Raw genomic sequence first — 55,186 nt, forward strand, 5'->3', positions numbered from 1 at the left:
GGGCGCGCAGCCCGATCGTGGTGAGGATCAGCGGGAACGCGCCCTGACCGAAGGCCAGCAGCAGCACCCACAGCGGCGCGAGGCCGCGCGGCGCGAGCGCCAGGCCGACGTACGCGGCCGTGGAGAACGCGGTCAGCGACAGCACCAGCGGGCGCAGCGTGGGCAGCCGGCCGGCCAGGGTCGGCATCGCCAGGGCCACCGGGACGCCGAGCGCGGTCACCCCGGCGAGCAGCAGGCCGGCCGCCTCCGGCGCGTAGCCGGCGTCCCGGAAGAGCTGGGCCAGCCAGCCCATGATCGCGTACCCGCTGAGTGACTGCGCCCCGAAGTACACCGCCATGGCCCAGCCGAGACGGGTGCGCGCCGGCCGCACCCGAGCCGGCGCGGCGGCGGCCACCGCCGGGGTCGCCGCCCGGCGCGCGGCCCGGGTCCGCAGCGCCAGCGGCACCCACGGGAGTACGGCCACCGCGGCCAGCCCGGCCCACACGCCGAGCCCGGCCCGCCACGAGCCGAAGGCGTGGGCGACCGGCACCGCCGAGGCGGCGGCCACCGTCGTGCCCACGGTCAGCGCCATCGTGTACGCCCCGGTGACCAGCCCGGTGCGGTGCGGGAAGTGCTGCTTGACCAGCATCGGCAGCAGGATGTTGGCGACCGCGATGCCGGCCAGCGCGAGCGCGCTGGTGAGCACGAAGACCGCCGCCGAGTCGGTGACCACGCGGAGCACCTGCCCGACGGTCAGCGCGACCATGGCGACCACCAGCACCCGGGCGGCGGGCCAGCGGCGGACCAGCCACGGGGTGAGCGCGCCGAGCCCGGCGAAGGCGATGGTGGGCAGCGTGGTGACCAGGCCGGCCGTCGCGCCGGAGAGGCCCAGCCCGTCGCGGATCTCGTCGAGCAGGGCGCCCAGGCTGGTCACCGCGGCGCGCAGGTTGACCGCGACCAGCAGCATGCCGACCAGGACCAGGAGGCCGCCGCGCGCCGGGACGGCCGGCGGCGCGGGGGCGGCGGCCGGGGCGGGCCCGGGAGTCACGTCGGTGGTGGGCGCGTCGGTGACGGGAGTCCCGGTGGGCGGGGGTGGCGGGGTCATGACCTCGAACCTACAATCATGGGATGAATTTCGGCAGGAGGTGTAACCGGTGACACCCGCCGTCGATTCCGTCGCCGTGCCGCCGCGCGGCCACCGGGTGCGCCAGACCATCGAGCAGCTCCGGGGCAGGATCCTCGGCGGCGAGTGGCCGGTGGGCGCGAAGATCCCCACCGAGCCGCAGCTCGTCGCCGCCCTGGGCGTCGGGCGGAACACGGTCCGCGAGGCGGTCCGGGCGCTGGTGCACGCCGGGGTGCTGGAGTGCCGGCAGGGCTCCGGGACCTACGTGGTGTCGACCGACGAGCTGGCCCCCGTGGTGGCCCGCCGGCTCACCGACGACCGGATGGCCGAGGTCATCGAGGTCCGGCGCGCCTTCGAGGTGGAGGCGGCCCGGCTCGCCGCGCTGCGGCGTACCCCCGAGGACCTGGCGGCGCTCGACGACGCGCTCGCCACCCGGGAGGCCGCCTGGCGCTCCGGCCGGGTCGGCGAGTTCGTCGAGGCGGACGCCGCGCTGCACACCGCCGTGGTGGCCGCCGCGCACAACGCCATGCTGGCCGAGCTGTACGCCTCGGTCGGCACCGCGCTGCGCAGCACCGTCGCCCACGCCATGGGCAAAACGCTGGAGCCCGAGCGGTACGTGGACCACGGCCGGCTGGTCGAGGCCATCCGGGACGGCGACCCGGCCCGGGCGGCGATCGAGGCCGGTGCTTTCCTCGAGGCCCCCTCCCGGGCATAGGTTGTGCCGGACGGAAATTCGGACAGCACGGGAGTGCGGATGCTCAAGGGCTTCAAAGACTTCATCATGCGCGGCAACGTCGTCGACCTGGCGGTCGGTGTCGTCATCGGTGCCGCCTTCACCGGGGTGGTCACCCAGCTCACCAACTCTTTCCTCAAGCCGCTGATCGCACTGGTCACGGTGTTGATCACCGGAAGCGACAAGGGCCTGGAGGGCACCCCCTGGATGGTGCGGAACGTCGGCTTCGACTGGATCAGCTTCCTCAATGCCCTGATCACGTTCCTGCTCACCGCGCTCGCGCTGTACTTCCTGGTCGTCTACCCGATGAACCGGCTCGCCGAGCGGCGCAAGCGCGGTGAGGAGCCCCCGCCCTCCGCGCCCAGCGAGGAGGTCAAGCTGCTCACCGAGATCCGGGACGCGCTGCTCGCCGGCAACCACGGCACCCCGGCCCAGCGCGGCGCGCTGGACGACGTGCTCGGCCGCCGGCAGGAGCCCCCGGCCGCGCGCTGACCCCATAGCCGATCGGCCCCCGTGGGAATCCCGCGGGGGCCGACGCGTGTCGAACACATGTTCGATAGAGTCCGGGCATGGAGCAGCGCAGGCACTGGTGGAACGGGAAATGGGGGCGGCTGGCCCGGCGGGACGTCTTCCTCCGGGTCGACGGCGACCGCTGGCACGTCGAGCAGCGGGCCGGCGGCGCCGAGGGGGTCTCCCAGTTCTACGAGTACGCCAGCGTCGAGGAGGCCGAGGAGACGGTCCGGGCGCTGCTCGAGGGGCCGGACACGTGGCGCGAGCTGTCCCCCCGCCCGCCGAGCGGCTGGGCCCCGCCCGTTTAGCGCCCGCGCGCCTCGGGAACCGCGCCAGTATGAGCCAGCAGCAGGACACCGTCTCCCGGGTCACCACCGGCATGCGGGTGGTCGACTCCACCGGCGTGGAGGTGGGCACCGTGGATCTCGTCCAGCGCGGCGACCCGACCGCCGTGACCGTGCAGGCGCCCGCCCCGGTGGACCCGGGCAGCAGCCTGGACGAGCTGATCGGGTCGGCGGCCGCCGAGGAGCCGGACGTCCCGGCCGACCTGGCCGCCCGGCTGCTGCGCGAGGGCTACCTCAAGGTCTCCACCGAGCTGGCCCGCACCGGCGCGGTGTACGTGCTGGCCGACCGGATCGCCGCGGTCACCGACGACGGCGTACACCTCACCGTCCCCGCCGCCGAACTGCCCCCCGAGGAGTGACTCCCCGCCTACGGTGGCGGCATGTGGATGGTGATCGGAGAGCAGGGCGGCACACCGCCCGGCGCGGCGGCCCGGGCGGCCCAGTTCGCACACATGGCCGAGGTGACCCGGCAGAGCCCGGGCTTCGTCCGGGGCTGGTGGGGCTCGGACGAGGACGAGCCCGACCTCAGCCACACGCTGGTCGTGCTCGACACGCTGGAGCACGCGCGGGCGCTCCGGCGGATGGTCGAGGAGAACGTCGCGGGCGTCCGCCTGCGGATCATGGAGATCGGCGTCGAGGCGGAAGGCGTCGCCTGATCAGCCCGCCCGGGCCGGGGCGGCCGGTTCCGGCTCCGGCTCGGGCACCGGCGGCGGTCCGGCGTGCCGGCGGCGGAACAGCAGCAGCATGAGCCAGCCGGCGACCAGCCCCCAGAACGCGCCGCCCACGCCGAGCAGGCTCACCCCGGAGGCGGTGACCACGAGGGTGACCACGGCGGCCTCCCGGGCGTCCGGCTCGGCGACCGCCGCCGCGACCGCGCCGGCCAGCGCGCCGAGCAGCGCCAGCCCGGCCACCGCCTCGACCAGGACCGGCGGGGAGAGCAGCACCAGGGCGGTGGCCACGCCGGCACCCAGGCCGAGCAGCGCCAGGCCGATCCCCGCGGTGACCGAGGCGATCCAGCGCCGCTCCGGGTCACGGTGGGCGTCCGGGCCGGCCGCCAGCGCGGCGGTGATCGCGGCCAGGTTCACCGCGTGGCCGCCGGCCGGCGCACCGAGCGCGGTGGCGAGCCCGGTCACGCGGAGCGCCGAGCCCAGCGGGGCGCGGTAGCCGAAGCCGGCCAGCACGGCCGTCCCCGGCACGTTCTGCGCGGCCATGGTGACCAGGAACAGCGGCAGTGCCAGCCCGACGATCGCGGGCAGGGTCCAGGCGGGCGCGGTCAGCACGACGGCCGGGGCGGCGTCGATCCGGGCCGGCCCGGACGCGGTCAGCGCGATGGCCACCACCGCCACGGCGAGTGCGCCGGGCACCGCCCAGCGGCGGGCGAACCGGTGCAGCAGGAGCCAGGCGAGCACCACCGGCCCGGCCAGCCGGGGCACCTCGACCAGGGCCCGGACGGGCGCGGTGCAGAGCGGCAGCAGCACCCCGGCGAGCATGGCGCTGGCGATCGGCGCGGGGATGGCGGCGACGGCCCGGCCGAGCGCGGGGACGAGCCCGGCCGCGACGATCAGCAGGCCGGTGACCAGGAAGGCGCCGACCGCCGCCGGCCACCCGCCGGGCACCGGCCCGGTGGCGACGAGCAGCGCGGCGCCCGGGGTGGACCAGGCGATGGCCAGCGGCAGCCGGTGCCGCAGGCCGAGCCAGACCGCGCAGCAGCCGCTGGCGACGCAGAGGGCGAGCAGTCCGGAGGCGGCCTGCGCCTGGTCCGCGCCCACCGCGCACAGCCCGGCGAGCACGACCGTGAACGAGCTGGCGAAGCCGACCAGGGCGGTCACCACGCCGGCCAGGACGGGTTGCAGTCGACCGGCCATTGCACTCCCCTCACCACCGTTCCGTTTACGGAACGGACCGATGTAGCACGATAGCCCCCATGGCAGCTGCCCCACCAGCCGGTGACCGGACCGCCGAAGCCGTCGGCCGGCGCATCCGCGCCCTCCGGGAGGAGCGGGGGATGTCCCTGTCCACGCTCGCCCGGCTGGCCGGGGTCGGGAAGGCCACCCTCTCCGGGCTCGAGAACGGCACCCGCAACCCCACCCTGGAGACCCTGTACGCGATCACCGCCCAGCTCGGCGTGCCGCTCACCGCCGTGCTGTCCGGGCCGGCGGAGACGCCGACCGTCCGCGGCGCCGCCGTGGGGGCCACCCTGCTGGAGGTCTTCCGCGACACCGACGCGACCTACGAGCTCTACCGGATGCGGGTCAGCCCCGGCCCGGCGCAGCTCTCCCCCGCACACCAGGCCGGCGTCACCGAGCACGTCACGGTCTTCGCCGGCGTGCTCCGCGCCGGCCCGGTGGACGCACCGGGGACCGCCGGCCCCGGGGAATACCTGCGCTGGACCTCCGACGTGCCGCACAGCTACGCCGCCGTCGGCGACGAGGAGGTGCGGGCGAGCCTCCTGCTGCGCTACCCGCGAACGACCACAGTGGATGGCTGATACATACCGCGTGTGCAAGGCGGCGACATTTCTTTCAGCAGACCCAGCAGTGCGTAGAGACGCGGAGCCGATGTTCTTGGCAAGCTTGTCTCCATGACGCTGATCCTCCGCTCGGCCATCCTGAACGACGTCGGCCTCGTCCGGACCAACAACGAGGACTCCGCCCTCGCCGGTGACCGCCTCGTGGCGGTGGCCGACGGCATGGGCGGCCTCCCGGCCGGCGAGGTGGCCAGCGAGATCGTCATCCGCATCCTGGACGAGCTGACCCCGCCGACCGCTCCCGACGAGGCGGCCGACGCCCTGCGCGCCGTGGTGAGCACGGCCAACCAGCGGATCCGCGCGGCCATCACGGTCGACCCGACGCGCGACGGCATGGGTACGACGCTGACCGCCGCCCTGCTCGCCGGCGACTCCCTGGTGCTCGCCCAGGTCGGCGACTCCCGCTGCTACCTGCTGCGGGACACCGAGCTGACCCAGCTCACCCGGGACGACACGTTCGTGCAGGCCCTGGTCGACCAGGGTGCGCTCTCCCCCGACCAGGCCCGCCACCACCCGCAACGCTCGCTCGTCACTCGGGCGGTGCAGGGCTCGGACGCGCCACCGGCCGTCGGGGTGCTCACCGTGTTCGCCGGCGACCGGCTGCTGCTGTGCAGCGACGGCCTCTCCGACTACGTGGAGGACGCCGCCATCACCTCGGCGCTGGTCACCTACGGTGACCGGCAGCAGTGCGGCGAGCAGCTCGTGAAGCTCGCCCACCAGGCCGGCGCGCCGGACAACGTCACCGTGGTCGTCTCCGACGTCACCGAGGCCTGAGCCCGCCTGATTCCGGTTGCGCCGCCGGGTGCGTCGGGTTGGGATGAGCGGATGCGTATTCGCCGCTTGGCCGCCGAGGAACGCCTGACCACCAGCTTCCCGCTCCAGGCGTACGCCTTCGAGACATCGCCGATGGCCGCGTCGCGGACCGAGGAGTTCCGCCAGTACCTGCCGTACAACGCGGGCAACCGGACGCTGATCGTCGAGGAGGACGGGGTCACCACGGCCGCCGTCTCGGCGGTCCCCATGCGGCAGAACCTGCGCGGGGCCGTGCTGCCGATGGCCGGCGTCGCCGGGGTGGCCACCCACCCGCTGGCCCGCCGGCGCGGGCACGTGCGCACGCTGCTGCACCAGCTCCTCGACGAGATGCGCGACGAGGGGCACCCGCTGACCGCGCTCTACCCGTTCCGCGCCTCCTTCTACGAGCGCTTCGGCTACGTCGGGCTGCCCCGACGGCGTACCGCGGTCTTCTCCCCCGCGGACCTGGCCCCGCTGCTCCGCGCCGAGCTGCCCGGCGAGGTGGTGTGGGAACGGGTCGGCGCCGGCTACGAGCGGTGGCGGGCGTACACCGAACGCTGCCTGCGCGAGCGGCACGGGTTCGCGTGCTTCCCGGACTTCCGGGCCGTCGGGCTGCGCGACCGGGACGACCGCTGGCTGCTCACCGCCGTCCGGGACGGCGAGACGGTCGGCGCGGTCACCTACCGGATCGACGACCACGGCGGCGCGCTGATCGCCGACGACCTGCTGGCCGGCGACCCGTACGCCCGGGCGTCGCTGCTCCAGTTCTTCGCCCGCCACGTCGACCAGGTCGAGCGGATCAGCGTCGACCTCCCCGCCGACGAGCTGCCCGAGCTGTGGCTCACCGACCTCGCCGTGCACGTCGAGGCGCGGGTGTCCCGGCCCGGCTCGCCCGCCCCGATGGCCCGGCTGCTGAGCCTGGACGCGCTCGCCGACCAGCCGGTCGGGACCGGCCGGGTCACCGTCGAACTGGTCGGCGACCGCTGGCTGACCGGCACCCACCTGCTCGACGGCACCACCGGCACCCTGGAGGTGCTGCCGGCGGACGCCGCCGCGGCGGGCACCGTGCCGGCCGCGCGGCTCACCGCCGCCGGGCTCTCCGCCCTGGCGTACGGGGTGCTCGACCCGGCCGAGGTGACCGTGCGCGGGCTCGGCGAGGTGCCCGTCGACGCGGCCGCCGAGCTGCGCCGGATCTTCCCGCGGGAGCTGCCGTACCTGTTCGCCGACTTCTGAGCCCGTTTTCCGGTCACCGGCGGGGGTAGGGTGCTGCGGTGCCGGGTTGGGGGGAAGCGGGATTCTGGGGTCTGCTGGCCGGGTCCGCGTTGCTGATCGGGGCGGTCGCCGGGTTCTCCGCGCAGGTGCCGCGCCGGATCACCGCCTCGGTCATGGCGTTCGGCGCGGGCGTGCTGCTGTCCGCGGTCTCGTTCGAGCTGCTCGCCGGGGCGCACGAGCAGGCCGGCCTGCTGCCGGTGGCGCTCGGGACAGCGGCGGGGGCCCTCGCGTACACCGTGGCGAACATCCTGCTGGCTCGCCGCGGGGCGCGGCACCGCAAGCGCTCCGGCACCGAGCAGCCCTCCGAGCAGGAGCTGCCCGGCTCGGGCACGGCCATCGCGGTCGGCGCGCTGCTCGACGGCGTACCGGAGTCGGTGGTAATCGGCGCGAGCCTGTTGGGCGGCGGCAAGGTCAGCCTGGTCACCGTGGTCGCGGTCTTCCTCAGCAACGTGCCGGAGGGGCTGTCCAGCGCGGCGGGCATGCGCCAGGCCGGCCGCAGCCGGCGCTGGATCCTCCTGCTGTGGGCGGCCATCGCCCTGGCCTCGGGCGTGTCCGCGCTGGCCGGATACGCGCTGCTCGGCGGGTCCCCGCCCGCGGTGCTGGCCACCATCACGGCGCTCGCGGCCGGCGCGATCCTCGCGATGATCACCGACACCATGGTCCCGGAGGCGTTCGAGAACGCCCACCTGCTGGTCGGCCTGATCACCGTGCTGGGCTTCCTGGTCGCGTTCGCGCTGTCCCACGCCTGACGCCGGCGCAGGCCCCCGCCCCGCGGCAGCCGGTTGGCTTAGCGGCGGGTTAAGGATCCGGTCCGGAGTCGTGCGGCGGCGGGCGGCCCTCCTAGCATCGGGCGGTGCGTGTGAAGTCCGCTGTCACCCTCCTCGTCCTCGGTCTCGCCACCGCCACGCTGCCCGCCTGCGGAGGTGACCAGCCGACGGGCTCGCCCGCGCCGGTCGCCGCCACCACCGGCGCCGCCGCCGGTGCGACGCCACCCCCGACCGGCGCCCCGAGCGCCCGGGCCGGTCTGGGCACCGCCAAGCCCAGCGCGACCCCCGCGGCGGTCGCGTTCCGGGCCGGCAACCCGGACGGGCACGCCACCGTCCCCGCCGAGGCGCGGGCCGTGGACACGTCGCGCCCGACCCGCACGGTCGGCACCGGCACCCCGGCGAGCTGCACCTCGGCGGCGGTGGTGAAGGCCGTGGCGGCCGGCGGGATCATCACCTTCGACTGCGGCCCGGCCCCGGTGACCATCCGGATGAAGGCGACCGCGAAGGTGGTCAACTCGCACGGCCCGCGGGTCGTGCTGGACGGCGGCGGCAAGGTCACGCTGAGCGGCGGCGGCGAGCGCCGGATCCTCTACCAGAACACCTGCGACCAGGCGCAGGGCTGGACCACCTCGCACTGCCAGAACCAGGACCACCCGCAGCTCACCGTGCAGAACCTGACCTTCGCCGACGGCAACTCCACCGGCGACCGGACCGAGGGCGGCGGAGGCGGTGCGATCTTCGTACGCGGTGGCCGGCTCAAGGTGGTCAACACGCGCTTCGTGAACAACCGCTGCGACCGGACCGGCCCGGACCTGGGCGGCGCCGCGCTGCGCGTGCTCAGCCAGCACGACAACAAACCGGTGTACGTCGTGAACAGCACCTTCACCGGCGGCGTCTGCGCGAACGGCGCGGCGACCAGCAGTATCGGCGTCTCCTGGACCGTGCTGAACAGCGTGTTCCGCGACAACCGGGCGGTCGGCAACGGGGCGAACCCGTCCCGGTCCGGCACCCCCGGCGGCGGCAGCGGCGGCGCGATCTACTGCGACGGCAACGAGTTCACCGTCCGGATCGCCGGCACGATCATCGAGGACAACACGGCGAACGAGGGCGGCGGCGCCGTCTTCTTCGTCAGCAACAACCGCACCGGCACCATGAAGATCGAAGCCTCGACCCTCCGCCACAACCCGAGCAGGGGCTTCGAAACGCAGGGCTACCCCGGCATCTTCTTCCTGGGCGCCCACCCACCCACGGTGACCGGCTCCCGCCTGACCCGCTGACCCCGCCGCCTCACCCCGTTGATCAAGAGGTTTGCGTCAGGTTCGATCTCCGCCGTGACGCAAACTCCTTGATCAACGCGCTGCGGGTCAGTAGGGGTTGCTGTGGCCGGGGAGGCGGGCCTTCAGGAGGGCCGTGGAGCGGCCCGGGAGGGTCGGGTCTGGGGACATCGGTGGGGACGTGGTGCCGGTGCGGCTCGACATGCCGTCGAACAGCTCCTTCAGGGCCGTGACGCTGTCGACCTTCGGGGTCCAGCCCAGTTCGCGCTCGGCGCGCTCGCTCGACATGAGCGGGGCGTTCAACGCCAGGTCCACCCAGCCCGTGTCGACCGGCTGCAACCGCGCCCGCCAGGTCAGCGCCGCCGCCGCACGGAGCACCGGGATGGCCACCGGCACCGTCCAGCCGTGGAAGTGCCGGGCCAGCAGCTCCGGGGTCAGCACCGGATCCGCGGCCACGTTGAAGGCGCCGCGCGCCTCACCCAGCACCGCCCGGGCGTACGCGTCGGCCACGTCGTCGGCGTGCACCGCCTGCATGCGCAGCCGCCGGTGCGTCGGGACCAGCGGGATCCGGCCGTACCGGAGCAGCCCCACCGGCGCCAGCGGCCCGATGAAGTAACGCCGGATCTCCGTGCCCGCGTCCCGCTGGAAGGTCAGGCCCGGCCGCAGCCGGACCACCCGCAGCTCCGGACGCTCCCGCTGCACACCGTCCAGCAGCGCCTCCACCTCGGCCTTGTCCCGGCTGTACGACGACGTCTCCACCCCGGTCGCCGGCCAGTTCTCGCTCACCGGGTGGTCCTTCGGTCCGGGCGCGTAGGTGCCGACCGACGAGGCGTGCACGAGGGCGGGAACACCGGCCCGGACGGTCGCCTCGAACACCGCCCGGCTGCCGCCGACGTTGGTCCGGTGCAGGGTGCGCTGGTCGTGGCTGGGCTGGATCTGCCAGGCCAGGTGCACCACGGCCCGCGCCCCGGCAAAGGCCGCGGCCAGCTTCTCCACCGCGTCCGGCGCCCCCACGTCGCAGGAGTGCCACTCCACCCCGTCGTACGGCTCACCGGCGTCCGGCCCGGGCAACCGGCGCGCCACCCCGACCAGCTCCGCCCCGGACTCCCGCCGCAGCCGGCGCAGCAGCGCCGTCCCCACGTTGCCGGTGGCCCCCACGATCACGATGCGCATACCGGTGCCGTACCCGCTGAAGCGGACAGCAACCACTCACGGACGGGGGTTCGTCCGCGCCCAGCTCTTCTCGCCCTCACGCCGCCCCTGCGTGGCGGCCAGGCAGCGCGGGCAGACGTAGCCCTCGGGGTCGGCCTCGGTGAGCACGTCGGTGTCCGAGTAGTCGAAGGGCACGTGGGGAAAGCGACGCAGCCGGGTGCGGCTGAGCTGGAGGCCGCAGACCGTCTGGTTCTGGCCCGGCAGCCAGGCGTGGACCTCGCCGCCGGGACGGCGTACCCCGTCGTCCCCGGCCACCTCGCTGGACGCCGCCACCGCGGCGGTGCTGCTGACCCTCATGCGTATCCCGGTTCCCCACCGGGGCGTCGTCATGCCCTGCGGTCGCCGGCGGGGAGTCTGAAGATCGACAGGTGGCGGAAGCCGGAAGCCCCGCGCGGGCGGGTTCCGGTAGCCTGGTCGGACGGGCCGCTAGCTCAATGGCAGAGCTGTGGACTTTTAATCCATAGGTTCAGGGTTCGAGTCCCTGGCGGCCCACTCCTCCGCAGCTCAGCGGCCCTATGGGCCGACGCTGAGACCGCCAGCAGGGCGAGTACAGCAGCGAAGTACAGCAGTAGGCCCTTCATCGGTCGAGCGCCTTGCCGAGTCGCTTGAGCGCGTCGCGGGTCGCCGCCGAGGAGACCACCGTGTAGATCTCCATCGTGATGGCGAACTGAGCATGCCGCAGGATCTGCATCGCCACCCGAGGATGCACGTCCAGGTCGGCGAGCAGTGAGGCGCAGGTACGGCGAGCGTCCCGCACGGTGATGCGACGCACGCCCGCCGAGTCGCAGCGCCGGTCCCAGAAGCGGTTGAAGTTCCGCGGCTCGACCGGTCGACCGTAACGGGTAGTGAAGATGAGGTCCGACGGCTGCCAGGCAGGGCTGGCAGCCTCAACAGCGGCGGCCTGGGCGTCACGGCGGCGGCCGAGTGCCACGGTGCAGATGTCCGGCAGCGGCAGCGTGGCATCGGATGCAGCGGTCTTCGTTTCTCGGTGCAGGATCTGGTCGCCGACCCGCTGGAGTTGCCGATCGATGGTCAGCTCACCCGCGTCGAGGTCCACGTCAGCCCACGACAGCCCCAGCATCTCGCCCTTACGCAGGCCGAGCACCAGGACCAGGACGTAGGCGGCGTAGAGCAGGTCGTCGTTAGCGCGGGCCGACTCCAGGAACCGCCGGGCCTCGTCGCTCGACCATGCCTTGCGCTTGCGGGACCGTACCGGCGGCAGCTTCACCAGCGGGGCGACGTTGCGGGCGATCAGGCCCTCGGCGATGGCCTGGGACAGGATCGTCCGCAGCACGGTCCGCAGGTGCGCAATGCTGGTCGCCGAGGACAGGTCCTGGCAGCACCGGCCGAGAGCGCAGCAGCGATGCTGCGCCGGCTTCCGGCGTTCGTCCTTACCCTGAGCGCAGCACTGGCAGGACCGACCGACGGCGTTGATCCAGGTCTGTACGTCGCTGACCCGCAGCTTGTCGAGCCGCTTCTTGCCCAGGCCGGGAGACAGGTAGAGCCGCACCGCCACCTCGTAGGTGACGTAGCTGCCCGGCGCCAGGTTCGGTCGGACGATCTCCCGCAGCCAGTAAGTGGCGTACTCCCCCACCGTCGGCGACCTGGTCACCACCGGGCCGGCCTTGGCCTGGCCGTGCAGTTTGATCCACTTGTCGTGGACCACCTCGCGCGTCTTCCCGTAGACCCACTTCCGGCCCCGCTTGCCGTCCGGCTTCTCCACCCAGACGTAGGCAGCGAAGCCGTTGCGGTAGGCGAAGATCGAGCCTTCACCGTTGGCGCGAGCGCGGGGTGCCATCAGGCGACCTCCTGCCGGTCGACCCGGTCGCGGATGTACTCGTCGACCCACTCGGGCAGGATGCGTCGGTACTTGCCGTCCTTGATCGAACGCAGTTCCCCGGTGGCGATCTTCATCTTCACCTTGGACAGGCCAAAGCCGAGCAGGGTGGCGACCTCGGCGGGCGAGTACCACCTCGGGGCGAGCGGGCTACTCGGGCTGCTCATGACGTCCTTCTCCCTTCTTCGTCGGGCGGGGCGTTGACACGTACGTGTCAAGCGGCCAGGGGTTGAGCGGGGGTGCGGCGGGCGGTGAGTTCGTCGGCGATGGCATCGAGGCCGGCTTGGTGCCAGGCGCGGGCTTGGGCAGCGGCAGTGTTGGCCAGCAGGGCGTCGCCGGTGCTGATCCAGCCGGTGGCCTGGTAGCCGAGTTCGTAGATGACGCGCTCGGTCTGCTCGTTGTCCCAGGTGTGGGGGTGGCCCTCGGTGCGTCGCCAGATGGTGCGCTGCATGCGTATGAAGCCGAGGGTGACGGAGAAGGCGCGGCTCTTGGTGGTGATGTGGCCGCCGTAGCCGAACTGGTGGGCCCAGCGGCGCAGCCGGGTGTAGTCGGGGTGCTCGCCGATGTCCCAGCAGGCGCGGATGAGCCGGCCGAGGTGCGTTGCCGGGTCGCCGTGGACCTGCACGGAGAGGTCATCGACCCGGCGCAGGCTCAGCCCGGTCACCTCGGTGCTCTTGGTGACGTACTTGGCGATGTAGCCGGTGATCTGGGCGAGGTTGACTTCACTGCCAGGGGCGTTGACGTGCTTGAGGTCCAGGCCTTTGTCGCCCCACGCGATGCGCCACCCACGGTCACCGTTGGCGGGGTGCGGCGCGGAGGTGTAGGCGGTCTTGACGAACGCGGCCTGGACGGAGTCGGCGAACATCTGCCGGGTGATGGCGGCCGGCGGCGGGACGATCGCGGCAGGGCAGTCGGGGTTGTAGCCGTCGAGGCGGATGAGGGCGTGGTAGTGGATGACGCCGCGTACCTGGAATTCGTAGACCTTGATGTAGCGGCGGCGCAGGTCGACGCCGTGGGTGCGGCCGAGGCGGCGTAGTTCCCGGTCGACCTGTTGGATGGTGCGGCGCCACAGTTCGGGTGCTTCGTGGTTCCAGACGACCTGGCCGACGTGGTCATAGCAGTCGAGGCACAGCGGTTGGCCCAGCTGGTGGTCGGCGGCCTTGTGCCGGTCGCCGCAGCGCAGGTCGACGCCGTGGGGGCAGGTGCGGCCGAAGGGGTGGCAGACGCTGGCGCGGCAGGTGCAGCCGTCCTTGCGGCGGCAGTCCGCAGCGTGGATCTTCACCACCCGGTGGTGCACCGGCCCGAAGGAGGGGGCGGTGGCGGTGAGGAAGATGGCGATGTGCTCGTGCAGGGGAGGCAGTCCCCACCGGTCGCCCTGTAGGCCTGCCTTGATGAGGTGGAACGTGTCGCGGCGGTAGACCTCGGCGCAGGACGGGCAGACCGAGGCGCGTCGGTTGCCGCAGGGGGTGTAGATCGCGCCGTCGGGCATGTCCTCGGTGTCGATGGTGGCCATGCGGTTGCCGTCGGCGTCGTTGACGTGGATCTGACCGGCGAGCCGGATCGGGTGCTTGCAGGACGCGGCGGCCCGGACGTGCCCGAGCCATTCGGGGTAGTCGGGGTCCTGGGCGCGGGCGCGGCCGGAGGCGACGGTGCGCGGGTCGTGGCCGCGTACCCACCCGTCGGCGGCGGGATCGCGGGTGATGCCGGTCGGGGTGGCCCAGGGCCAGTAGCCGGTGGCGGTTTCGGCGGAGGCTCCCGTGCCCGAAACCTTGTGGGTTTCGGGCGCGAGAGGCAGCGCCGAGGAGGTCACGCAGTGGCTCCGACGGCGTTGCCGTTGTGGGTCTTGTCGTTGATGGTCGGGTTGGTGGTGAGGGCCGTCAGGATGTCGGCGGCCGTGTTGGTGGGTACGCGGAGTCGGACGGCGAGCTGGCCGGCGGTGATGGGCTCACCGTGGGCCTTCTCGTGGGCGTCGGCGATGATCCGGGCACCGGGCAGCAAAGCCGGCGGTGGGCCGGTCTTGACTACCGCAGGCGCGACGGGTTCCGGCGTCAGGTCCGTCTCGGCGGCGTCCGGGGTGTACTCGGTTGTCGTCTCGGTGGCGGGTTCCTCGCCAACCTCGGGCGGGTTGATGAGTTCGTGGACAGGTGCGGGATCGGGCTTGGGTGCGGGGTTGGTGGCCGGGGTCGCGGCGGCCGGGCGGACCGTCGACGAGGCGGGGATGTCAGGTGACGACGTCTCGGCGAGGGTGGCCGGCGCAGGTGCCGGGACAGGTTCGGTGGGCCGGGTGGTGCGGTTTCCGCCGGCGAGCAGGGCAGCGGTGGCCATGAGCATCAGGCCGTCGACGGCGAGGGGGCCGAACCAGACGACGAGGCTTTCCTCGTTGTAATGGTCGAGCAGTCCGGACAGGTGCCGGTAGGACACGAACGTTGAGCGGTGGGTCACCCAGAGCCGCAACCCGTACCCGCGCTACCGCCACGCGATTGCCGCCTTGCTCGGCGAGAGCGAGTCCTACGTGTGGCCGGGGGCCCTGCCGACGGAGCGGGCCGCCCAGGTCAGCCAATCCGAGGTCGTCCACATCTACCCCCGCCGCGGGGCCGTGCCGACAGACCTCTGGCAACGACTGTGGACCGGGTCACGAGGTGGTCAGCACCATAACGGTCCCGGATCTCGGCCAGCCGCTCCTCCACAGTCAGATCTTGACCGTCGGGCCCGGTGGTCATGTCCGCGAACCACAGGGCGTCCGATGTCGACGACTCCTCTCGCTCGAACTCGGCCAGGGCACCGCCGAGCCCACGCTCATCAGCCTCGTAGGAGGCACAGGAGTGATGGGCTACCAGACTGGCCAGGCGAGGGGTGACTCCTTGCCGAAGCAGCCACCTGGCACCGTCGAGGGAGTGGAAGCCAGTATCTGTGATGCCGGGTGCGTAACCGATGTCGTGAAGCCAAGCAGCCGCGGTGAGAACATCGCCGTCTTTGCCGGCGAGCTGTGCCAGCTGCTGAGCTTTTGCCGCGACAGCCTGCACGTGTCTCCACCTGCGGGGGAGTGAGTTCGCCAGGTGAGCTTCGGCGATCTTCGCGGCCCAGTCGACAAGTTCGCTCACTCGTCAATCCTAGGTCCAGGCGGCCAGACCATGCCGTCCCTGGTCAGCTCAACCGCCCTCCGGCCGCGCTCGACGAAGCACCGATCATTAGCTATCGTACAGCTGTGTCGACGAGCAAGATTCCACCCATCCGGTACCCCCTGCGCGCCATCGACCTGTTCTGCGGAGCAGGCGGCCTGACCGAGGGCTTCAAGCTTGCGGGCTTCGAGGTGACCTTCGCTCTTGACAAAGACAAGGACTCCTATGAGACCTACCGCCTCAACCATCCGGGCGTCCGAGTGGAGTGCGCCTCGATCACCGACTACAGCCCCGCAGAGATTGCCTCGATGGCTGGGGGCCGGGTCGACGTAGTGATCGGTGGGCCCAGCTGCCAGGGGTTCAGCACAGCGGGGCGCCGGAACGGCTGGGTCAAACCCGAGGACGAGCGGAACAGCCTGTGGGAGCACATGCTAGCCGTCGTCGCGGAACTCAAACCGCGCGCTTTCATGATGGAAAATGTGCCCGGGATGGTCTACTGGAAGGCCGGCCATTTCGGCGCAAAGATCCTGGACGCTTTCAAAGACCTCGGTTACTCCGTCACGAAGGACATTCTTCTTGCGGCCGACTACGGCGTACCCCAGCGGCGTCGGAGACTCTTCATCGTCGGCCTGCTTGGAGATAAGGAGTTCGAGTTTCCTAAGCCCACGAACATGGGGGGCTGGCGGCGCGACACTCTTCACCTGTGGGAAGAAAAGCGCCTCAAGGAGAAACTGGAACGACACCTTACCGTTTGGGACGCTATTGGCGACCTGCCACCGATCGGCACCGGCCCCGGCGGTCCCGTGACCAATTACATCGAAGGCAGGTCGACGCCATTCGCCAGAGCCATGCGGGGCGACGAGACCGAACTGCGTGACCATGAGGTGAGTGTCCTAGGCGCGGACCACATGGCCCTCATCCACCACGTACCACAAGGGGGAACGTGGCGGGATATCCCCCCACATCTGCTCCCCGAACGCTTCATGGGTGGCATGCGGCGGACCGACAGCACCAACCTGATCGGAAGACTCGACCCCGCGTTGCCCTCGTACACCATCAATACCCAGTTCGGAAACGTGACGAGCGGCTGCTTCACCCACCCGTACGAGGACCGCTCGTTGTCGATCCGGGAAGGGGCACGCCTCCAGACATTCCCAGACCGCTACCGCTTCATCGGAGGGCTTTCCTCGCGTGCCAGACAGATCGGCAACGCAGTCCCACCTTTGCTCGGCAGTATTCTCGCCAGTGCCATCGCCCAAGCCGTGGGGGGACCTAAAGCCAGGGTGGTGCACAAGCGACCCGACGCACCGAAGCCTGGTAAGAGCTTGCCAGCACCGCATCCAACTGACGAAGCAACCCGTGCGCGAATGCAACGACAAGATCGACGGGACACGTTGCCAGAAATGCGGATCCGTATGGGTCTAGAAGCCCGCGGACTCGAATTCGAGGTCGACGCGAAACCAGAGCCAGGGCTACGACGCACGGCGGACATCCTGTTCGGGAAAGAAAAGGTGGCAGTCTTCGTTGACGGCTGTTTTTGGCACGGCTGCCCCCAGCACGCGCGAAACACGAAGTCCAACACGAAGTGGTGGGCAGACAAGATCGACAAGAATCGCAGACGGGACGCCCACACCCGCGAGACGCTTGAGGCAGCAGGCTGGCGCGTGATCAGGGTCTGGGAGCACGAGGAGCCGGGGGAGGCTGTCGAGCGGATCGCCGCCGAAGTCCTCAGCCGAAGGAACCAGGGGGAACTGCTCGCCGCCGCCGGATAGGAACAGCGGCCCGGACGTCGGTCGATGCATCGACCTGAGGACGGACGGAAAGGTCCACCCAGCAGAGCACGTTCTCACGGTCGAGGGTAGTCCAGCTTCCCTCGGTAGATTCGACGGCGGCGTCGCGGGCGGTTGTCCGCAGCAGAGACAGCCATGGGCCCGCGGCGCCGTAGTCCCCATGACAGACGGCCAGGCGAACGCTGTACCGCGCGGAGAGCCAAGCCTTCGCCGCGATCACGTAGGCGCGGAGTCTTTCCTGTGTGTGTCGGGTCCCGGGCGTCTCCGTCTCCTTGGCGTCGGCGACGAAGAGCCGGCGATAGCGCAGGTCGAGTCGCACGACGTCTGGTGTGAGATCGGCAGCGATCTGCGACGGTGCCGTGTAGCCGGCGAGAACCGCGACGGTGGCCAGGATCTCGACCCGGCTTTCGTGTGGACCACTCGGCCTACCCATGCTGGTGAACCGCCCCTACCGTCGCGCGCAGTTTCAAGAGTTCTTCGAGGAGGAGCACTCGCGTGGGCTGGGGGTCAGGCGGATCCCCTAGGAGGTCTGCCTGCGTCTGGGCCTTGGTGAGCAGGCGGTCGTACTCGGGCTCTTCGATGGTGCCCTCACACAGCAGCGTGATGTACTCGACGTCCCTCGCCTGGCCCCGCCGGTGGATCCGGTCGAGGCTTTGCAGGTAGTGGGCTGCCTGGTTCGACAGCGACTCGTATACAGCAACCCTTGCACGATGCAGTGTCAGACCTGCTCCGGCTGCAGCCGGGTTGCCCAGGAACACCATCACGTCGTCATCGTCTTGGAACCGGCGGACGGCCTCCCGCCGCTCCTCGGAAGGCACAGACCCATCCACGCGGACTAGGCCCAATGGACCGTACCGGGTAGCCAGGTTGTCCAGATTGGAGCGGTAGAAGGACCAGAGCAAGACCTTCTCTTTGTGCTGGCGCACGAGCTGGTCCAACAGGTCATCGAGTGCAGCTACCTTCGCTGGCACCTCGTCGTAGCCGTCCACGACCCCGGAGGGATCCGAGCACAGACGCAGCAGCGATGCCCGGCGCGCAAGGAACGACATGGACTGGCGGCGGAATTCGGCGTCGGTGATCTGACGGACGTCGGTGATAAGGCCGTCGAGCGTGGCGGCGTAGGCGGCTGCCTGCACCGGCTGCATCTGGACCTTGACGCGGTTGAAGGACCGGCCAGGTAGGTCCTTGAGCACGATGGACTTGAGATTCCGCACGTAGTGACCCCGCTCGGTGACGGCATCGCGGACCTGCCCCAGCGCGACCTCGGGGTCATGGTCGAGCCTGACCGGCCCGAAGGTGTACCCGAAATCCACCAGGTCGAACTGGGCCACCATGTCAGCCGGGGAGTTCGGAGCCGGCGTGCCGCATAGAGCGAAGGCATGAGTGCACCATTCGCGGATGCGCGCGATGGCGGATGTGCGCCGGGCGTCAGGGTTCTTGACGTTGAAGGACTCGTCCACCGCCAGCACAGTGCGGCAACGCCGAGCAAGGAGCCGGACTGCCGGCTCCGACGTGACGGCTGACTCGTAGTTCATCACCACTACGTCGGCGCCGCTGGCGAGCGCTTTCGACTTCTCGGCCTTCGAACCCTCGATCACCGCGACGCGGTACATGCCATCGGTGAACTGGTCGAACTGCACCGCCCACTCACGCACCATGGACTTCGGTGCCATCACGACCAGCACATCAGCCAGATTGCGCTCCACAAGCAGGTCGAACGTTGCGATCATCGTGATGGTCTTGCCCGTGCCCTGCTCATCGAACACGCAGCCGCCCCAACTGCCGTCGACGGTGAGCGCTGCGACATTCAGGGCTTGGTGGTCGTCGAGTCGGTCGACAAGGTGGCTGTCCGCGATGGCGACTCGAGCGGCATCCGCACCGCCGGCAAGAACAGAACGAGCACTAGCCACGACCTCGGCCGCGCTTGTCCTCACCCGGACCCGATTCTGGATGGCTCTTTCTGCGTCCACCGTCCAGTCGAGCAGCCCGTCGCCAGCTGCCATCACCTGCGGGCCGTCCTCGAACCGGAACAGCAGACAGCCGTTGTCCGACCGGCCCCGCGGCATCTTCGGCAACCGACGAAGGACGGACCGCAGCGTCGGCAGGTCTTGGTGGCGAGGCACGATCAGGACCCCGCGACGGCCCGGGTCCAATTCCACCGTTCCTAGGGATGCACTCACGGCCGCTCCGCAGGTGACACGCCCCGACTGCGGAGGGCCCCGTCGACCGCGCCGAGCGCCCCGGTCAGGACTCGGTCGAGGTTCACCAGCATCGCCGGCTCGATCCGGGCCCAGTCGTCGGGGGACGCTGACCCGAACCGTCCGATGGCCGTGTGCAGCCACTGCTCGAAGCCGATCTTCTTCGTCGGGCTGTTGCGGGCGGCGATTGCGATAGCGTCGTTCACCATGGTCAAGGCCCGAGCCTGGTCCGTGGCCGCCAGGGAGTGGGCCTCCGTCAGTACCTTCAGGGCGTTTTCGTCCGCGACGACCTGGTGCAGCTTCCGGACCTGGAGACCGCTATCGAGAACGTCGTACATCAGGTCGTAGACGACGCCCTTCAGGTCATCGTCCTGGTCCAGGCGCTCGGTCAGCTTCTGGCCCTTCTTGCCGGCGTCGATCTCATAGAACCACTGGAAGATGTCATTGGCGCGGTACTTTGTCGCCGCCCGGTCACGGCCCTGATCCTCGTGGTACTCCTGGAAGTCCTCGCTCCACTGCATCATCCGCAGGTACCGGTTGACCTCCTGCGTCTTGATCGCGAAACGGGCCGCGACTTCACGCTTGATCTGGTTATCCAAGGTCGTGGTGAACCGACCGCGAACGTCGGTGCGGGCGAGCCGGTAGGCATTCACCACCTGCCGCGCCTTGACGTACTGCTCCCACGCCTGCTTGTACTCCGGCTCGAAGTTCAAGGCGACGACAATGGCCTCGAACTGGTCCTCGGTGGTCCCCTTCGGTGCTCGCCAGACGCGGATCCACCGTGCCCGCTCCCGCTCCTCGGCGGTGAAGCCCTTGGCGGACAGGACGTACTTGGCAGCGGCGATGCGCCGGTTACCGTCCTTCGGCTCACCCTCGTACGTCACGATCGGCGGCCGTTCGACACCCTTGCGGGCGATGCTGCGCGCCAGCGCCTCGATCTCGAAGGGGTCCCGGCTGCCCATGCTCGGGAGGTCCAGCTGCCCCTGGACGAGCATTAGCATCTCATCGTCATCGGGAAGGCGGTGATTGCGGTCGTTGAACTCCTCGACCTGTAGCTCGACCCGGTGGTTCCCTTTCCAGAGGATCAAGTCGTTGACGTCGACGTACCCCTCCATCATCTGGATCGTGTGGGTGTGGAACTGCGGCGTCGGCAGTACCTCCCTGGGCTCGAGCCCGTTCTTGGACACCAGCTTGATGCCGCCGCCGGTCAGCCCGTCCGGAACGCGAGGGGCAGCGACCAGCTCGTTGACCCGCCGTTGGACGTCGCGGACGACTCGCTCCCGCGTCGCGGCGTCCGGGTTCCGGCCCCCGGTGCGGAGGACCACCAGGATCTCGGTGAACAGGCGGTGTGCGTCTACGGCATCCAGGGGCTGGGCGGCGGCACGCTTGAGCGCCTCGTCGACTTCGGCGCCATAGTCAGCGGTGAGTTCAGCGAGCTCCTCGGTCAGCGCCTCGAAGAGATCGCCTTCGCCGCCGTGCATCCGCTCGGCCTCGATAGTCATCGTGTTTGTCTCCTTGTTCTTCATCAGACTTGCTGCTCGTGAATCATCTGGGCTGCGACGAAGGCCGAGAGCCTGTCGAACCCCCGCTTACGCCATGTACCGATCGAACCGACCTGGATCTCCTCTCCGAGGATCTCGCCGGCCTGGATCGCAACCTCCGTGATCGTGAGCGGGTCACCTTCGTAGATTCCGGCCAGGTACAGCAGCGTCACTACGCGGATCCGAGCGTTCTCCCAGGTCTTCACGTGAGCGACTAGTTCGGCATACCGCGCGGCCGACAATGCCTCCTGCTCGGCCGAGGGGTGCTCGCCGTCGTTCAGCTCCGCCTCAGCGCTGCGGGCGAGGGCCTTCAGCCGCCGGCGCAGATTGTTCCGGGCGGACGAGTACAGGTACTTCTGCATGTCCTCGATCGGCGCCTTCCTCGCATCCCGCTCGAGCACCCGGACGATCGCGTCGAGGATCGCGTCTTCCACGTCGGCCTGGTCAATGCGCATGGACACCCCAAGCATCCGCACGCACCCGTCGAAAAAGCCGGTGGAGATCAGCCGCATGATCTCCTGCTCCCGGTCGGCCGGCGCACCCACTTCTCCGCCGCGGTATCGATCGCTCACATGGGTAAGAGTCCCTAAAGGAGCGGTCCTTGACAGTCGACCTCAAGATTTTTTTCGATCCGTCGATCGTGTCGGAGACGGCCTACACGGTGGGGGCGGACGACCAGCCTCAAGGATGCCAGGCTGACGGACAGCCGGCCGTCGGGCTGTCGGGTGTCTAGATATCCCACGTCGCTACCGTGTCAAGCAGCTGCTGACAGTTCCGTCGTAGGGGCGGGCCAGGCGATTGCCTCGTTGTAGGGCTGCTGGTGGCGTAGGCAGCCGTGGAGGATGCCGACGAGTCGGTTGGCCAGAGCGCGAAGTGCCTGGTGGTGGGTGTTGCCGCGGGCGCGGTGGGCGTCGTGGTAGGCCCGGGCGCCGGGTGAGGCTTTGAGCGCGGCGAACGCCTGCAGGTAGAGGGCGTCGCGGAGGCGGTTGTTCGCCACGTGACGGGCAAGCACCAGGCGGCGGGTGCCGGAGGCGCGAGTGATCGGGCTGGTGGCGGCGTAATTGCGGCGGGCTTTGACGTCGTAACGGTGTGGGTCGTCGCCGAACTCGGCGAGCACCCGGGCGGCGAGGACAGGTCCCAGGCCTGGCTGGGAAAGCAGAATCTCGGCGTCCGGGTGCCGGTCAAAATGCGCGCTCAACTCGCCTTCGAGAGTTCCGATTTGGCGCGACAACTCGGTCAGGATCCGCACCATTGCGGTGACGGTGTGCCCGAACGCGGCCTCGACGGCGGGTAGCGCCGCCAGCTGCTCGGTGCGCAGTGCGGTCTCAATCTGTTCGGCCCGGGCGTCGATGTAGCGCTGTCGTCCGGCCCGCCGCAAGGTCGCGGCGATCTTCGCGCGTGACAGGGACCGCCCCCGGGTCGGGGTCGGGGCGATCTCCAGCACGGCGAGGGCGTCTCGGTCCGTGAGCTTTTCGAACGCGGTGAGGGCCGCAGGGTAGAACTCGCGCAGCGTCGAGCGCAGCGAGTTGGCCTGGCGCTGCCGTGACCAGATCAGGTTCTGATGCGCTCGCGCGAGGACCTTGACCGCCTCGGCGAGGTCGCTGTCACCCGCGATCGGCCGGTGTTGGTGCCGGTCGGTGCGCACCAGGTCCGCCAGGACCTTCGCGTCGCCGGCGTCGCTCTTGGCCCCCGACGTGACGTGCCGTTCCCGATAGCGGGCCACCGACAACGGGTTGATCGCATAGACCTGGTAGCCAGCCGCGATCAACGCCTGCACCCACGGACCGCGGTCCGTTTCGATGCCGAAGATCACGTCGGCCGGCTCGCCATCGCCGAGAAGGCCGGCGACCAAGTCGTGCAAGACGGCCATCCCGGCCACACCTTCGGGCAGCCGACGGCGCACCAGCCTGCGCCCGTCTTCGTCCTGGATCTCCACGTCGTGGTGCGCTTCCGCCCAGTCATCACCGATGAACAGCACCGCAACTCCTCCGCCCCGGAAGCCGACAGGTGTCCGAGGCCGCAAGGAGGACCGCGCACGAACTAATGGATCAGTGCTCCAAGGGCACGACATCCCACCGGTCGTCTCGCCTCCTCGCCAACCAGGGGCGGCACGCTCTAGACATAGACCTTGAAGGACAGTCCCATCGAGTGCTCGACCCCTGGCGGCTCGGACCCAACCCGTCTACCACGACGGGCGGCTGGATCCCATTAGCCCCACTACATGCGCACGTCCCGGGACGGGACACGTCGGGCTGTCGGGTCGGGCTGTCGGGCTGCTGTGAGAACTTTCTGTACGGGATCAAGGCGGCCCGCTTCGCAGGCCGCTCGCGCCGCCGACCAGGGCCGGACCCAAGGTCCGCCGCCGACGCCTCCCGCTTCGCTCACGGCGTCGACGGTGGAGCCCGCCGGCGGCGCGGAACATGACGAAGCCCCGGGCCGCTAATGACAGCAGGTTCCGGGGCTTTGACATTGGCCGTCGCCAGCAGGGAGCCGAGCCAGGTGGCAGCCGCGGATTCATCCAGGGGAGAGCAAGTGCGAAGAGCAGCGCTCCGGCTCCGGGATGGGGTATCCCGCTACCAACGACCCAGGCGAAGCCGAGCAGACCAGGGCCAGGGCGCCAAGGTCGTTCCTTAGGGTTTCTGCGTCTGGATGGTGTTCCGGGCCGCCGGGTTGGCTGGGTGTGGCTCAAGGTTGTTTGCCGTCAGGTGGCCATGGACGAGCGGCCGCCCAGCCAGCCCAGGGCGCCTTGACCGCTGATTGAGATCTGCGAATCGTCGCTTGCTAAGGAACTGCCGGCGGGGTCGTCCGAGGTGACCTGGATCTGGGTGCTTCGGGAGGACGGCTTGGCGCAGGTATGGGTAGGCGTGGACGCGGGCAAGCAGGCTCACCACGCTGCGGCGGTGGACGTGGGCGGGCGGGTGCTGTGGTCGACGCGAGTGGCCAACGATCAGCAGGCGATTGCGGACCTGATCAGGCGGGTCGGCGCCGGTGACGAGGTGGTGTGGGCAGTCGACCTGGTCGGCTGCGAGACCGCCCTGCTGCGGGCAATGTTGGCGCTGGCAGGGCAGCAGACGCTGTATATCCCAGGTCGCACGGTCAAGACGATGGCCGACGGGTTCGCTGGAGAGGCCAAGACCGACGCGCGTGACGCGGTGGTGATCGCGAATACCGCTCGGATGCGGCATGACTTCCTGCCGGTCGAGACACCGACGGAGCTGATCGCCAAACTCGCGCTGCTGGTCGCGCACCGCGCCGACCTGGTCGAAGACTGGGTCCGCACCGTGAATCGGCTGCGCCGCTTGATGCTCGGGATCTCCCCGGTATTGGAACGCGCGTTAACCTTCACCAACGTCGCGACGTTGATTCTGATCAGCGCCTTTCAGACGCCCGAGCAGATCCGCGCCGCCGGTCGAGAGCAGCTCGTGGCGCATCTGCGCCGGCATCGGGCAGTGAACGCCGTCAAGGTCGCCGATCAGGCGTTGGCCGCCGCGGCTGAGCAGGATCTCACCCTGCCGGGACAGGACACCGCTGCTAACCTCGCCGCCGAGCTGGCCACCCACCTGCTGCAACTGCACCGACGGATGCGGAACATCGACAAGGCAATCGAGGCCGCCTTCAGCGACCACCCACAGGCCGGCATCATTCGCAGCCTGCCCGGCATGGGGGCACTGGCGGCGGCGGAGTTCATCGTCGCGGTCGGGGACCTGTCGACCTTCGCCAGCCCCGATCACCTGGCCGCCTACGCAGGCCTCGCGCCGGTGGCACGGGACTCTGGCAAGCGCGTCGCCAACCTGCGCCGGCCGCAGCGTTACAACCGACGGCTGCGCCACGTGTTCTACATGTCCTCGCTCAGCACCCTGCGAATGAACGGCCCAAGCCGGGACTACTACCAGCGCAAACGGGCTGAGGGACGCAAACACCAGCAGGCGCTGATAGCCCTCGCCCGCCGCCGCGTCGACGTCCTCTGGGCACTGCTCCGCGACAACCGCTGCTTCCAGCTCCAACCACCATCAACGACGCCCGCCTGACACCACCAACCGCCCCGCGCCTTGACAACCGCCATTGAGACTCGTCACGTAGGGCGCTCCACCTTGACGCCCTGGCCCTGGTCCGCTCCACGAGGCGTGGGTCGATGGCAGACGGGATGATCGCGGGTTGAGACGCCTAGGTCGGCCGCCGACCCCACACGGCTGTCGGGGTCCGCTTCCCATCAGCAAGAAATCCAATCGTGAGTGCTGGGAAACCCAGCCTCATTACCATTGAACTAATCGCCTCCCGTATATATGGATACGCAACGTGAATCGCGACCGAATCGCCGAATTCCTCTAAAACCTCCCGCTTCGGGGGGGCAAAGTCCTCGAATGTTCGGTACTCGCAGACCAGGGACAAGTCGACACTGGCCAACAGTGGACCCTTCCGGGCCACGCCTGACTGCGCCTCTTCCAGCCGATTACTTTCGTTCGTCTCAACTTCACGCAGGGAGCCTGGCGCCCCTACGAGCACACATTTGACGTTGAACCGGTATAGGATTCGATCGCTCTGCACTGCGTATGAGATCGCGAGTTCAAGTGCTAGATCGTCCGGTTGCGCCAGGCGCTTTAACTTTGCGGAGAAGGAGTCAAGGAAGACGTTACCCAACTCAACCGATTCGAGCAGACCATTTATCGATGCCCGCATCTTATCGGACTGAATGCTCTCGCTCACAAGGACCTACTCGCCGCTAGGACCAGTACCGAGGGCCTGCTTGTGGACGGATGCCAGTCAATTACGTCAGGCTCCCACGCACTAGTTGCCGATTCGGGCGAAAAATGCTGCACGACGCGTTGGGACGAACGCCATTCCCTGTCCATCTCCTCAGTCGCGGCCGCACGGTGCGTACCCAAAGGAACTGTCTCGATTGCGAGCTCCAAGCCCATTTCATGCAAGTACTCGGCCAACGTTGAAACGCGAACGTTTCCGTCGCCTCTGAATACCTGGTTTACTGCAGACTTCCGGACTCCAAGCCGCTTGGCGAGCTCAACCTGCGTGAGACGAGACTGCTCAAGCGACCGGTGCAGGACTTTGAGGACTTGGTAACGGAGACGGGCCGCAGAAAGGGCTCGCGCCCCTTTACTCGTGGCCGAAAGTCGATCGTAGAGGTAACTCATGACCGAAGGTCCTCCCTGCGCACCCAAAGCGCCTTGTCAATCTCGCCTCTAGGCGTTTTCCAAGTACCCTTTAGAAAACCATGCGTAATCCGAATCGCCTTGCTTGCAAACGCTCTTTGAGTCCAATAGAAGGGAAGCCGAACCCTTTCCGCTTTTATTTCCCAGAGGTCGTCTCGAAGCTCGTTAAGCTCTCTGGGTATTTCAAGTGTTCCGGTTCGGGCTATATCCTCGAACCGAACAGCAACGGCCGCGACAAGTTCCAAGCCTCCCCGCTTCTTCTCCAGCTTCTGAAGGAACTCGTCTGCTAGAGCGGTACCATCCGAGATCCTCGCCGCCTCCACCATCAACCGCCCTCCTCGCTGGAAGCAGACACGTCCACAGTCTTCGCAGATGGTGCGGTCAAGTACAGTCAAGACTGTACCTCCCCAGGTCAAGGTGTACCAGAGTTCCAGCAGCCGTGCGTCACTTTCGGCCCACGCAGCGTAGGTCATCTTTGGCCGCCCTGTCTCGCCTGGTGATCCCCGCTGGTTCGGCCTGAATGATCGACTAGAGTCACAGGCCGAACGGCTGAGTCCGCTTGCTTCCGAATTGGCGCGAAACGGGATGTGAGACAAGGTGGGCTGCTTGATTGTGATGAAAGAGATAGGTGCGACTGAACAAGTGGCGCTCTGGCGAAGGTTGGACAGCGGGTGTCAGGACCTGCGTCGGCAGTTGGCCGACGTCGGAAAGTCGACCTGGCTTGCTCGCCGGCGACACCCCGAGGCCATAGGAGGGAGGGGACCCAATCGGCTCGATCAAAGGTTGGCCAGCAGTGGGCCGACGTGATGCCCGTACAGCAGACGAGTACAGCAACGAACCCGGCCGTTAGAGTCTCAGGGCAACCGACCAAGCCTCGCCACCTGCGTACCAAGCCTTCAGCAACCGCCTCGCCGGAAATCCATAGGTTCAGGGTTCGAGTCCCTGGCGGCCCACTCCTCCGCAGCTCAGCGGCCTCGCCCGGGGCCGCTGTTGCCGTGATCCGCGTCGGCGCGGCAGCGAACTACAGCAGTAGTCGCCCACCCGCCATCATCGGAAATCAAGATCAGCATCACCCGCCGCAGGTTGTCACATGGGTCGTGGACACTGCCGGTCGTGGACGTGGACGGGTTCTGGCAGGTTGTGGAGCGGGCACGAGCAGCGGCCGGTCCAGCAGCAGATCGAGCCCGGCAGGACGGTCAGCCGAGCGCGGTCAGTGAGGCGCTGGTGGCGGAGCTGGCACGACTCCCGCTGCCGCAGATCGTGGCGTTCGACCGGATGCTCGATGACGTGCTCACCCAGGCCGACAACTGGGATACCTGCGCGGCGTGCTGGATCATCGAGTACGGGTTCCTCTCCGACGATGGGTTCTCCGACTTCCGGGCAGGGCTCGTGGGCCTGGGCCGGAGGGCGTACGAGGCAGTCGTCACCGAACCCGACTCGCTCGCCGGACATCCTGCGGTACAAGAGATCAGCGCTTCGGACGGCCGCGACCTGTGGATCGGCGACGAAAGGCTCCTGTACGCAGCGCGCCGAGCGTATGAGCGGCTGACAGGCGACCCCGAGGCGTTCTGGGACGCCGTCGACGACGCGAAGGTGGACACGGCTCCATCGAGCCCCAGCTCGGAACCTGCAGACGAACGCTGGGACCTTCGAAACGAAGAAGAGTGGCGAAGGCGCCTACCAAGTCTCGCCGAACTGTTCCTTGCCCGCCCGTTCCCGCTGGAATAGCCAGCTGCTCCGACCCGCATGACACGTCGGTCTCAGGACGTGAATGACACATCCGGCTGGACGATCTTGCTCAGCCGCGGCGATCTACAGTGGCTCCGATGGAGCTAGCCGAGATCCGCCGGTATCCGATCAAGTCACTGCTCGGTGAGCAGGTCGCAACAGTCGAGATCGACCAGCGGGGCCTCGTTGGTGACCGCTTGTGGGCAGTGCGTGACGCAGACGGGAAGTTGGGCAGCGGGAAGAACACCCGTCGCTTCCGGCGGATGCCTGGCCTGTTCACCCTGCGCGGACATTCTGGTGATCCGGTGCCGGTCGTGGAACTGCCCGACGGACGCCGCTTCCCCGCGGATGAGCCCGCGGGGCACGAGGCTGTGAGCGAGGTACTGGACCGCCGCGTGACGATCGAGCGCGAAGCGGAGGTCATGCACCATGACGAGGGTCCGGTGAGCCTGATCAGCACCGCCGGTCTACGGCGACTGCGTGAACTGCTGGGGGAGCCGGTCGGCTCAGTGCGGTTCCGGGCGAATCTGCTCGTGGACGTACCGGGCAGCGACTTCCCCGAGGATCACAGGCTCGGGCGAGCCATCCGTATCGGTTCCGACGTGGTGTTGCGACCACGTCGCCGGCTTACCCGATGCGTCATGATCGACCTTGCCCAGGAGGACGCCCCGGAGCATGGACACCTCTTGAGGACGGTTGCCGAGCACCACGACCTGACGTTCGGCGTGTGGGCGACAGTCGAACGCCCTGGTCGTATCGGACTGCATGACGTCGTCGAACTCATGCCAGCCTGAGAACCGGGCGGGCGTCATTCAGGGCTCAGACTGTGGGGCACGCAGGGGGCACAAGACAGTGGCATCGGCACCCGACCATCCAGCTGAGGCATTCACAGGAGGCACAGGAGGCCATGGGACGATCGGCACCGATGCCGACGGAAGGCGCGTGATGACCGCCTCGACGCGCCGGGTGGCCGTCTTCGACCTCGACGACACCCTGGTACGCGGAGACTCGTTCGCCCAGTTCACCCGCCATCTGCTGTTCCGTCAGCGGTGGCGCGCGGGAGTGTCGCTCGTACTCGCTCCGCTCCTCGCACCGATGCTCTTCCTGTCACCCACGCGACGTGTGGCCATCACCGGGTTCCTCTGGCTCGCGTCGGCTGGTCTGTCCGAGGCGCAGTTCACCGCCCTGGCCGAACAGTTCGCCGCAACCCACGCCCAGAAGCGCATCACGGTCGCGCTCGACCGGCTCCAGCAACACCTCGCTGCGGGCGACCGCGTCATCATCGTCACCGCATGCGCCGACCCGCTCGCCACCGCCATCTGCGCCGAGCTCGGCCTGAGCAAGGTGGAGGTCATCGCTGCCCGGCTCCGCGCCGGCCGCACCGGGATGTGGCCCGTCGTCGGCTGCCAGGGGCCGCAGAAAGTGCAGCGGCTCCGCGACGCCGGGGTCACCCTGCCCATCGACTTCGCCTACACCGACAGCCTTTCCGACCTGCCCCTCCTGCGTGCCGCCACGCGCCGCTACCTCATCGAGCCCTCCGCCCAGGACCTGGCCCGACTGCAGGCGGCCTCTCCCGGCGCAGTCACCGTCCTCCGGACGTCAGCCGAGAGACGGTGAACCGTCGCTGGCGTCCGCGACCGTCACTACCGCTACAGCGCCTCGTCACTCGTCCACGCCTCCCGCTCGGTGCTGGACTCCCGACCACTCGAAGCCCTCACGATCCGGCCGGACCGCGGAGGCCGGGACCGATGAGATCGCGCGGCCCTGCCGGTCTACCTCGTGTCTCCAGGGAGCCGAGGAGAAGATCGGCGTGCTGGGCGTCGGCCACTCACCAGCGGCGAACATCAACGCCACGGAGCTGAACAACACGTGGCAGCCGCTTCACGACACCTGTCCGGAGTCGTCGTCCAACGCCTCACCCACCGACTAGGTTCGGCGTGATCGTTGCCTGAGGGGCAAGGAGTCTCCGGGGCACAGAGGCTCCCCGATGTCGCGGCAGGGCGCCCTTGTCAGCTGCCCCGCCGCCACCAGCGCCGTTTCGCCACCGGCGCCGCCGCGGGTTCCTCGTCCTCTTCGTCGTCCTGCTCCGCACGAGCCAGCACGGCCGTTGCCAGTGCCCCGTCGTCGGGACGGCATCCCGGCGTGACGAGCATCAGCTGGGCCAGTGATTCCTCGATGGTGACCAGCCGGTTCGCCGCCACCGCCGCGTCGAGCCGGGCCCGGACGAGCTGGCGTACCTCCGGCCGTAGGTCCGGCTCCCGGTAGGCGGCGGTGACGAGTGCGAACAGTGCGGCGTCGGCGACCCAGTCCTCGACGCCGAAGGCGAGGTCCACCAGCACCTCGCGTCGGGTCGAGGTCGGCCACGGCTCGTCCTTGGCATGATGCAGGATGCCGAGGCACACCCACGGCTGCATGAGCCGGTACCAGTACGTCGGCGTCGACCTGGCGAGGTGCTGCCAGCGCGCGGTGTCCGGCGGACCGGGCAGGTGCGCGAGCAGCCCGAGCAGGTCGTTCAGCGGCAGTTCGCCGAGCGGGCCGGCCTTCACGTACCCCGAGAGCGGCGACTGCCACGGCTCCCCGGCGACCTTCTGAACCAGTCCGATCGCGGCAGCCGACGGTTCCGGCCCGGCGGGCAGCGGCTCGGGGCCGTCGTACCGCCACACCGCGTACCGGCCGGGCCGTACCGGTGTCCGGATGTCGGGGGGCGGGAACTCGGCGATACCGATGTCGACCGGGCCGGCGATCCGGCGGCAGGCGGTCATGGCGCTGGCCGGCTCCGCTGCGGACAGTCCGAGGCCGCTGAGCTGGACCTGCTCGCCGCGCGCCCGGCGGCCACCGATCTCGTTGGCGACGTTGCTGATCGCCTCGCTCGGCATCGGAACCCAGTTGAGCCAGGGCCGCTTCGATCCCGCCAGGGCGAACACCACGTCGGTCATCCCGCAGGGATGCGGATCGTCGTGGACGGCGACCAGGTCGGCCACGTCGCCGGAGGCCCGGAACCGCACGGCGTGCCGGGCGGCATCGCGGTGCGGGAAGGTGACGTCGTCGGCCATCTGCCGCAGGTCTGCATCCGCATCGCCCGAAAACATGGCGCGCAGCCTAGCAATCAGGACCGGCGGCCAGGGGGCCGCGCGATGGGGAGCAAACCCTCCCCGCTTCGTCACCTGTCGCCCCGGCACCGTCCCTGGTTTCCTCACTGCCGACGGGATCTCGAGAGAAAGCAGGGTTTCCATGTCGTTGCTCCGCCGTACCCTCGCCACCGCGGCCGTGGCCCTCGCCGCCGGCGCCGTCGCCGTGGTCGACGCGTCCCCGGCGCTGGCCAGCACGCCGGCGAGCTGCTCCAGCGTCCGCCAGATCGGCACGACCCGCGTGCTCACCGTAGGCGGCATGCAGGCCGCGTCGGTCAAGCAGTACTACGGCTGTGGCTACAACTACGCCTACATCTACGTGTGGGAGCAGTACCGGGCCAGCCACTCGAACTGGGACCTGTACGTCCACGTCATCGACGAGTCGGACAGCGGCACCGACTACGGGGTGGGCGAGCTGAACAACACCACCCGGGCGGAGCTGTGGGGCAAGCCGGCGAACACGGCCGCGCACTGCACCCACGTCACCGGCTACCTGAACTCGACGGGCGGCTCGACGAGCACCGTCTGCTGACCCCCGCCCGCCCGGCGTGCCGGGTCGCACCCGGGGCACCCCCGGTTCCACAACGACCACCGATCCGCCGAAGGGGGGCGGGGCCGGCCGGTCACACGTCCGGCCCCGGTGGCGACACTCGACGGTCCGTGCCCTGCTCGGGGCACGGACCGTCGTCGTCGGCGCCGACGGGTGCACCCGAGCGTCCGAGGCCGTTCCGACCCGTCGGTAGCATTCAGCGGCGATGGTCCACAGCGAACAGCCGGTGACGCACCGCCCCGCGCCGGGCGCCGGCGTCGACCTGGGGATCGCCGGGTGCACGGACGCCGTCGAGGTCGGGCGGGGCGGGTTCGGCGTCGTCTACCGGGCCTGGCAGGCCGACTACTCCCGCTGGGTGGCGGTGAAGGTGCTCGCCGCCGACTGGGCCGGGCCGTCGCGGTCCCGCTTCGAGCGCGAACTGCGCGCCCTGGGCCGGCTCTCCGACCATCCGCACATCGTCACCCTGCACCAGGCCGGCCGGACCGCCGCCGGGAACCCGTACCTGCTCATGGCGTACGAGGAGGGCGGCTCCCTGGGCGACCGGCTGCGCCTCGGCACGGCGGGTGACTGGCGGGCGGCCGTCGCCGGCGGGATCGCGGTGGCCGGCGCGCTGGAGACCGCGCACCGGGCCGGGGTCCTGCACCGCGACGTGAAGCCGGAGAACATCCTGATCTCCGGGTACGGGGAGCCGAAGCTGGCCGACTTCGGCCAGGCCCGGGCCGGCGCGGAACGTCCCCGCACGCGGGGCACGGTCACCGCGAGCGTGCTGCACGCCGCCCCGGAGGTGCTGCGCGGCGAGCCGGCCTCGGTGGCCGCCGACGTCTACGCGCTGGCCTCGACCGTCCTGCACTGGATCCGGGGCACGCCGGCCTTCGCGCCCGCCGCCGGGGAGTCCACCGACGCCCTGCTGCGCCGGATCGCCGCCGACCCGGTGCCGGACCTGCGCCCGCTCGGCGTACCCGACGGGGTGTGCGCGGCCCTGGAGCGCGCGCTGGCCAAGGATCCGCCGCGGCGGCCGGCGTCGGTCGCGGAGTTCGCGGCCGAGCTGCGGGGCGCCCAGGCCGCGGCCGGGCTGCCGGTGACGCCGTTCGTCCCGGGCGACGTGGCCGCGGACGCCGGGGTGCGGCCGGCCCCGCCGGCCGGCCCGGCGCCGTCGCTCTCGGCCCGCCGCCGCGCGGCCCTCGCCCTCTCCGCCACGGTGGCGGGACCCTCACGGGTACGCCGGCACGCGCTGCGCCGGACCGTCGGCCTGGTGGTGGCGGTGGCGGCCGTGCTGGGCACCGGGTACGCGCAGGCACCGCCCCCGCCCGCCCCGGTGACGCTGCCCGAGCGGGTGGAGCTGGGCGAGCTGACCCTGCACGCCGAGTCGGCGGAGCGGCTGGTGCGGGTGCGCAACCGCGCCGACCACCCGGTGACCCTGGGCGGGGTGACGGTGGGCGGCCCGTCCCGGGGTGAGCTGCGGATCGTCGAGGACGGGTGCGGGTCGCGGCGGCTCGCCCCGGGGGCCGGCTGCGACGTGGGACTGGTCGTGGTGCCCCGGGTGGCCGGGCCGGTCCGGGCGGTGCTGGAGCTGACCGTGGCCGGCCGGCCGGTGACCACGACGCTGGTCGGCACGGCAGGCCCCCGCCGGGCCGACCAGGACGACGCGCCGCCCGGCCGGTGCTACGCCGACGCCTACCAGATCGGCGCGTCCGCCTACGGCTACGCGGGCGGGCTGCGCGCCATCTCGGTGAAGCAGTACTGGTCGCCGGGCTGCCGGACGGCGATGGCGTACGTCTGGGTGTGGAAGCAGTACCGGGACAACGTGTCGACGGGCGGCGGCACCTGGACCGTCGACCTGGCGGTGCGGTCCGACGGGCCGCGGGCGCGGCAGCGCGCCACCGGCCAGCCGTACGAGCTGTGGACCGAGCCGTGGCCGTCGGCGGGGCGGTGCGTCACCGCCACGGCGACGGTGACCGTCACCCACTCCGGCGCGGTGACCTCGGCGACCACCGAGCCGTGGTGCGACCGGTGACCGGCGGCTGGTTCGAGGTGCACGGCACCGGTCCGGTGCGTCTCGTCCCGCTCAGCGTGGACACCCTGACCATCGGCCGGGCCCCCGGCAACGAGCTGCCCATCGACAGCCGGCTGGTCTCCCGGCTGCACGCGCTGGTGGAGCGCTTCCCGTCCGGCTGGATCATCCGTGACCTGGGCAGCACCAACGGCACCACGGTCAACGGGGCACCGCTGCGCGAGGCCCGCACCCTGCGCGACGGCGACCGGGTGGAGGTCGGACCCGCGCGGCTCGTGTTCCGGGCACCCGGGCAGCACACCGGCACGCGGACCGTCGGCGTCGAGGCGCCGCCCGCCCCGCCGGCGCTGACCCGCCGGGAGGGTGAGCTGCTCGACGCACTGTGCCGCCCGTACCTGGCCGGGGGCGACACCTTCCCGGAGCCGCCGGCCGTGCGGGTGCTGGCCGGCACGCTGGGCGTGAGCGAGAGCGCGGTGAAGAAGCACCTGACCCGGCTGTACGACAAGTTCGGCCTGGTCAGCAACGACGACCGCCGCCGGGCACGGCTGGCCGCCGAGGCGGTCCGCCGGGGCGCGGTGAGCTGACGCGAGGCCGTTCACCTGGTACGACGGTGGGACCAGCCGAGCCGAGGAGGTACCGATGACCGGTGAACGGGAGACCGTGGAGGTCGACCCGGTGGTGTTCCGCGCCGTCTACGACTCGCCCGCCTCGCTGCCGGGCCGGCACCGCTGGACCACGCCGGAAGCGGACGTGCGCCGGCTGGAGAAGCTGCTGAACATGCCGGCGCGGAGCATCGGCGCGCCGCTGTGGGTGAGCGGCGACGAGCCGGACTGTCCGAAGTGCGGTCGCCGGGTGAACTGGTACGACATCGTCTCCTCCGCCCTGCACGGGGTGCACGACCGGGGGATGATCGCGCGGGTGATCCTGGGCGAGCGCAAGTACGTCAACACCGAGGTGCCGGACGCCATCCCCGGTGTGCACTGCGCCGACTGCCGCACCCCGATCGACGGGCTGCGCAGCTTCAAGTGCCACAACTGGGCGTACGCCTTCGAGGCGCTGGAGGAGATCGTCGGGCGGATGTCGGGCGTGCCGAGTCAGCCGGCGCCGCCCACCTCCGCCTGAGCGCGCCGGGCCGGCCGGCGGCCGGGTGGTGACGGCGGCTCGGGCCCGGGGTCCGGCACCGGCGGCATGGGCCGGGTGACCGGCGCCGCCGCGGTCACCCGGAGCCGTTCGCCGTGGTGCCACAGCTCGACCGCGTCGGCCGGGCCGGCGTCGGGCAGCTCGTAGCGGGCCGTGTCCGGGGTCAGCGTGACCCGCAGCCGGTGCCCGTGCCAGCGCAGGTGGAAGGCGAGCCGGGTGATCCGGCGGGGCAGCCGCGGGTCGAAGGAGAGCACGCCCCGGTCGTCGCGCAGGCCGCCGAAGCCCTGCGCCGCCACCAGCCAGGCGCCGGCCAGCGAGGCCAGGTGCAGGCCGTCGGCGGTCTTGTCGCCGAGGTCCTCCAGGTCCTGCAGCGCCGTCTCGGCGAACAGGTCGTACGCCAGGTCCAGGTGGCCGACCTCGGCGGCGAGGACCGCCTGCACGGACGCCGACAGCGACGAGTCCCGGACGGTCCGGGCCTCGTAGTACGCGAAGTTCCGGGCCTTCTCCTCGGCGGTGAACTCGCCGGGGCAGCGCAGCATGGCCAGCACGAGGTCGGCCTGCTTGACCACCTGCCGCCGGTACAGCTCCAGGTAGGGGAAGTGCAGCAGCAGCGGGTAGTCGTCCGCTCGGGTGTTCGCGAAGTCCCACTCGGGCTGCTCGGTGAAGCCGGCCGACTGCTGGTGCACCCCGCGCTTGCCGTCGTAGGGCACGTGCACCGCGTCGGCGGCGACCCGCCAGCCGGCGACCTCGGCCGGGTCGACGCCGAGCCGGGCGGCCGCCTGCGGGAAGCGCTCGGCGGCGTCGGCCGCACCGCGCAGGTTGCGCCGGGCCATCAGGTTGGTGAAGAGGTTGTCGTCGACCAGCGCGGAGTACTCGTCGGGCCCGGTGAGCCCGGTCAGGTGGAAGACGCCGGTGTCGGACCAGTGGCCGTACCGGTGCCAGAGCCGGGCGGTCTCCACCAGCAGCTCGACGCCGCACTCGCCGAGGAACTGGGTGTCGCCGGTGGCCGCCACGTAGCGCAGCACCGCGTCGGCGATGTCGGCGTTGACGTGCAGCCCGGCGCTGCCCGCCGGCCAGTAGCCGGAGCACTCCCGGCCGCCGAGGGTCCGCCACGGGAAGGTGGCGCCGGCCAGTCGCAGCTCGGCGGCGCGGTCCCGGGCCTCGGGCAGGTGGGCGTGCCGCCAGCGCAGCGCCGACCGGGCCAGCCCCGGAGCCAGGTACGTCAGCACCGGCAGCACGTAGCCCTCGGTGTCCCAGAGCACGTGGCCGTCGTAGCCGTTGCCGGTCAGCCCCTTGGCCGGAATGGTCCGGTCGCCGTCGGACCGGCCGGACTGGAGCAGGTGGAACACCGCGAACCGGAGCGCCTGCTGGAGTTCCGGGTCGCCGTCCAGCTCGACGTCGGCGGTGGCCCAGGCGGCGTCGAGGGCGGCCCGCTGCGCGTCGAGCAGGGCCGCGAAGCCCTCGGCCCGGGCCGCTTCGGCCTCCGCGACGACCAGGTCGGCCAGCTCGCCGGCCGGGGTGCCGTCGACGTGCGCGCACTCGTACGCGGCGAAGCGGGTGACCCGGATCCGCTCGCCGGGGCGCAGCGGGCCGGTGACCGTCAGCCGGAACCGGTCGGGGGTCAGTTCGGTGTCGGTCGCGGCGGTGCCCGGCGCGTCGACCCGGTGGGCGACCGCGACGGCGACCCGCTGGGCGCTGCGCGCGGTCCGGTGCACCAGCACACCGTCGGTCCCGTCGTGCCGGCCGGTCTCGGCGGTGAGCGGGTCGTGGATCACCGAGGCGGCGCGCGGGTCGTCGGCGCGTTCCGGCACCCGCTCGTTGGCGAGCAGGTCGGCGGAGACCCGCACCTCGACCGGGCCGTCCAGCGGCTCGACCTGGTAGTCGACCGCGGCGACCGGCCGGCGGGGCAACGAGACGAGCCGGGTGCTGCGCACCCGCACGCCCCGCCCGCCCGGCGAGATCCACTCGGTCTCCCGGCGCACCACCCCGGCGCGTAGGTCGAGCACCCGCTCGTGCCGCCGGACCGTCCCGGTCCGCAGGTCCAGCGGCTCACCGCCGACCCAGAGCCGGACCAGCGCGGCGTTCGGCGCGCTGATCACGGTGTCGCTGTGCTCGGGGAAGGCGTACCCGCTCTCCGGGTAGCTCACCTCGCGCTGCTCGTGGAACCCGTTGAGGTAGGTGCCCGGCATCTCGTACGGCTCGCCCTCGTCGAGGGTGCCGCGCCAGCCCACCCAGCCGTTGCCCAGCGCGAAGATCGACTCTGTCTCGCCGAGCCGGTGCAGGTCCGCCCCGGTGCGGCGGATCCGCCAGGTCTCGTCGCCCTGAGGGCTGTGCGGCACGGGTCCTCCCGAGGTCGGTACGTCGCGGCCACCGAATCAGACCCGGCTGAGAGGCGCCTGAGACTTCGGTGCCCCGACAGTCATTCCACCACCACCCTCACGGTGAACGGAGTATGAACAGTTGGTGAGGTGATTCATGACCGAGGCCCTGGTGACAGACGTTCCGGATGTCAGTACCGACTGGTACCACGACATCGTCCAGTTCGCCGACGGCACACCGGAGCCGGTGCACTGGTTCGCGCTGCACTTCACCGAGGGGGCGATCGTCCTGCTCGGAATCCTGCTGGTGCTGGCAGCGCTGACCCGGCTGGTCGGCGGCGACCTCCGGGGCCGGGCGCTGGCCCTCGCCGCCCCGGTCGCGGTCGTCTGCGCGTACGCCTCCAGCGAGGGATTGAAGACCCTGATCGCCGAGGATCGGCCCTGCCGTAGCCCGGCGGACCTGGTCATCGTTGCCGGTCACTGCCCGCCGGCCGGCGACTGGTCGTTCCCGAGCAACCACGCCACCATCGCGGGCGCGCTGGCTGCCACCGCGCTGCTGCTGCACCGCCGGATCGGCCTGGTCGCCGTCCCACTCGCCGTGCTGGCCGCGTTCTCCCGCACCTTCGTGGGCGTGCACTACCCGCACGACGTGGCCGCCGGCCTGCTGCTCGGCGTGCTGGTCGGCACCGTGCTCACGCCGGTGCTGGCCCGCCCGGTGGCCGACGTCCTGCGCCGGCGGGTCCGCCGCGACGCGACCCGGCCGGCCGTCCGGCCCGCCCGGCGCTGACCCGCTCGCCGCCGCCGGCGCTCACGTCGTCAGGACGAGGGTGGCGGCGGCGCCGAGGATGAGGAACGGGCCGAAGGGCAGGTGGCTGGACCAGCGGACCCGGCGGGCCGCCAGCAGCGCGAGACCGGCCACCGCGGAGAGCGTGACCGCCAGAACCAGGCCCGCCACCAGGACCGGCCAGCCGTACCAGCCGAGCAGCGCCCCGGCGCCGAGCGCCAGCTTGGCGTCGCCGAGGCCGAACCCGCGCCGGCCGAGCAGCAGGGTGGTCGCCGCGAATCCAGCGCCCAGGGCGAGCCCGGCCACGGTGGCCCGCAGCCAGGGCTCCGGGCCGGGCCCGGCCAGCGCCGCCGCCCCGAGCAGCGCCCACACCCCGGCCGCCGCCGGCCAGGTGAGCCGGTCCGGGAGCCGGTGCGCCGCCGCGTCGACCAGGGCCAGCGGCACCGCCCAGGCGAGCCACCAGGCGACCGCCACCCGGGTGCCGGCCGGCCCGCCGGTGAGTGCGACGGCCGCCATCGCCGCGACCAGGGCCACCTCCACCACGAGCGGCGCCGCGCCGACCCGCGCCCGGCAGGACCCGCAGCGGGCCGTCGGGCCGAGCGCCGGCAACGGCCGGTCCAGGCCGATCGGGGCACCGCAGCGGTCGCACCCCGCCCGGTCGGGCACCCCCGGGGGTACGGCGTACCGCGCGACCGCCAGCCGCAGCAGCGGCACGACCGCCAGGGTGGCCACCAGCCGGACACCCGGGCGACGGTCGAGGGCCGCCGGTGCGGGCCCACGGACCCGTTCGGCGGTCACGCCGGCTCCCCCGATCGGTCACGCCGGCTTCCACTCTGGAGCACGCAGAGTGAATCCGGCCCGCTCGCCGTGTCACGGATGGCGCGGAAAACGGCGTCCCGCGGAGGGGCGGGCGGGGCCGGGCGGGTGACGACCGGCGGCCGGTGGGCGCTCCGGAGGCCGGGGGGACGGATCGGACCAGAGGGACGCTTGCCCCCCATTCCACCGCCCGGTGACCCGCGCCCGGGACACCGGTTGTCGCGTGCGGGTGAGCGCACTCCTGCCACCGGCCGGCCCGGCTGCGGGCCGTTCGTCGTCGTCCGGACACCCACCGGTCGCCACCACCTGTAATCACTCACGGTGTTCAAGTGAATTGCCTCTGTTGCATCGGCGGACGTCAGCCTATGCTCGCCCCTTGGGTACGACGCAACCCCCGAACAATGGGCGTCGGAGGCCGACCGGAGACATCACGTTTCGAATTCGTTAAAGATCAGTACAGGTAAATGCAGCGGTAGCAGTTGTGGCCCGGCCGCACACATCCGGGCGTGCTTCCGCATGCCCGGAGTGCGTTGACGCGACCACTCCGGGCCGCCACCGAGGAGGGCCCGGCGTTGCGCACACGGCAATCCCGCCGATGGGAAATCTTCCTGCTCAGCCTTGCTCTGCTGGCCGCGACCGCCGGTTGCGGCGGCGAGCCCGAGGCAGCGGCCCGCCCGCTGACCGCTGGCGCGGCGGCACCCGCGGCGCATTCCACCGCCGAGGAGGAGGCGGCCGGAAAGGCCGCCCTCACCGCCTATTCCGGCTATCTCGACGCGTCCCGAGCGGCGAGCGCACGCAGCGATCCCGGGCATCCCGCACTCGCCCGATTCGTAGCGGATCCGCTGCTGACTCGGGTGCGGGTGGCAATTCGTGACGCGAAGGAGCACGGCGCGATGCGTACCGGAAAACTCGGGTCCGACCCCACCGTGGTGTCGGTCGACCTGGCCGCCGACCCGCCCACCGTGGAGATCCAGGACTGCCTGGACGCCACCGGCTACCGGCTCGTCTACGCCAAGGACCGCCGGGTCGTCCCCGGCACCCGTGGCGGGCGCTACCTGGCGACCGCCACCGCCACCCGCTACCCCGACGGCCGCTGGCTGATCAGCGCCGGCGCCGGACACCAGGACCAGCCGTGTTGACCTGGGGAGGAAGGGGTGTCCCGGCCCGCCCGACCCGGGCCGGGACGCCCCGGCGGCTGCTGCTCGCCGCCGGCCTGGCGCTGCTGCTCGTGCTGACCTGCGCGCCCGCGCTGCTGTTCACCGGCGCGCCGGCCCGGGCCGGCGACCCCGGCGGCGAGTGCCCTCCCGGGCAGAACGACTGCAACGTCTGGGACGACGAACCCGGCACCCCGGGTGGGCCGGGCGGCGGCGGCAACCCCGGCGGTGGCGGCGGGGACGGCGGCGGCGCCGCCGCGAAGTGCCAGTGGAACGGCCGGGTCATCCCCTGCTACGACGACGTGCTCGGCTGGTTCAACAACGGCGACGGCTGCTACTACAAGCTGGCCGAACCCCAGCCCGAAGCGCCCGAGGGCAAGCAGTGGTACGTGCAGACCTGCAACGGCGGTGACCTGGGCGCGCAGACGGTGGTGCTGCGCGACGGGCCGCCACCCGGCTACGGCGCGCCGCCCGACCCGGAGGAGCTGGCCCGCCGCGCGCTGGCCTCGATCTCGCTGCTGCCGCCCCGGGTCGCGGTGGCGCCCCGGCGCAGCAAGGGCCCCGGCCTGGTGGGGCTGCCCGTCTGGATGTGGGCGAGCGGCGGGGCGTCCTACTTCGGGCCGCTGCACGCCTCCGCCTCGGACCGCGGGCTGACCGTCCGCATCACCGCGAGGGTGACCCGGATCGTCTGGGACATGGGCGACGGCACGGAGGTCACCTGCACGGGGCCGGGCACGCCCTACACGGCCGACGGCCCGCGGGCCGGAGGGACCTCGCCCGACTGCGGCCTCGACACCGGCTACGCCCGGGCCGACACCTACCAGGTCAGCGCCACGACCTTCTGGGACGTCCACTGGGTGGCCGGGGACGACGGTCCGGACGGCCACATCGCCCAGAGCCGGGTCAGCGGGACTGTTCCGGTCCAGATCAACGAACTTCAGGTGGTGACGCGGTGAGCGCGAGGAGTGAGCCGGTTTTGCGAGCCCCGCAGTCGCGAACGGAGGTGGCGCAGTGAGTGTGGCGACGCGGAACGGCACTCCCCTGGACGCGCCCGTGGCGCCGCCCAAGGTGGTCCGGCAGCGGCGGATCCGCCCGGGCCTGCTGGGCCTGGCCGTGCTGCTCATCGCCCTCGGCGGCCTGGGCGCGGCGTTCGCGGTCACCTCGGTCCGCTCCACCGGCAGCTACCTGGCGGTGGTCCGGCCGGTCGAGGTCGGCCGGCAGCTCACCAGCGACGACCTGGTCCCGGTGCGGGTGTCGGGCGGGCGGGAACTCCAGCCGGTGCGGGCCGACCGGATCAGGGAGGTGCTGGGCCTCCGGGCCGCCGTCCGGCTCACCCCGGGCACGCTGCTGACCCCGGCCCAGCTCACCGACGCGCCGCTGCTCGGCCCCGGGCAGCAGCAGATCGCGCTGGGCCTGGAGCCGAGTCAGGTGCCCGCCCGCAAGCTGCACCCCGGCGATCGGGTGCTCCTGGTCAGCACGCCGGACAACAGCGCCGGCAGCGGCGGCGGCACGCGTGGCGGCGGCACCCGGTTCGAGGCCACGGTGATCGACACCGCCGCACCGGAGAACGACGACGTGGTGGTCTACCTGGCGTTGGCCGTCCGCGACGTGCCGGCCGTGGTGGCGCTGGCCGCCGACGACCGGATCGCGCTCGTGCTCACCGGGGCGGCCTGATGGCGGTCATCGCCCTGGTCTCGGCGAAGGGCTCGCCGGGCGTCACCACGGCCGCGCTGGCCGCCGCGCTGAGCTGGCACCGGCGGCTCGTGCTGGCCGAGTGCGACCCGGCGGGCGGCTCGGTCCTGGCCGGCTACCTGGGCGGGGCGCTCGACGGCCCGCGCGGCCTCGGCGAGCTGGCCGTCGGCGAGCTGCGCGACGGCAACCTGGAGAGCGCGTTCTGGTCCCAGCTCGTCGATCTGGACGCGCCGAAGCGGGAACGGCTGCTGCTGCCCGGCGTCGTCGACCCGGCCCTGGCGGGCAGCGTCACCCCGCTCTGGCAGCGCTTCGCCGACTTCTTCACCAGCCTGGACAAGGACGTCCCCCCGTACGACGTCCTGGTCGACTGTGGCCGGTTGCAGGTCGGCGGTCCACCGTGGCCGGTGCTGCGGGCCGCGGCCGTGGTGCTGCTGGTCACCCGGGCGCACCTGCCCGACCTGTCCGCCACCCGCGCCACGATCAAGGCCATCGAGCGGGACTTCGCCGAACACCGGGTCCCCCCGGGCACCCTGCGCCTGCTGGTGGTCGGGGACGGGCACGGCAGCAGCGAGATCAGCAAGGCGCTGCGGCTGCCGGTGATCGCCCGGCTGGCGCACGACCCGCGTACCGCCGCGGTGCTCGCGCACGGCGGCACCGTGCGCGCCAACCGGCCGCTCATGCGCGCGGCCGGCCAGTTGGAGGTGCCGGTCCGGGCGCTGCTGGACCGGCGACGGGCCCGGCTGGCCTGGCCGGGCGCCCCGGCCCCGCGCGCGGTGACCGCGCCGAGCACGCCGGGGGTGTCCGGTGCGGTTTGAGCCGGTCTCGCACGACCCCCGGGTGCAGCAGCCCGGCGCCACGTCGACGGTGCCGCCGCTGGTCCCGCCGAACGGGCGGCACCACGTGCCCCCGCCGCCCGCCGCGCCGGCGGCCCCGGCGCCCCCGCCGCCCCGTCCCCGGATCGACTTCGCGGTGGTCCGCGAGCTGCGCCGGGAACTCAGCGAACGGCTCACCCTCTGGCAGCGCGGCCGGGAGTTCGACGTGGACGCCGAGGAGGTCGAGCGGGCCCGGCTGGCCATCGCGGTGGTCTCGGCGTACGCGGACTCGGTGCGCCGGGCCGGCACGCCGATGGCCGCCGACGAGGAGCGGCTGCTGCTCGGCCAGGTGACCGCCGAACTGGTCGGCCTGGGCCGGCTGCAGACGCTGCTCGTCGACGACACCATCGAGGAGGTGCACATCCTCGGCTGCGACCAGGTGCGCATCACCCGGCACGGCGGCGGCGTCGACTGGGCCGAGCCGATCGCCGACAGCGACGACGAGCTGGTGGAGATCCTCCAGGCGGCGGCCCGCCGGGCCGGGGCGACCGAACGCTCCCTGTCCACCTCGAAGCCGACGCTCGACCTGCAACTGCCCGACGGCAGCCGGCTCGCCGCGGTCTTCCTGGTCAGCCACCGCCCGTACGCGGTCATCCGCAAGCACAACACGCTCGCGGTGAGCCTGGAGGACATCGCCGGCGGCCGGCCCGACCTGGACGAGATGATCGACCCGCTGCTGCGCGACTTCCTCCGCGCCGCCATGCGGGCCGGGCTGAACATCATGGTGGCCGGGCTCGCCGGGGCCGGGAAGACCACGGTCATCCGAGCGCTGATGGACGAGATCCCGGCGGACGAGCCGTACGTGCTGCTGGAGGAGAGCCGGGAGCTGCTGCCGGCCCGCCTCGGGCACAAGCACCGGGCGGTGATGAGCTTCGAGTCCCGGGAGGGGCACGGCGAACGCGGGCTGGACGGTCGGCCGGCCGGTGAGGTCAGCATCGCCGACCTCATCCCGGTGTCGCTGCGGATGGGCGTGCTGCGGATCATCGTCGGCGAGGTGCGGTCCCGGGAGATCGTGCCGATGCTCCAGGCGATGACCACCAGCCGCGGGTCGATGTGCACGATCCACGCGCGTACCCCGGCCGGGGTGGGCGAGCGGATCATCGAGCTGGCGCTGGCCCACGGCCGGGAGATGACGGTCGACCAGGCCCGCCGGATGGCCGGCAACGCGCTGGACCTGATCGTCTACGTCACCGTCGAGGACGAGACCGCCATCGGCGGCCGCAAGCACCGCTTCGTGTCGCACGTCGAGGAGGTCATCGGCGTCGGCGAGGGCAACCGGATCACCACCACCAGCGTCTTCGCCCCGGGGCCGGACGGTCGGGCGGTGCCCCGCCACCTCCCCGAACGGATCCGCGACCAGCTGCTGCGGGTCGGCTACGACGCCCGGCTGCTCACCCGGTTCATCGAGGCCGGCACGGGCGCCTGGCGGCGTCCCCGGCACACCCGGCTCGGGCGGCGGTGACCTCATGGCGACGATCGAGCTGATCGCGCTGGTCTCCGGGGCGGCGTGCGTGGCCGGGCTGGTGCTCGCGGTGGTCGCGCTGGTCGGCACCCGCCGGCCGGCCGGGTCGAACCCGGGCGCCGGGCCGGGGCTGAGCCGGCTCTGGACCGGCTCCGGAGCCAGCCGCCGGGAGCAGCACCGCTACCAGCTGCTGCTCGGCGCGGCCGTGGTGGTCGGCGCGCTGGCCTTCCTGCTCACCGGGTTGCCGGTGGTCGGCCTCCTGGTGGCGCTGGCCGTGCCCGGGGTGCCGTGGCTGTTCGCGGTGGGCCGGGCCGAGCAGCGGGCCATCGCCCGGATCGAGGCGGTCGGCGAGTGGACCCGGCGGCTCAAGGACATCTCCGGCACCGGGCAGGGCCTCCAGCAGGCCATCATCGGCACCATCGCCACCGCGCCGGAGGAGATCCAGGAGGAGGTGCGCACCCTGGCGGCCCGCCTCCAGGCCGGCTGGCTGGCGAGGTCCGCCCTGCTCGCCTTCGCCGACGAGATCGCCGACCCGGTCTGCGACCAGGTGGTGGCGGCGCTGATCCTGCACCTCACCGACCGGGGCGAACGTCTCGGCGACGTGCTCGGCTCGATCGCCACCGCCGCCTCGGCCGAGGTGGCCACCCGGCGGGAGGTCGAGGCCAAGCGGACCCAGCCCCGGTTCGCGGTCCGCTTCCTCACCGGGATGACCCTGGCGACGCTGGCGTACGGGCTGGTCAACAGCGACTACGTCCGGCCGTACGGGACGGTCTTCGGTCAGCTCGTGATGGCGGTGCTCGGTGCGGCCTTCGTGGGGCTGCTGGTCTGGGTGCGGTCGATGAGCCAGCCGCCCCGCCCGGCGCGCTTCCTGCCGGCGCCCGACCCGGAGGAGGCGATCGCGTGAGCGCGAGGAGTGAGCTTGCGAGCCCCGCAGTCGCGAACGGAAGGCGGGCACGGTGATCCTCAACTGGCAGCTGGCCGTGGCGGTGCTGGGCGGGGCGGCCGTCGGGCTGGGCCTGTTCCTGGTGGTCCGCGAGGCGCTGCCGGCGACCCCGGCGCTCGGCCCGGCGCTGCGCCGGCTGCACCAGCCTCCCGGCCAGGCCCCGGTGGCCGGGAGCGGGCCGGACTGGCTCGGCGGCGTCTCCCGCTGGCTGCGACCCCCGCACCGGCAGCTCGCCCTGCTCGACCGGACCCCCGAGCAGTACGCCCTGTCGGTGGTGCTCTCCGCGCTGGTCGGGTTCGCCACCCCGGCGGTCGCCTCGGCCGTGCTCTTCCTGGGCGGGGTGGCGCTGCCGCTGGTCGTACCGGTGCTCGGGAGCCTGGGTCTGGCGCTGGTCGCCGGCCTGCTCGCGCACCGCGCGGTGCTGGCCAAGGCGGACGCCGCGCGGGACGAGTTCCGCCAGGCCGTCTGCACCTACCTGGACCTCGTGGCGTTGCAGCTCTCCGCCGCGCACGGGCCGGTGCAGTCGCTGGAGCGCGCGGCGGCGGTCTGCGACGGCTGGGTCTTCGAGCGCATCCGGGAGGCGCTGCGGATCGCCCAGCTCCAGATGCACTCCCCGTGGGACGAGCTCCAGGAGCTGGCCGAGCGGATCGGCATCCCGGAGCTGGGCGACGTGGGGGCCATCATGCGCTCCTCGGGCAGCGAGGGCGCCCAGGTCCACGAGACCCTGCGCAGCCGCGCCGATTCGCTGCGCGACCAGATCCGGACCGACAACCTGGCCCGGGCCGAGGGGGTGACCAGCAAGCTCGACATCCCCGGCTCGCTGCTGGTCTTCGTCCTGCTCGGCTTCGCCGTCTATCCGTTCCTCGCCCGCCTGTGAACCCACCCCGAGAAGGAGAAGCCCATGCACCTCTACACCTACCTCTACGCCGCGGTGAGCAGCCGCCTGGCGGAGCTGCGGCGGGACGGCGAGCGGGGCGACAGCCCGGTGCCGACCGCGGTGATCATCTTCGGGCTGGTCGCGGTGGCCATGGCGGTCACCGCGCTCGCCCTGGCCAAGGCCAACAACTGGATGAACGCCATCCCGAACAACACGGCGCCGCAGGCCCCGTGATGCCCCGCCCCGCCCGTACGGACCGGAGCCGGTCGGCGCCCGCCGGCCGGCCCGCCGGCCGGTGCGGCCCGGGGCGGATCACCACCGTCCTGCGGGGACGCCTCCCCGCGGGCGGGTCCGAGCGGGGCGCCAACCCGGTCGAGCTGGCGGTGGTGATGCCGGCGATCCTGGTGCTGCTCTTCGCCTCGATCCAGCTCGCCGTCTGGTTCGTCGCCCGCTCCACCGCCCTCAACGCGGCGCAGACCGGAGTGAACGCCCAGCGGGGGCTGGAGGCCCCGCCGGGCGCGGGCCGGGACCGGGCCACGAACTTCCTGCACGCCGCCGGTGACTGGCTGGTCGACTGGCAGAACCCGGGCCCCACCTGCGAGGTCGTCGCCACCGGGGGCACCCCTACCGAAGTCACCTGCACGGTCAGCGGGCGCTCCCTGTCGGTGATCCCGGGGGTCCACTTCCCGGTGCGGCAGACCGCGCACGGCACCGCCGAGCGCTGGACGACGGGGTGAGGCCGATGGCGCGGGACCGGGGTTCCGTCTCGATCGAGGTGGCGGTGCTCGCCCCTGCCTTCATCGGGATGATGGTGCTGGCCGGGGTGGCCGGCCGGACGGCCGTCGCCGACGAGGCGGTGGAGTCGGCCGCGCACGACGCGGCCCGCGCCGCCTCGATCGCCCGGGACGCCCGGGCCGGCCGGGCCGCCGCCACCGAGGCCGCGCAACGCCAGCTCGACTGGTCGGGGCTGCACTGCATCGCCCCACCGGCGTTGGCCTTCAAGGGTTCCGTCGGGAGCGAGGAGACCAGCTTCCGGGACGCCTACGGCGGCGCAGCCGGGGTACCGGCGACCGTCACGGTCCGGGTGACCTGCACGGTCTCCTTCGACGACCTGCGGGCACGGGGGCTGCCCCTGGCGCTGGACGGCAAGACCGTCTCGGCGAGTTTCACCTCCCCGCTGGACACCTACCGGAGCCGCGGATGACCGGGCGGCGGGCGGCGGAGAGCGGCCGGGTGAGCCTCTTCCTGGCCGTGGCGATGATCGGCGTACTCGTGATCATCAGCCTGGCGTACGACGGTGCCGGGCAGCTCCGCTCGTTGCAGCGCGCGGACAACCTGGCCGCCGAGGCGGCCCGCAGCGGCGGACAGATGATCGACCGGGCCAGCGCCATCGAGGGCGGCCCCAAGCAGATCGACGAGGTGGCCGCCCGGAAGGCCGTCGCCGCCTACCTGAGCGCCGCCGGCGGGGTCCGCGACCACGACGTCAGCTTCCCGGTGGTCGCCGGCGAGCGGCAGATCCAGGTACGCGTCCGCATCACCTACCGGCGGGACCTGCTCGGTCTCTTCGGCTTCCCGAACACCGCCACCGTCACCGGTGAGGCCACCGCGCGGGCGCTCACCGGAGCCCCCTAAGGAAGGGAAGGCAGCCATGGGTGCATCGCAACGCTCGGCCGTCCGGCGGACCGGCCAGGTCCTCACCGGTTTCGGCGCCCTCGTCGTGCTCTGCGCGGTGCTGGCCGGTGGGCCGGTCGCCCTGCTGGCCTTCGCCGGCAACCCCCTCCCCGACCACCTGCCCACCCTGGCCGAGGCGGGCACGGCGTTGACCAGCCGCGACGACGGGCAGCTCTTCCTGCGGGCGCTGGCCGTGGTGGGGTGGTTCGGCTGGGCCACGTTCGCCTTCTCCGTACTCGTGGAACTCCTCGCGGCGACGCTGCGCCGGCCGGCGCCCCGGCTGCCCGGGATGCGCCGCCAGCAGCGGGCCGCGGCCGCGCTGGTCGGGTCGGTGGCGCTGATCCTGGCGGCCAGCCCGGCCGCGGCGAGCGCCGCCACCCTGGCCGCGCCGCAGCCGGTCGCCGCCGCGCCGGCGGTGGTCCCCCCGCAGGCCGGGCCCGCGCTCGCGGCCCCGCCCGTCCGCGCCGCCTCGGTGACCACGGACCCGGCGGTGTACCGGGTGGCGAAGGGCGACTACCTGGGCGAGGTGGCCGAGCGGTACCTGGACGACTTCGACCGCTACCGTGAGGTGGCCCGGCTGAACCGGCTCGCCGACCCGGACCGGATCCGCCCGGGGCAGCTGCTCAGGCTGCCCGAGGGCGCGGTGGACGCGGGGGCCCGCCGGCACGCGACCGGACGGCTCGTGGTCACCTCGACGGGCCCGTCCCGGACGCCGCCCGGCAAGGCGGGGACGCCGGGCGGCGGGGGGTCGTCCGCCACGCCGAAGGGCAAGCCCTCCCCGCACCCGGCCGGACGGGACACCACGCCCACGGTCGAGGCGCCGGCCGGACAGCAGCCGGCGATGTCGGCTGGTGCCTCCCGGGCCACCCCCGAGGACGGGATCAACCGCCCGCTGGCCATCTCGGCGGTGCTGGCCGTGGCGGCCATCGTGGGCGCGCAGATCGGCGCGGTCCTCGGCCTGCGGCGCCGGCCGGCCTCCGGCGTGCGGGCCCTCGTGAGCGGCCGTCACCGCAGGGACTGACCCGGGGTCGATCGTGGACGGCAGCGGCCCCCGATGGGGCCGCTGCCGTCGAAGATTCCGCCGGCCGTCAGGGGAGGCGGGCCTCCAGGCGGCCGTTGACCACGCGGGTGGGCAGGACGACCTGGTCGTTGCCGGACGGGCCGTGCACGACCTCGCCACCGTTGAGCCGGAAGGTGCTGCCGTGCCAGGGGCAGACCACGCAGGCGTGGCCGTCGATCTCCTGCACCTCGCCCTCGCCGAGCGGGCCGCTCTGGTGCGGGCAGCGCTCCAGCATCACGGTGACGTCGTCGCCGTGCCGGTAGAGGATCACCGAGACGTTGTCGATCTCCCGGGTGAGGAGCTGCCGCTGCGGCAGGCTCGACATGTCGCCGAGCGGGTGCCAGCCCTCGCTGACCAGGTGCAGCTCCGAGATGCTCTGGCTGACCTGCGCGCCCTGCTTGTACGCGAGGTGCCCGCCCAGGTACGCCCCGGCGCTCGCCGCCGACAGCCCCAGGTAGGCCAGCGCCCGGCCCATGTTGTGCCGCCCGTTCAGCCGGGCCGTCAGCGAACCGGCGTAGAGCGACAGCGCGACGCTGTTCGCGGCGGCGTGCACGAGGCCGATCCGGCGCTGGTCGCGGGAGAGGGCGGCCCAGTCGTTGAGCCCGGCCAGGACGGCCGGCAGCGCGCTGGCCGTACCGACCCCGACGAGCGCGGTCGCCGCCCGGCGCTGGCCGGGCATCAGGTCCACGACGGCGGCCGAGATCCAGGCGCCGACCGGCACCTGCACCAGGGCCGGGTGCAACGGGTGACCCAGCCACACGCCGTGCAGGAAGTCCCGCACCCGCTGGGGACGCAGGGTGCCCTGCACGGCGCGCTGCAACCGGTCACCGACCCGGTCGAGTCGGGTGTTCTGCTCGATCTTCGTCAATAGTTCGCGCACGTGGTCCGACTTCCCGGCAGGAGAGGTCCCAAACCGGGCGGCGACCACGGATCACCCCATCGGGTGGTTCTCGTCCGTCCGCCAGCGGTCGGTGTGCAGGGCGGCGGCGAGCGGCCGGGGCGTACGCCAGCCGTGCCGGACCAGGTCGGGGACGGTCTGGAGGTGGCTCACCGGGCCCACGCAGAGCCAGGCCACCGGCCGGATGCCGGGCGGGATGCCGAGCAGGTCGGCCAGGAACGGCTCCCGGTAGAAGGAGACCCAGCCGACGCCGAGCCCTTCGGCGGTGGCGGCCAGCCAGAGGTTCTGGATGGCCAGGCAGACCGAGTAGAGGCCGGCGTCGGCGATGGCGTGCCGGCCGAGCACCGCGGGGCCACCCCGCCTCGGGTCGTACGTGACCACGACCGACAGCGTCGACTCCAACACTCCGTCGATCTTGATGCGGGCGAACCGCTCGGCCGCCGCACCGTCCAGCGTGGCGGCGAAGGTGTCCCGCTCGACCTGGACGTGCGCGTGGAACCGGCGCCGGGTCTCCGGGTCGCGCACCAGGACGAAGTCCCAGGGCTGCGAGTTCCCGACGCTCGGCGCGGCGTGCGCGGCCGTGAGGATCCGGTCCAGGACCTCGTCCGGCACCGGCTCACCGGTGAACTCGGCGCGCACGTCGCGGCGGCGGTGGATGACGTCGTACAGGTCCACAGGCGGGCTCCCGCTGCGCTCGGCCGGCTTCCCGAGTCTCCCCGCGCACGCGGGGCACCTCGCATGATCATTGCCGCCGCCGATGCTACCGACGGCGGGGCCGCCGACGTGAGCGCGGCGCCGCGCCGAGGTCAGGCGGGAGGGGCGAGCTCGCGCAGCACCTCGCTGAGCTGGTCGATGCGGGACTGGGCCTCGGTACGCAGCCGCTCGGCGAGCGCGTCCCAGTCCGCAGAGGTCGGCGCCTGCCCCGGTGGCAGCGCCGCGAGCGCCCGGCCCACCTCGGCCAGGGTGAGGCCGACCCGCTGGCACGCCTCGATCATCGCCAGGCGGCACATCACGTCGCCGTGGTAGCGGCGCTGGTTGCCGGCCGTGCGGTCGCTGCTGATGAGGCCCTGCGCCTCGTAGAACCGGATCGCTGACGCGGAGACCCCGCTGCGTCGCGCGACCTGACCGATCGTCAGGCCGGGCTCGTGCCAGTCGAAGGACGTGTCCTGCTTCACGTCCCGAGTATGCCCATCGGGCGTTGACCTCAACAATTGTTGAGGTTCTACGGTCGGCTCCATCGAGTTCACGAAACTTCCCTGGAGGAGACGATGATCCTGGTGACCGGTGCGACCGGCAACGTCGGGCGGCGCGTGGTCGAGCGGCTGGCTGCCGCGGGGCACGGCGTACGGGCCGTCACCCGCGACCCGAGCCGCGCGAGCCTGCCGGCGGGCGTGGAGGTGGTGGCCGCCGACCTGGCCGACCCGGAGACGGTGCGCCCGCACCTGGACGGTGTCGAGGCCGTGTTCCTGATCTGGCCGTTCGTCGATCCGGCCACGACGGCGCAGCTCGCTCCGCGCGTCGCCGCCGTGCTCGCGAGCGCCGGCTCGCCCCGGGTCGTGTACGTGTCGGCCGCCTCCGCCGAGGCCGACCCCGGCTCGTTCTGGGCCGTGGTGGAACGCGCCGTCGTCGCGTCCGGCCTGCCCTGGACGATGCTGCGCCCCACCGGAATCGCCACGAACGCGCTGGGATGGGCCGAGTCGATCCGCGCCGAGGGTGTGGTGCGCTGGCCGTACGGCGCGGCGGCCCGCTCGATGGTCCACGAGGACGACATCGCGGCGGTGGCGGTCGAGGCGCTGACCACCGACCGGCACGACCAGCGGACCTACGTGCTCACCGGCCCTCGGACGGTCACGCAGGCCGAGCAGGTGCGCACCATCGGTGCGGCGATCGGCCGAGACGTGCGGTGGCAGGACGTGCCCGCCGAGGCGGTACGCCCCATGCTGGTCGCGGCGATGGGCAGCGCCGCGTTCGCGGACGCGGCGCTGACCGGCTGGGCCGCCATGGCGGAGACTCCGGAGCAGGTGACCGGCGACGTGGCGGCGGTGCTGGGCCGGCCCGCCCGGACGTTCGCCGACTGGGCCGCCGACCACGCGGCCGACTTCGCCTGACCCGCCCGGCCGCAGCTGGCCGGCGTGGCCTGCGGGGTGGGCGCGGCCCTCGGCACCACCCTGATCCGACGGCGAGGGTCCATTGAGGAGTAGCGTCGGCACCATGGCCCGCCGCCGGATTCCACGCTGGCTCGCCCGCGCGCCGATCACCCTCTACCGGCACGGCCTCGGCCGGTTCCTCGGGCGGCGGCTGATGATGCTGGAGCACCGGGGCCGGCGATCCGGCCTGGCCCGGTACGTGGTGCTGGAGGTCGTCGACCGGGCGCCGGGCGTGCTCTTCCTCGCCTCCGGCTACGGTCGCGACTCCCAGTGGTTCCGCAACGTGCGGGCCGATCCCGACGTGCGGGTCTGGAACGGCCCGGACCGTGGGGTTCGGGCGCGGGCGACCGTGCTGACCGGGGACGAGGTACGGCGGCGGCTGGAGAGCTACCGGCAGCGCCACCGGCGGGCCGCGGCGGCCCTGGGCCGTACCCTCGGCATCCCCGAGTTGGTCGGCGCCGGTCCGCTCCCCGCCGACGTGGACCGGCGGCTGCCGCTGGTCCGCCTCGACCTCGATGGCCCGGGGGACGCCCGCTGAACGTCCGGCGACCGACGCTGGCGCGGCGGCCGCCGTCGAGGCCATGCTGACCCGATGGGGGTACGCGTCGAGCACGCCGGACCGGTGACCACGGTGATCCTGGACCGGCCGGAGGCCCGCAACGCCGTCGACGGCCCGACCGCCAGGGCCCTGGCCGACGCGTTCCGCGCCTTCGAGGCGGACCCGGACGCGGCGGTCGCCGTGCTCTGGGGCGCGGGCGGCACGTTCTGCGCCGGCGCCGACCTGAAGGCCATCGGCACGCCGCGCGGCAACCGGGTCGAACCCGAGGGTGACGGCCCGATGGGCCCGACCCGGATGCGGCTGTCCAAGCCGGTGCTCGCCGCGATCTCCGGGTACGCGGTGGCCGGCGGCCTGGAGCTGGCGCTCTGGTGCGACCTGCGGATCGCCGAGTCGGACGCCACGCTCGGGGTGTTCTGCCGGCGCTGGGGCGTGCCGCTGATCGACGGCGGGACGGTGCGGCTGCCCCGGCTCATCGGGGAGAGCCGCGCCATGGACCTGATCCTCACCGGCCGCCCGGTGCCCGCCGACGAGGCGTACGCGATGGGTCTGGTGAACCGGCTGGTCGCGCCGGGTGCGGCCCGGGCGGAGGCCGAGCGGCTGGCCGCCGAGATCGCCCGGCACCCGCAGACCTGCCTGCGCAACGACCGGGCCGCGGTGCTGTCGGGCGCCGGCCTGCCCGAGCCGGAGGCGCTGGCCACCGAGCTCGCCTTCGGCATGGAGTCCCTGGTCACCGACGGGATGCACGGCGCGAACCGGTTCACCGCCGGCGCCGGCCGGCACGGCACGCCGGTGGACTGACGGCTACTTCAGGTTGCGCAGGGCGTCCTCGATGGCGCGGTGGAAGGTCGGGTACGCGTAGATCATGTGCCGGAGCTGGCTGACCGGGACGGCCGCGTGCACGGCCACGACCAGCGCGGACAGCACCTCGCCGCCGGCCGGGCCGACCGAGGTGGCGCCGATCAGCACGCCCTGGTCGGCGTCGGCGACCAGCTTGATCAGGCCGGCGTTGCCGGCCTTGTGGATCCACCCACGGGTGGACGAGGTGAGGTCGGTGCAGCCGACCTGGACGTTGATGCCGCGGGCGCGGGCCTGCTGCTCGGTGAGGCCGACCGCGCCGACCTCCGGGTCGGTGAAGGTGACCCGGGGCAGCGCGCGGTAGTCGGCGACCGGCACGCTGCCCGGCGCGACGGTCGAGCCGCCCGTGCTCATGGCCCCGCCGACCGCGCTGACCACGCCGGCCGCGCCGCCGACCACACTGGCGGTGCCACTGGCGTCCGGACCGCCCTTCACCCGCCGCATGTGGTCGAGCACGTCGGCCACGACGATGCCCGCCTGGTACATGGCGATGTGGGTGAAGGCGCCCTCGCCGGTGAGGTCGCCGACCGCCCAGATCCGGTCGGCGGCGTGCATCCGCTCGTTCACCGGCAGGTAGCGCTGCGTGCAGTCGATGCCGACCGAATCCAGGCCCAGCTCCTCCAGGTGCGCCCGGCGGCCGGTCACCACCAGCAGCTTCTCGCCGCTGAACGCACGGTCGCCGGCGTGGACGGTGAAGCTCGTGCCGTCGTGGGCGACCCGCTCGGCCTTGACCCCGGTGTGGATCTCCACCCCGTCGGAGCGCAGCGCCCCGGCGACGATCTCGGAGGCCTCCGGCTCCTCGACGGCGAGCACCCGGTCGGCCGCCTCGACCACGGTCACCCGGACCCCGAACCGGGCGAAGACCTGGGCCAGCTCCAGCCCGATCGCGCCGCCGCCCAACACCAGCAGCGACTCCGGCAGCTCCTCGACCTCGATGGCCTGGTGGTTGGTCCAGTACGGGGTGTCGGCCAGGCCGTCGATGGGCGGCACGGAGGGGCGGGTGCCGGCGCCGAGGACGACCCCGTACCGGGCCTCGAACACCTGGTCACCGACGCGGACCCGGTTCGGGCCGTCGAGCCGGCCGCTGCCCCGGACGAACCGGCCGCCCTTGCCGGTGAACCGGTCCACCGCCACCCGGTCGTCCCAGGTGTCGGTGGCCTCCTCGCGGATCCGCTTCGCGACCGGCGCCCAGTCGGGCCGCACGTCGGCGCTGCCGGCCAGCTCGTTGACCCGGCGCGCCTCGGCGAGGGCGTTGGCCGCCCGGATCATCATCTTGCTCGGGATGCAGCCCCAGTAGGGGCACTCGCCGCCGACCAGGTCGCGCTCGATCCCGACCACGGTGAGGCCGGCCTCGGCAAGCCGCCCGGCCACCTCCTCGCCGCCGACTCCCAGCCCGACCACGACCACGTCCACCAGTTCCGACTCCGCCACCCCGCCAGCATTCCGCACCGCCGGGCCACCGGCCACCGCGTCGGGCCGGAATTCCCGCGCCGGTGATCATCACCACGGCCTACGGTGGCCGGATGCAGGCACGCTTCGCCCCGGTCCGAGACTGCTTCCACGACCTGTTCGCCGCCCGCCGGGAAACCGGCGCGGCCCTGGCCGTCTGGTACGACGGCGCGCCGGTGCTCGACCTGGTCGGCGGCACCCGCGCCGCCGTCCCGCCCGGCGTGGCCGTCCCGGCCGTCGGGGCCGAGGCGCCGTGGCGGCCGGACACCCTGGTGAACGTCTACTCGGTGGGCAAGCCGGTGGTCGCGCTCTGCCTCCTGCTCCTCGTCGACCGGGGCCGCGTCGACCTCGACGCGCCGGTGTCGGCGTACTGGCCGGGGTTCCGCGCCCCGGCCACCGTGCGGCAGGTGCTCGCCCACACCGCCGGGCTGCCCGCGTTCCCGGTGCCCCGGCCCGCCGCGGCGATCACCGACTGGGGGCTGCTCTGCGCCGACCTGGCCGCCGCCGACCCGGAGTGGACGCCGGGCAGCGTCGCGGGCGAGCACGCCTGGACGTACGGGCACCTGGTCGGCGAGCTGGTCCGCCGGGTGGACGGGCGGCCGGTGGGGCGGTTCCTGGCCGAGGAGATCGCCGGGCCGTGGCGCCTCGACCTGGCCTTCGGTCTGGACGCGGCGGACCAGCGGCGCTGCGCCGACCTGTCGTACGCCGACCCGGACTGGCCGGTGCGGATGCTGGGCGAGCCGGGGTCACTGCGCGCCCGCGCGGTGGGCAACCCGGCCGGCGGCCTGGACGTGGCGGTGATGAACGACCCGCGCTGGCGCGGCACGGAGTTCCCGGCGGTGAACCTGCACGCCACCGCGTCCGCCCTGGCCCGCCTCTACGCCGGCCT

At 72.1% G+C, this 55,186-nt stretch carries 60 protein-coding genes and 1 tRNA gene (2 of these 61 cut by a window edge); 38 read left to right on the top strand and 23 right to left on the bottom strand.

Features of this window, described 5'->3' with window-relative positions; genetic code table 11:
• Positions 1–1,084, bottom strand: partial view of an MFS transporter gene (locus tag RMN56_RS10145; RefSeq protein ID WP_313723574.1) — the 5' portion only. The gene continues 209 nt to the left of window position 1, outside the view; the window shows 1,084 of its 1,293 coding nt (coding positions 1–1,084); its start codon is at positions 1,082–1,084; the stop codon falls past the left edge of the window.
• A gap of 49 nt (positions 1,085–1,133) precedes the next feature.
• On the opposite strand from RMN56_RS10145, the gene RMN56_RS10150 reads away from it, so the two are divergent.
• The 5 genes from RMN56_RS10150 (at position 1,134) to RMN56_RS10170 (ending at position 3,345) form a co-directional block, all read left to right on the top strand.
• Complete coding sequence (locus RMN56_RS10150; protein WP_313723575.1) at positions 1,134–1,817, top strand: FadR/GntR family transcriptional regulator; 684 nt, start codon at positions 1,134–1,136, stop codon at positions 1,815–1,817.
• Positions 1,818–1,856: 39 nt separating this feature from the next.
• Complete coding sequence (gene mscL / locus RMN56_RS10155) at positions 1,857–2,327, top strand: large conductance mechanosensitive channel protein MscL (protein ID WP_313723576.1); 471 nt, start codon at positions 1,857–1,859, stop codon at positions 2,325–2,327.
• Positions 2,328–2,404: 77 nt separating this feature from the next.
• Positions 2,405–2,653: a hypothetical protein gene (locus RMN56_RS10160; protein ID WP_091315558.1), complete on the top strand. Its 249-nt coding sequence runs from the start codon at positions 2,405–2,407 to the stop codon at positions 2,651–2,653.
• A 29-nt stretch (positions 2,654–2,682) separates the two neighbouring features.
• Entirely contained in the window at positions 2,683–3,048 is a 366-nt protein-coding gene (locus RMN56_RS10165; RefSeq protein ID WP_313723577.1) for a hypothetical protein, read from the top strand.
• A gap of 21 nt (positions 3,049–3,069) precedes the next feature.
• Positions 3,070–3,345: a hypothetical protein gene (locus RMN56_RS10170; protein ID WP_313723578.1), complete on the top strand. Its 276-nt coding sequence runs from the start codon at positions 3,070–3,072 to the stop codon at positions 3,343–3,345.
• Here RMN56_RS10170 and RMN56_RS10175 read toward each other — a convergent pair whose 3' ends face one another.
• Positions 3,346–4,554 (bottom strand): benzoate/H(+) symporter BenE family transporter, encoded by a 1,209-nt coding sequence (locus RMN56_RS10175; RefSeq protein ID WP_313723579.1) that lies wholly within the window; start codon positions 4,552–4,554, stop codon positions 3,346–3,348. It abuts the gene before it with no gap.
• A 59-nt stretch (positions 4,555–4,613) separates the two neighbouring features.
• Between RMN56_RS10175 and RMN56_RS10180 the strand changes: the two genes are divergently transcribed.
• The 5 genes from RMN56_RS10180 to RMN56_RS10200 all read left to right on the top strand — a co-directional run bounded on the left by RMN56_RS10180 (position 4,614) and on the right by RMN56_RS10200 (position 9,324).
• Positions 4,614–5,177, top strand: a complete 564-nt coding sequence (locus RMN56_RS10180; protein ID WP_313723580.1) for a helix-turn-helix domain-containing protein — start codon at positions 4,614–4,616, stop codon at positions 5,175–5,177.
• Between the two features lie 93 nt (positions 5,178–5,270).
• Positions 5,271–5,990 carry a PP2C family protein-serine/threonine phosphatase gene (locus RMN56_RS10185; RefSeq protein ID WP_313723581.1) on the top strand — a complete coding sequence of 240 codons (720 nt, stop codon included), beginning with the start codon at positions 5,271–5,273 and terminating at the stop codon, positions 5,988–5,990.
• 51 nt (positions 5,991–6,041) lie between these two features.
• Complete coding sequence (locus RMN56_RS10190; protein ID WP_313723582.1) at positions 6,042–7,241, top strand: GNAT family N-acetyltransferase; 1,200 nt, start codon at positions 6,042–6,044, stop codon at positions 7,239–7,241.
• 38 nt (positions 7,242–7,279) lie between these two features.
• The gene (locus RMN56_RS10195; protein WP_313723583.1) at positions 7,280–8,029 is read left to right on the top strand and encodes a ZIP family metal transporter; all 750 of its coding nucleotides are present in this window, start codon (positions 7,280–7,282) and stop codon (positions 8,027–8,029) included.
• Between the two features lie 110 nt (positions 8,030–8,139).
• Entirely contained in the window at positions 8,140–9,324 is a 1,185-nt protein-coding gene (locus tag RMN56_RS10200) for a hypothetical protein (RefSeq protein ID WP_376787315.1), read from the top strand.
• 87 nt (positions 9,325–9,411) lie between these two features.
• Here RMN56_RS10200 and RMN56_RS10205 read toward each other — a convergent pair whose 3' ends face one another.
• Positions 9,412–10,494 (bottom strand): NAD-dependent epimerase/dehydratase family protein, encoded by a 1,083-nt coding sequence (locus RMN56_RS10205; protein WP_313723585.1) that lies wholly within the window; start codon positions 10,492–10,494, stop codon positions 9,412–9,414.
• 36 nt (positions 10,495–10,530) lie between these two features.
• Positions 10,531–10,830: a hypothetical protein gene (locus RMN56_RS10210; protein ID WP_262283434.1), complete on the bottom strand. Its 300-nt coding sequence runs from the start codon at positions 10,828–10,830 to the stop codon at positions 10,531–10,533.
• Between the two features lie 123 nt (positions 10,831–10,953).
• Between RMN56_RS10210 and RMN56_RS10215 the strand changes: the two genes are divergently transcribed.
• Positions 10,954–11,025 (top strand) — tRNA-Lys (locus RMN56_RS10215).
• Between the two features lie 85 nt (positions 11,026–11,110).
• Here the strand turns inward: RMN56_RS10215 and RMN56_RS10220 are convergent.
• The 5 genes from RMN56_RS10220 to RMN56_RS10240 all read right to left on the bottom strand — a co-directional run bounded on the left by RMN56_RS10220 (position 11,111) and on the right by RMN56_RS10240 (position 15,471).
• Positions 11,111–12,331, bottom strand: a complete 1,221-nt coding sequence (locus RMN56_RS10220) for a tyrosine-type recombinase/integrase (protein WP_313723586.1) — start codon at positions 12,329–12,331, stop codon at positions 11,111–11,113.
• Positions 12,331–12,537, bottom strand: coding sequence for an excisionase family DNA-binding protein (locus RMN56_RS10225; protein ID WP_313723587.1), 207 nt, complete (start codon positions 12,535–12,537; stop codon positions 12,331–12,333). The genes RMN56_RS10220 and RMN56_RS10225 overlap by 1 nt, the downstream gene beginning before the upstream one ends.
• A gap of 47 nt (positions 12,538–12,584) precedes the next feature.
• Entirely contained in the window at positions 12,585–14,180 is a 1,596-nt protein-coding gene (locus tag RMN56_RS10230) for a replication initiator (RefSeq protein ID WP_313723588.1), read from the bottom strand.
• Positions 14,177–14,812: a hypothetical protein gene (locus RMN56_RS10235; protein ID WP_313723589.1), complete on the bottom strand. Its 636-nt coding sequence runs from the start codon at positions 14,810–14,812 to the stop codon at positions 14,177–14,179. Before RMN56_RS10235 ends, RMN56_RS10230 begins: the two co-directional genes overlap by 4 nt.
• Before the next feature lie 110 nt (positions 14,813–14,922).
• Positions 14,923–15,471 (bottom strand): HD domain-containing protein, encoded by a 549-nt coding sequence (locus tag RMN56_RS10240; protein ID WP_313723590.1) that lies wholly within the window; start codon positions 15,469–15,471, stop codon positions 14,923–14,925.
• Positions 15,472–15,575: 104 nt separating this feature from the next.
• Here RMN56_RS10240 and vsr point away from each other — a divergent pair, with 104 nt between their 5' ends.
• Positions 15,576–17,261, top strand: a complete 1,686-nt coding sequence (vsr, locus tag RMN56_RS10245) for a DNA mismatch endonuclease Vsr (protein ID WP_313723591.1) — start codon at positions 15,576–15,578, stop codon at positions 17,259–17,261.
• 443 nt (positions 17,262–17,704) lie between these two features.
• Here the strand turns inward: vsr and RMN56_RS10250 are convergent, their stop codons facing one another.
• The 3 genes from RMN56_RS10250 to RMN56_RS10260 are packed head-to-tail and all read right to left on the bottom strand — an operon-like array spanning position 17,705 to position 21,590.
• Positions 17,705–19,438, bottom strand: a complete 1,734-nt coding sequence (locus tag RMN56_RS10250; protein ID WP_313723592.1) for a DEAD/DEAH box helicase — start codon at positions 19,436–19,438, stop codon at positions 17,705–17,707.
• A 17-nt stretch (positions 19,439–19,455) separates the two neighbouring features.
• The gene (locus RMN56_RS10255; protein WP_313723593.1) at positions 19,456–21,003 is read right to left on the bottom strand and encodes a ParB/Srx family N-terminal domain-containing protein; all 1,548 of its coding nucleotides are present in this window, start codon (positions 21,001–21,003) and stop codon (positions 19,456–19,458) included.
• Positions 21,003–21,590 carry an RNA polymerase sigma factor gene (locus RMN56_RS10260; protein WP_313723594.1) on the bottom strand — a complete coding sequence of 196 codons (588 nt, stop codon included), beginning with the start codon at positions 21,588–21,590 and terminating at the stop codon, positions 21,003–21,005. Before RMN56_RS10260 ends, RMN56_RS10255 begins: the two co-directional genes overlap by 1 nt.
• 29 nt (positions 21,591–21,619) lie before the next feature.
• Here RMN56_RS10260 and RMN56_RS10265 point away from each other — a divergent pair, with 29 nt between their 5' ends.
• On the top strand, positions 21,620–21,751 hold the full coding sequence (locus RMN56_RS10265; protein ID WP_313723595.1) for a hypothetical protein: 132 nt from the start codon (positions 21,620–21,622) through the stop codon (positions 21,749–21,751).
• Between the two features lie 21 nt (positions 21,752–21,772).
• Here RMN56_RS10265 and RMN56_RS10270 read toward each other — a convergent pair whose 3' ends face one another.
• On the bottom strand, positions 21,773–22,996 hold the full coding sequence (locus RMN56_RS10270) for an IS110 family RNA-guided transposase (RefSeq protein ID WP_313723596.1): 1,224 nt from the start codon (positions 22,994–22,996) through the stop codon (positions 21,773–21,775).
• A gap of 865 nt (positions 22,997–23,861) precedes the next feature.
• Between RMN56_RS10270 and RMN56_RS10275 the strand changes: the two genes are divergently transcribed.
• A complete protein-coding gene (locus RMN56_RS10275) occupies positions 23,862–25,046 on the top strand; it encodes an IS110 family RNA-guided transposase (protein WP_313724689.1) in 1,185 nt (394 codons plus the stop codon).
• Between the two features lie 136 nt (positions 25,047–25,182).
• Here RMN56_RS10275 and RMN56_RS10280 read toward each other — a convergent pair whose 3' ends face one another.
• The 3 genes from RMN56_RS10280 to RMN56_RS10285 are packed head-to-tail and all read right to left on the bottom strand — an operon-like array spanning position 25,183 to position 26,509.
• Complete coding sequence (locus tag RMN56_RS10280; RefSeq protein ID WP_313723597.1) at positions 25,183–25,722, bottom strand: hypothetical protein; 540 nt, start codon at positions 25,720–25,722, stop codon at positions 25,183–25,185.
• Positions 25,719–26,165: a helix-turn-helix domain-containing protein gene (locus tag RMN56_RS32635; protein WP_376787290.1), complete on the bottom strand. Its 447-nt coding sequence runs from the start codon at positions 26,163–26,165 to the stop codon at positions 25,719–25,721. Before RMN56_RS32635 ends, RMN56_RS10280 begins: the two co-directional genes overlap by 4 nt.
• The gene (locus RMN56_RS10285; protein ID WP_313723598.1) at positions 26,162–26,509 is read right to left on the bottom strand and encodes a hypothetical protein; all 348 of its coding nucleotides are present in this window, start codon (positions 26,507–26,509) and stop codon (positions 26,162–26,164) included. The genes RMN56_RS32635 and RMN56_RS10285 overlap by 4 nt, the downstream gene beginning before the upstream one ends.
• A 787-nt stretch (positions 26,510–27,296) precedes the next feature.
• On the opposite strand from RMN56_RS10285, the gene RMN56_RS10290 reads away from it, so the two are divergent.
• The 3 genes from RMN56_RS10290 to RMN56_RS10300 all read left to right on the top strand — a co-directional run bounded on the left by RMN56_RS10290 (position 27,297) and on the right by RMN56_RS10300 (position 29,528).
• Positions 27,297–27,911 carry a DUF4240 domain-containing protein gene (locus RMN56_RS10290; RefSeq protein ID WP_313723599.1) on the top strand — a complete coding sequence of 205 codons (615 nt, stop codon included), beginning with the start codon at positions 27,297–27,299 and terminating at the stop codon, positions 27,909–27,911.
• A 98-nt stretch (positions 27,912–28,009) separates the two neighbouring features.
• A complete protein-coding gene (locus tag RMN56_RS10295) occupies positions 28,010–28,705 on the top strand; it encodes an MOSC domain-containing protein (RefSeq protein ID WP_313723600.1) in 696 nt (231 codons plus the stop codon).
• Between the two features lie 151 nt (positions 28,706–28,856).
• Positions 28,857–29,528: a haloacid dehalogenase-like hydrolase gene (locus RMN56_RS10300; protein WP_313723601.1), complete on the top strand. Its 672-nt coding sequence runs from the start codon at positions 28,857–28,859 to the stop codon at positions 29,526–29,528.
• A 392-nt stretch (positions 29,529–29,920) separates the two neighbouring features.
• Here RMN56_RS10300 and RMN56_RS10305 read toward each other — a convergent pair whose 3' ends face one another.
• Positions 29,921–31,000: a hypothetical protein gene (locus RMN56_RS10305; protein ID WP_313723602.1), complete on the bottom strand. Its 1,080-nt coding sequence runs from the start codon at positions 30,998–31,000 to the stop codon at positions 29,921–29,923.
• Between the two features lie 142 nt (positions 31,001–31,142).
• Here RMN56_RS10305 and RMN56_RS10310 point away from each other — a divergent pair, with 142 nt between their 5' ends.
• The 4 genes from RMN56_RS10310 to RMN56_RS10325 all read left to right on the top strand — a co-directional run bounded on the left by RMN56_RS10310 (position 31,143) and on the right by RMN56_RS10325 (position 34,722).
• On the top strand, positions 31,143–31,571 hold the full coding sequence (locus tag RMN56_RS10310) for a hypothetical protein (protein WP_313723603.1): 429 nt from the start codon (positions 31,143–31,145) through the stop codon (positions 31,569–31,571).
• Between the two features lie 223 nt (positions 31,572–31,794).
• Positions 31,795–33,603 (top strand): serine/threonine-protein kinase, encoded by a 1,809-nt coding sequence (locus RMN56_RS10315; protein ID WP_313723604.1) that lies wholly within the window; start codon positions 31,795–31,797, stop codon positions 33,601–33,603.
• On the top strand, positions 33,588–34,184 hold the full coding sequence (locus tag RMN56_RS10320) for an FHA domain-containing protein (RefSeq protein WP_313723605.1): 597 nt from the start codon (positions 33,588–33,590) through the stop codon (positions 34,182–34,184). The genes RMN56_RS10315 and RMN56_RS10320 overlap by 16 nt, the downstream gene beginning before the upstream one ends.
• A gap of 55 nt (positions 34,185–34,239) precedes the next feature.
• Complete coding sequence (locus RMN56_RS10325; RefSeq protein WP_313723606.1) at positions 34,240–34,722, top strand: DUF8243 domain-containing protein; 483 nt, start codon at positions 34,240–34,242, stop codon at positions 34,720–34,722.
• Here RMN56_RS10325 and RMN56_RS10330 read toward each other — a convergent pair.
• A complete protein-coding gene (locus tag RMN56_RS10330) occupies positions 34,695–37,079 on the bottom strand; it encodes a glycoside hydrolase family 65 protein (RefSeq protein WP_313723607.1) in 2,385 nt (794 codons plus the stop codon). The two genes, RMN56_RS10325 and RMN56_RS10330, sit on opposite strands and share 28 nt — an antisense overlap.
• A 136-nt stretch (positions 37,080–37,215) precedes the next feature.
• Between RMN56_RS10330 and RMN56_RS10335 the strand changes: the two genes are divergently transcribed.
• Positions 37,216–37,845: a phosphatase PAP2 family protein gene (locus RMN56_RS10335; RefSeq protein ID WP_313723608.1), complete on the top strand. Its 630-nt coding sequence runs from the start codon at positions 37,216–37,218 to the stop codon at positions 37,843–37,845.
• A gap of 21 nt (positions 37,846–37,866) precedes the next feature.
• Here RMN56_RS10335 and RMN56_RS10340 read toward each other — a convergent pair whose 3' ends face one another.
• Entirely contained in the window at positions 37,867–38,577 is a 711-nt protein-coding gene (locus tag RMN56_RS10340) for a prepilin peptidase (RefSeq protein WP_376787316.1), read from the bottom strand.
• Positions 38,578–39,230: 653 nt separating this feature from the next.
• Here RMN56_RS10340 and RMN56_RS10345 point away from each other — a divergent pair.
• The 12 genes from RMN56_RS10345 to RMN56_RS10400 are packed head-to-tail and all read left to right on the top strand — an operon-like array spanning position 39,231 to position 48,350.
• Positions 39,231–39,797, top strand: coding sequence for a hypothetical protein (locus RMN56_RS10345; protein WP_313723610.1), 567 nt, complete (start codon positions 39,231–39,233; stop codon positions 39,795–39,797).
• The gene (locus tag RMN56_RS10350) at positions 39,791–40,768 is read left to right on the top strand and encodes a hypothetical protein (protein WP_313723611.1); all 978 of its coding nucleotides are present in this window, start codon (positions 39,791–39,793) and stop codon (positions 40,766–40,768) included. Before RMN56_RS10345 ends, RMN56_RS10350 begins: the two co-directional genes overlap by 7 nt.
• Positions 40,769–40,823: 55 nt before the next feature.
• Positions 40,824–41,486 carry an SAF domain-containing protein gene (locus tag RMN56_RS10355; RefSeq protein ID WP_313723612.1) on the top strand — a complete coding sequence of 221 codons (663 nt, stop codon included), beginning with the start codon at positions 40,824–40,826 and terminating at the stop codon, positions 41,484–41,486.
• Positions 41,486–42,319, top strand: a complete 834-nt coding sequence (locus RMN56_RS10360; protein WP_313723613.1) for a CpaE/TadZ family protein — start codon at positions 41,486–41,488, stop codon at positions 42,317–42,319. Before RMN56_RS10355 ends, RMN56_RS10360 begins: the two co-directional genes overlap by 1 nt.
• Complete coding sequence (locus RMN56_RS10365; RefSeq protein ID WP_313723614.1) at positions 42,309–43,838, top strand: TadA family conjugal transfer-associated ATPase; 1,530 nt, start codon at positions 42,309–42,311, stop codon at positions 43,836–43,838. The genes RMN56_RS10360 and RMN56_RS10365 overlap by 11 nt, the downstream gene beginning before the upstream one ends.
• A gap of 4 nt (positions 43,839–43,842) precedes the next feature.
• Positions 43,843–44,742 (top strand): type II secretion system F family protein, encoded by a 900-nt coding sequence (locus RMN56_RS10370; RefSeq protein WP_313723615.1) that lies wholly within the window; start codon positions 43,843–43,845, stop codon positions 44,740–44,742.
• Positions 44,743–44,797: 55 nt separating this feature from the next.
• Positions 44,798–45,658 (top strand): type II secretion system F family protein, encoded by an 861-nt coding sequence (locus RMN56_RS10375; RefSeq protein WP_313724701.1) that lies wholly within the window; start codon positions 44,798–44,800, stop codon positions 45,656–45,658.
• Between the two features lie 24 nt (positions 45,659–45,682).
• Positions 45,683–45,892, top strand: a complete 210-nt coding sequence (locus tag RMN56_RS10380; RefSeq protein WP_154229470.1) for a hypothetical protein — start codon at positions 45,683–45,685, stop codon at positions 45,890–45,892.
• Positions 45,892–46,395: a TadE family protein gene (locus tag RMN56_RS10385; protein ID WP_313723616.1), complete on the top strand. Its 504-nt coding sequence runs from the start codon at positions 45,892–45,894 to the stop codon at positions 46,393–46,395. Before RMN56_RS10380 ends, RMN56_RS10385 begins: the two co-directional genes overlap by 1 nt.
• A gap of 5 nt (positions 46,396–46,400) precedes the next feature.
• The gene (locus RMN56_RS10390) at positions 46,401–46,862 is read left to right on the top strand and encodes a TadE/TadG family type IV pilus assembly protein (protein WP_313723617.1); all 462 of its coding nucleotides are present in this window, start codon (positions 46,401–46,403) and stop codon (positions 46,860–46,862) included.
• The gene (locus tag RMN56_RS10395) at positions 46,859–47,290 is read left to right on the top strand and encodes a pilus assembly protein TadG-related protein (RefSeq protein WP_313723618.1); all 432 of its coding nucleotides are present in this window, start codon (positions 46,859–46,861) and stop codon (positions 47,288–47,290) included. The genes RMN56_RS10390 and RMN56_RS10395 overlap by 4 nt, the downstream gene beginning before the upstream one ends.
• Before the next feature lie 16 nt (positions 47,291–47,306).
• Positions 47,307–48,350 carry a LysM peptidoglycan-binding domain-containing protein gene (locus tag RMN56_RS10400; RefSeq protein ID WP_313723619.1) on the top strand — a complete coding sequence of 348 codons (1,044 nt, stop codon included), beginning with the start codon at positions 47,307–47,309 and terminating at the stop codon, positions 48,348–48,350.
• Positions 48,351–48,417: 67 nt separating this feature from the next.
• Here RMN56_RS10400 and RMN56_RS10405 read toward each other — a convergent pair whose 3' ends face one another.
• From RMN56_RS10405 to soxR, 3 genes are all read right to left on the bottom strand, one after another.
• Positions 48,418–49,269, bottom strand: coding sequence for a Rieske (2Fe-2S) protein (locus tag RMN56_RS10405; protein ID WP_313723620.1), 852 nt, complete (start codon positions 49,267–49,269; stop codon positions 48,418–48,420).
• Between the two features lie 51 nt (positions 49,270–49,320).
• A complete protein-coding gene (gene bluB / locus RMN56_RS10410; protein ID WP_313723621.1) occupies positions 49,321–49,962 on the bottom strand; it encodes a 5,6-dimethylbenzimidazole synthase in 642 nt (213 codons plus the stop codon).
• A 131-nt stretch (positions 49,963–50,093) separates the two neighbouring features.
• The gene (soxR, locus tag RMN56_RS10415; protein ID WP_313723622.1) at positions 50,094–50,462 is read right to left on the bottom strand and encodes a redox-sensitive transcriptional activator SoxR; all 369 of its coding nucleotides are present in this window, start codon (positions 50,460–50,462) and stop codon (positions 50,094–50,096) included.
• A 93-nt stretch (positions 50,463–50,555) separates the two neighbouring features.
• Here soxR and RMN56_RS10420 point away from each other — a divergent pair, with 93 nt between their 5' ends.
• The 3 genes from RMN56_RS10420 to RMN56_RS10430 all read left to right on the top strand — a co-directional run bounded on the left by RMN56_RS10420 (position 50,556) and on the right by RMN56_RS10430 (position 52,791).
• A complete protein-coding gene (locus tag RMN56_RS10420; protein WP_313723623.1) occupies positions 50,556–51,395 on the top strand; it encodes an SDR family oxidoreductase in 840 nt (279 codons plus the stop codon).
• Positions 51,396–51,498: 103 nt separating this feature from the next.
• Positions 51,499–51,972, top strand: coding sequence for a nitroreductase family deazaflavin-dependent oxidoreductase (locus RMN56_RS10425; RefSeq protein WP_313723624.1), 474 nt, complete (start codon positions 51,499–51,501; stop codon positions 51,970–51,972).
• A 54-nt stretch (positions 51,973–52,026) separates the two neighbouring features.
• Positions 52,027–52,791 carry a crotonase/enoyl-CoA hydratase family protein gene (locus RMN56_RS10430; protein WP_313723625.1) on the top strand — a complete coding sequence of 255 codons (765 nt, stop codon included), beginning with the start codon at positions 52,027–52,029 and terminating at the stop codon, positions 52,789–52,791.
• Between the two features lie 3 nt (positions 52,792–52,794).
• Here the strand turns inward: RMN56_RS10430 and RMN56_RS10435 are convergent, their stop codons facing one another.
• Complete coding sequence (locus RMN56_RS10435) at positions 52,795–54,279, bottom strand: dihydrolipoyl dehydrogenase family protein (RefSeq protein WP_313723626.1); 1,485 nt, start codon at positions 54,277–54,279, stop codon at positions 52,795–52,797.
• Positions 54,280–54,371: 92 nt separating this feature from the next.
• Between RMN56_RS10435 and RMN56_RS10440 the strand changes: the two genes are divergently transcribed.
• On the top strand, positions 54,372–55,186 hold the 5' portion of the coding sequence (locus tag RMN56_RS10440) for a serine hydrolase domain-containing protein (protein ID WP_313723627.1). Its footprint extends 286 nt past the window's final position; 815 of the gene's 1,101 nt are visible here — the first part of the coding sequence; it begins with the start codon at positions 54,372–54,374; its stop codon lies beyond the right edge, outside the window.

Source organism: Micromonospora halotolerans (assembly GCF_032108445.1).
GTDB classification, from domain to species: Bacteria; Actinomycetota; Actinomycetes; order Mycobacteriales; family Micromonosporaceae; genus Micromonospora; species Micromonospora halotolerans.

Bases quoted from the DNA above. Each gene is read 5' to 3' on its own strand.
- RMN56_RS32635 (WP_376787290.1), bottom strand. From the start codon at position 26,165: ATGAGTTACCTCTACGATCGACTTTCGGCCACGAGTAAAGGGGCGCGA.
- RMN56_RS10160 (WP_091315558.1), top strand. From the start codon at position 2,405: ATGGAGCAGCGCAGGCACTGGTGGAACGGGAAATGGGGGCGGCTGGCC.
- RMN56_RS10425 (WP_313723624.1), top strand. From the start codon at position 51,499: ATGGCCCGCCGCCGGATTCCACGCTGGCTCGCCCGCGCGCCGATCACC.
- RMN56_RS10315 (WP_313723604.1), top strand. From the start codon at position 31,795: ATGGTCCACAGCGAACAGCCGGTGACGCACCGCCCCGCGCCGGGCGCC.
- RMN56_RS10190 (WP_313723582.1), top strand. From the start codon at position 6,042: ATGCGTATTCGCCGCTTGGCCGCCGAGGAACGCCTGACCACCAGCTTC.
- RMN56_RS10220 (WP_313723586.1), bottom strand. From the start codon at position 12,331: ATGGCACCCCGCGCTCGCGCCAACGGTGAAGGCTCGATCTTCGCCTAC.
- RMN56_RS10335 (WP_313723608.1), top strand. From the start codon at position 37,216: ATGACCGAGGCCCTGGTGACAGACGTTCCGGATGTCAGTACCGACTGG.
- RMN56_RS10210 (WP_262283434.1), bottom strand. From the start codon at position 10,830: ATGAGGGTCAGCAGCACCGCCGCGGTGGCGGCGTCCAGCGAGGTGGCC.
- RMN56_RS10170 (WP_313723578.1), top strand. From the start codon at position 3,070: ATGTGGATGGTGATCGGAGAGCAGGGCGGCACACCGCCCGGCGCGGCG.
- RMN56_RS10310 (WP_313723603.1), top strand. From the start codon at position 31,143: ATGTCGTTGCTCCGCCGTACCCTCGCCACCGCGGCCGTGGCCCTCGCC.
- RMN56_RS10325 (WP_313723606.1), top strand. From the start codon at position 34,240: ATGACCGGTGAACGGGAGACCGTGGAGGTCGACCCGGTGGTGTTCCGC.
- RMN56_RS10390 (WP_313723617.1), top strand. From the start codon at position 46,401: ATGGCGCGGGACCGGGGTTCCGTCTCGATCGAGGTGGCGGTGCTCGCC.
- RMN56_RS10185 (WP_313723581.1), top strand. From the start codon at position 5,271: ATGACGCTGATCCTCCGCTCGGCCATCCTGAACGACGTCGGCCTCGTC.
- RMN56_RS10175 (WP_313723579.1), bottom strand. From the start codon at position 4,554: ATGGCCGGTCGACTGCAACCCGTCCTGGCCGGCGTGGTGACCGCCCTG.
- RMN56_RS10380 (WP_154229470.1), top strand. From the start codon at position 45,683: ATGCACCTCTACACCTACCTCTACGCCGCGGTGAGCAGCCGCCTGGCG.
- RMN56_RS10205 (WP_313723585.1), bottom strand. From the start codon at position 10,494: ATGCGCATCGTGATCGTGGGGGCCACCGGCAACGTGGGGACGGCGCTG.
- RMN56_RS10165 (WP_313723577.1), top strand. From the start codon at position 2,683: ATGAGCCAGCAGCAGGACACCGTCTCCCGGGTCACCACCGGCATGCGG.
- RMN56_RS10400 (WP_313723619.1), top strand. From the start codon at position 47,307: ATGGGTGCATCGCAACGCTCGGCCGTCCGGCGGACCGGCCAGGTCCTC.
- RMN56_RS10225 (WP_313723587.1), bottom strand. From the start codon at position 12,537: ATGAGCAGCCCGAGTAGCCCGCTCGCCCCGAGGTGGTACTCGCCCGCC.
- RMN56_RS10385 (WP_313723616.1), top strand. From the start codon at position 45,892: ATGCCCCGCCCCGCCCGTACGGACCGGAGCCGGTCGGCGCCCGCCGGC.
- RMN56_RS10370 (WP_313723615.1), top strand. From the start codon at position 43,843: ATGGCGACGATCGAGCTGATCGCGCTGGTCTCCGGGGCGGCGTGCGTG.
- RMN56_RS10300 (WP_313723601.1), top strand. From the start codon at position 28,857: ATGACCGCCTCGACGCGCCGGGTGGCCGTCTTCGACCTCGACGACACC.
- RMN56_RS10395 (WP_313723618.1), top strand. From the start codon at position 46,859: ATGACCGGGCGGCGGGCGGCGGAGAGCGGCCGGGTGAGCCTCTTCCTG.
- RMN56_RS10420 (WP_313723623.1), top strand. From the start codon at position 50,556: ATGATCCTGGTGACCGGTGCGACCGGCAACGTCGGGCGGCGCGTGGTC.
- RMN56_RS10430 (WP_313723625.1), top strand. From the start codon at position 52,027: ATGGGGGTACGCGTCGAGCACGCCGGACCGGTGACCACGGTGATCCTG.
- RMN56_RS10305 (WP_313723602.1), bottom strand. From the start codon at position 31,000: ATGTTTTCGGGCGATGCGGATGCAGACCTGCGGCAGATGGCCGACGAC.
- RMN56_RS10360 (WP_313723613.1), top strand. From the start codon at position 41,486: ATGGCGGTCATCGCCCTGGTCTCGGCGAAGGGCTCGCCGGGCGTCACC.
- RMN56_RS10295 (WP_313723600.1), top strand. From the start codon at position 28,010: ATGGAGCTAGCCGAGATCCGCCGGTATCCGATCAAGTCACTGCTCGGT.
- mscL (WP_313723576.1), top strand. From the start codon at position 1,857: ATGCTCAAGGGCTTCAAAGACTTCATCATGCGCGGCAACGTCGTCGAC.
- RMN56_RS10255 (WP_313723593.1), bottom strand. From the start codon at position 21,003: ATGAAGAACAAGGAGACAAACACGATGACTATCGAGGCCGAGCGGATG.
- RMN56_RS10285 (WP_313723598.1), bottom strand. From the start codon at position 26,509: ATGGTGGAGGCGGCGAGGATCTCGGATGGTACCGCTCTAGCAGACGAG.
- RMN56_RS10180 (WP_313723580.1), top strand. From the start codon at position 4,614: ATGGCAGCTGCCCCACCAGCCGGTGACCGGACCGCCGAAGCCGTCGGC.